The sequence below is a fragment of the Candidatus Mycolicibacterium alkanivorans genome (assembly GCF_022760805.1).
Taxonomy (GTDB): Bacteria; Actinomycetota; Actinomycetes; order Mycobacteriales; family Mycobacteriaceae; genus Mycobacterium; species Mycobacterium alkanivorans.
In genome coordinates this window covers 2,914,874-2,972,544 of the sequence record NZ_JAIVFL010000001.1, presented here as the reverse complement: position 1 = coordinate 2,972,544, position 57,671 = coordinate 2,914,874, and the positions used below count along the sequence as shown (strand labels likewise).

General features: G+C 68.5%; 46 protein-coding genes and 1 riboswitch (2 of these 47 running past the window's edge). Of the genes, 33 read left to right on the top strand and 13 right to left on the bottom strand.

What is annotated here, in order from left to right:
- On the bottom strand, nt 1-176 hold the 5' portion of the coding sequence (locus K9U37_RS14595; RefSeq protein WP_372489522.1) for a hypothetical protein. The gene continues 424 nt to the left of window position 1, outside the view; only the first 176 of its 600 coding nucleotides appear in the window; its start codon is at nt 174-176; its stop codon lies off the left edge, out of view.
- A 68-nt stretch (nt 177-244) separates the two neighbouring features.
- Between K9U37_RS14595 and K9U37_RS14590 the strand changes: the two genes are divergently transcribed.
- The 3 genes from K9U37_RS14590 to K9U37_RS14580 all read left to right on the top strand — a co-directional run bounded on the left by K9U37_RS14590 (nt 245) and on the right by K9U37_RS14580 (nt 5,603).
- Nucleotides 245-844: a hypothetical protein gene (locus K9U37_RS14590; protein WP_243072288.1), complete on the top strand. Its 600-nt coding sequence runs from the start codon at nt 245-247 to the stop codon at nt 842-844.
- A 242-nt stretch (nt 845-1,086) separates the two neighbouring features.
- Nucleotides 1,087-4,206: an isoleucine--tRNA ligase gene (ileS, locus tag K9U37_RS14585; protein WP_243072287.1), complete on the top strand. Its 3,120-nt coding sequence runs from the start codon at nt 1,087-1,089 to the stop codon at nt 4,204-4,206.
- Nucleotides 4,207-4,256: 50 nt separating this feature from the next.
- The gene (locus K9U37_RS14580; protein ID WP_243073386.1) at nt 4,257-5,603 is read left to right on the top strand and encodes a DNA polymerase IV; all 1,347 of its coding nucleotides are present in this window, start codon (nt 4,257-4,259) and stop codon (nt 5,601-5,603) included.
- Here the strand turns inward: K9U37_RS14580 and K9U37_RS14575 are convergent.
- Nucleotides 5,568-6,488 carry an asparaginase domain-containing protein gene (locus K9U37_RS14575; protein ID WP_243072286.1) on the bottom strand — a complete coding sequence of 307 codons (921 nt, stop codon included), beginning with the start codon at nt 6,486-6,488 and terminating at the stop codon, nt 5,568-5,570. The two genes, K9U37_RS14580 and K9U37_RS14575, sit on opposite strands and share 36 nt — an antisense overlap.
- Nucleotides 6,489-6,530: 42 nt before the next feature.
- Between K9U37_RS14575 and lspA the strand changes: the two genes are divergently transcribed.
- The 6 genes from lspA (at nt 6,531) to dnaE (ending at nt 13,808) form a co-directional block, all read left to right on the top strand.
- Nucleotides 6,531-7,112, top strand: a complete 582-nt coding sequence (gene lspA, locus K9U37_RS14570) for a signal peptidase II (protein ID WP_243072285.1) — start codon at nt 6,531-6,533, stop codon at nt 7,110-7,112.
- Nucleotides 7,112-8,038: an RluA family pseudouridine synthase gene (locus K9U37_RS14565; protein WP_243072284.1), complete on the top strand. Its 927-nt coding sequence runs from the start codon at nt 7,112-7,114 to the stop codon at nt 8,036-8,038. Before lspA ends, K9U37_RS14565 begins: the two co-directional genes overlap by 1 nt.
- On the top strand, nt 8,035-9,021 hold the full coding sequence (gene rarD / locus K9U37_RS14560; protein WP_243072283.1) for an EamA family transporter RarD: 987 nt from the start codon (nt 8,035-8,037) through the stop codon (nt 9,019-9,021). Before K9U37_RS14565 ends, rarD begins: the two co-directional genes overlap by 4 nt.
- 87 nt (nt 9,022-9,108) lie before the next feature.
- Nucleotides 9,109-9,537, top strand: coding sequence for an Rv1490 family membrane protein (locus K9U37_RS14555; RefSeq protein WP_504871053.1), 429 nt, complete (start codon nt 9,109-9,111; stop codon nt 9,535-9,537).
- A 66-nt stretch (nt 9,538-9,603) separates the two neighbouring features.
- Nucleotides 9,604-10,188: a SecDF P1 head subdomain-containing protein gene (locus K9U37_RS14550; RefSeq protein ID WP_243072281.1), complete on the top strand. Its 585-nt coding sequence runs from the start codon at nt 9,604-9,606 to the stop codon at nt 10,186-10,188.
- A gap of 83 nt (nt 10,189-10,271) precedes the next feature.
- Nucleotides 10,272-13,808, top strand: a complete 3,537-nt coding sequence (gene dnaE / locus K9U37_RS14545; protein ID WP_243072280.1) for a DNA polymerase III subunit alpha — start codon at nt 10,272-10,274, stop codon at nt 13,806-13,808.
- 26 nt (nt 13,809-13,834) lie between these two features.
- Here dnaE and K9U37_RS14540 read toward each other — a convergent pair whose 3' ends face one another.
- Together K9U37_RS14540 and K9U37_RS14535 are read right to left on the bottom strand one after the other, a co-directional pair.
- The gene (locus K9U37_RS14540; RefSeq protein ID WP_243072279.1) at nt 13,835-15,373 is read right to left on the bottom strand and encodes an MFS transporter; all 1,539 of its coding nucleotides are present in this window, start codon (nt 15,371-15,373) and stop codon (nt 13,835-13,837) included.
- 102 nt (nt 15,374-15,475) lie between these two features.
- Nucleotides 15,476-16,021 carry a TetR-like C-terminal domain-containing protein gene (locus tag K9U37_RS14535; protein WP_243072278.1) on the bottom strand — a complete coding sequence of 182 codons (546 nt, stop codon included), beginning with the start codon at nt 16,019-16,021 and terminating at the stop codon, nt 15,476-15,478.
- Nucleotides 16,022-16,098: 77 nt separating this feature from the next.
- Nucleotides 16,099-16,314: riboswitch (cobalamin riboswitch) on the top strand.
- A gap of 102 nt (nt 16,315-16,416) precedes the next feature.
- On the opposite strand from K9U37_RS14535, the gene K9U37_RS14530 reads away from it, so the two are divergent.
- From K9U37_RS14530 to ilvA (K9U37_RS14520), 3 genes are all read left to right on the top strand, one after another.
- Nucleotides 16,417-17,094, top strand: coding sequence for an energy-coupling factor ABC transporter permease (locus K9U37_RS14530; protein WP_243072277.1), 678 nt, complete (start codon nt 16,417-16,419; stop codon nt 17,092-17,094).
- A gap of 141 nt (nt 17,095-17,235) precedes the next feature.
- On the top strand, nt 17,236-20,019 hold the full coding sequence (locus tag K9U37_RS14525; RefSeq protein WP_243072276.1) for a cation-transporting P-type ATPase: 2,784 nt from the start codon (nt 17,236-17,238) through the stop codon (nt 20,017-20,019).
- A 15-nt stretch (nt 20,020-20,034) separates the two neighbouring features.
- A complete protein-coding gene (ilvA, locus tag K9U37_RS14520) occupies nt 20,035-21,315 on the top strand; it encodes a threonine ammonia-lyase IlvA (protein WP_243072269.1) in 1,281 nt (426 codons plus the stop codon).
- Between the two features lie 81 nt (nt 21,316-21,396).
- Here the strand turns inward: ilvA (K9U37_RS14520) and K9U37_RS14515 are convergent, their stop codons facing one another.
- Nucleotides 21,397-21,711, bottom strand: a complete 315-nt coding sequence (locus tag K9U37_RS14515) for a hypothetical protein (protein ID WP_243073499.1) — start codon at nt 21,709-21,711, stop codon at nt 21,397-21,399.
- Nucleotides 21,701-22,312: a TetR/AcrR family transcriptional regulator gene (locus K9U37_RS14510; protein ID WP_243072275.1), complete on the bottom strand. Its 612-nt coding sequence runs from the start codon at nt 22,310-22,312 to the stop codon at nt 21,701-21,703. The genes K9U37_RS14515 and K9U37_RS14510 overlap by 11 nt, the downstream gene beginning before the upstream one ends.
- Before the next feature lie 130 nt (nt 22,313-22,442).
- On the opposite strand from K9U37_RS14510, the gene K9U37_RS14505 reads away from it, so the two are divergent.
- From K9U37_RS14505 to ilvA (K9U37_RS14475), 7 genes are all read left to right on the top strand, one after another.
- On the top strand, nt 22,443-26,150 hold the full coding sequence (locus K9U37_RS14505; RefSeq protein ID WP_243072274.1) for a bifunctional nitrate reductase/sulfite reductase flavoprotein subunit alpha: 3,708 nt from the start codon (nt 22,443-22,445) through the stop codon (nt 26,148-26,150).
- Nucleotides 26,151-26,248: 98 nt separating this feature from the next.
- Nucleotides 26,249-27,706, top strand: coding sequence for a nitrate/nitrite transporter (locus K9U37_RS14500; RefSeq protein ID WP_243072273.1), 1,458 nt, complete (start codon nt 26,249-26,251; stop codon nt 27,704-27,706).
- The gene (nirB, locus tag K9U37_RS14495) at nt 27,703-30,225 is read left to right on the top strand and encodes a nitrite reductase large subunit NirB (RefSeq protein WP_243072272.1); all 2,523 of its coding nucleotides are present in this window, start codon (nt 27,703-27,705) and stop codon (nt 30,223-30,225) included. The genes K9U37_RS14500 and nirB overlap by 4 nt, the downstream gene beginning before the upstream one ends.
- 55 nt (nt 30,226-30,280) lie before the next feature.
- Complete coding sequence (gene nirD, locus K9U37_RS14490; RefSeq protein ID WP_243073385.1) at nt 30,281-30,640, top strand: nitrite reductase small subunit NirD; 360 nt, start codon at nt 30,281-30,283, stop codon at nt 30,638-30,640.
- Nucleotides 30,612-31,757 (top strand): uroporphyrinogen-III synthase, encoded by a 1,146-nt coding sequence (locus K9U37_RS14485; RefSeq protein ID WP_243072271.1) that lies wholly within the window; start codon nt 30,612-30,614, stop codon nt 31,755-31,757. The genes nirD and K9U37_RS14485 overlap by 29 nt, the downstream gene beginning before the upstream one ends.
- Nucleotides 31,754-32,425, top strand: coding sequence for a sirohydrochlorin chelatase (locus K9U37_RS14480; RefSeq protein ID WP_243072270.1), 672 nt, complete (start codon nt 31,754-31,756; stop codon nt 32,423-32,425). The genes K9U37_RS14485 and K9U37_RS14480 overlap by 4 nt, the downstream gene beginning before the upstream one ends.
- Nucleotides 32,426-32,583: 158 nt before the next feature.
- Nucleotides 32,584-33,864 carry a threonine ammonia-lyase IlvA gene (gene ilvA, locus K9U37_RS14475; RefSeq protein WP_243072269.1) on the top strand — a complete coding sequence of 427 codons (1,281 nt, stop codon included), beginning with the start codon at nt 32,584-32,586 and terminating at the stop codon, nt 33,862-33,864.
- Between the two features lie 81 nt (nt 33,865-33,945).
- On the opposite strand, the gene treZ is transcribed toward ilvA (K9U37_RS14475), so the two are convergent.
- Genes treZ through sucT form a run of 4 tightly spaced genes read right to left on the bottom strand, consistent with a single transcriptional unit; the run spans nt 33,946 to nt 42,362 of the window.
- The gene (treZ, locus tag K9U37_RS14470; RefSeq protein WP_243072268.1) at nt 33,946-35,670 is read right to left on the bottom strand and encodes a malto-oligosyltrehalose trehalohydrolase; all 1,725 of its coding nucleotides are present in this window, start codon (nt 35,668-35,670) and stop codon (nt 33,946-33,948) included.
- Nucleotides 35,663-37,948, bottom strand: a complete 2,286-nt coding sequence (gene treY, locus K9U37_RS14465; RefSeq protein ID WP_243072267.1) for a malto-oligosyltrehalose synthase — start codon at nt 37,946-37,948, stop codon at nt 35,663-35,665. The genes treZ and treY overlap by 8 nt, the downstream gene beginning before the upstream one ends.
- A gap of 17 nt (nt 37,949-37,965) precedes the next feature.
- Entirely contained in the window at nt 37,966-40,146 is a 2,181-nt protein-coding gene (gene glgX / locus K9U37_RS14460; RefSeq protein WP_243072266.1) for a glycogen debranching protein GlgX, read from the bottom strand.
- Nucleotides 40,147-40,187: 41 nt separating this feature from the next.
- A complete protein-coding gene (gene sucT, locus K9U37_RS14455) occupies nt 40,188-42,362 on the bottom strand; it encodes an acetyltransferase SucT (RefSeq protein ID WP_243072265.1) in 2,175 nt (724 codons plus the stop codon).
- Nucleotides 42,363-42,488: 126 nt separating this feature from the next.
- Between sucT and K9U37_RS14450 the strand changes: the two genes are divergently transcribed.
- From K9U37_RS14450 to K9U37_RS14435, 4 genes are read left to right on the top strand one after another with little or no spacing between them, the layout of a single operon-like run.
- Entirely contained in the window at nt 42,489-43,781 is a 1,293-nt protein-coding gene (locus K9U37_RS14450) for an adenosylmethionine--8-amino-7-oxononanoate transaminase (protein ID WP_243072264.1), read from the top strand.
- Between the two features lie 29 nt (nt 43,782-43,810).
- Nucleotides 43,811-44,959, top strand: coding sequence for an 8-amino-7-oxononanoate synthase (locus tag K9U37_RS14445; protein ID WP_243072263.1), 1,149 nt, complete (start codon nt 43,811-43,813; stop codon nt 44,957-44,959).
- The gene (bioD, locus tag K9U37_RS14440; RefSeq protein WP_243072262.1) at nt 44,956-45,630 is read left to right on the top strand and encodes a dethiobiotin synthase; all 675 of its coding nucleotides are present in this window, start codon (nt 44,956-44,958) and stop codon (nt 45,628-45,630) included. The genes K9U37_RS14445 and bioD overlap by 4 nt, the downstream gene beginning before the upstream one ends.
- Before the next feature lie 5 nt (nt 45,631-45,635).
- A complete protein-coding gene (locus K9U37_RS14435) occupies nt 45,636-46,160 on the top strand; it encodes a 2'-5' RNA ligase family protein (protein ID WP_243072261.1) in 525 nt (174 codons plus the stop codon).
- Here the strand turns inward: K9U37_RS14435 and K9U37_RS14430 are convergent.
- A complete protein-coding gene (locus tag K9U37_RS14430) occupies nt 46,153-46,740 on the bottom strand; it encodes a TetR/AcrR family transcriptional regulator (RefSeq protein WP_243072260.1) in 588 nt (195 codons plus the stop codon). The two genes, K9U37_RS14435 and K9U37_RS14430, sit on opposite strands and share 8 nt — an antisense overlap.
- Before the next feature lie 71 nt (nt 46,741-46,811).
- On the opposite strand from K9U37_RS14430, the gene bioB reads away from it, so the two are divergent.
- The 3 genes from bioB to K9U37_RS14415 all read left to right on the top strand — a co-directional run bounded on the left by bioB (nt 46,812) and on the right by K9U37_RS14415 (nt 48,788).
- Nucleotides 46,812-47,804, top strand: coding sequence for a biotin synthase BioB (bioB, locus tag K9U37_RS14425; RefSeq protein ID WP_243073384.1), 993 nt, complete (start codon nt 46,812-46,814; stop codon nt 47,802-47,804).
- A gap of 22 nt (nt 47,805-47,826) precedes the next feature.
- Nucleotides 47,827-48,054: a biotin synthase auxiliary protein BsaP gene (bsaP, locus tag K9U37_RS14420; protein WP_243072259.1), complete on the top strand. Its 228-nt coding sequence runs from the start codon at nt 47,827-47,829 to the stop codon at nt 48,052-48,054.
- Between the two features lie 95 nt (nt 48,055-48,149).
- On the top strand, nt 48,150-48,788 hold the full coding sequence (locus K9U37_RS14415) for a DUF2567 domain-containing protein (protein WP_243073383.1): 639 nt from the start codon (nt 48,150-48,152) through the stop codon (nt 48,786-48,788).
- On the opposite strand, the gene K9U37_RS14410 is transcribed toward K9U37_RS14415, so the two are convergent.
- A complete protein-coding gene (locus tag K9U37_RS14410) occupies nt 48,756-50,087 on the bottom strand; it encodes a lipase family protein (RefSeq protein ID WP_243072258.1) in 1,332 nt (443 codons plus the stop codon). The two genes, K9U37_RS14415 and K9U37_RS14410, sit on opposite strands and share 33 nt — an antisense overlap.
- Nucleotides 50,088-50,131: 44 nt before the next feature.
- Complete coding sequence (locus tag K9U37_RS14405) at nt 50,132-50,824, bottom strand: NUDIX hydrolase (protein ID WP_308197384.1); 693 nt, start codon at nt 50,822-50,824, stop codon at nt 50,132-50,134.
- A 49-nt stretch (nt 50,825-50,873) separates the two neighbouring features.
- Here K9U37_RS14405 and nadA point away from each other — a divergent pair, with 49 nt between their 5' ends.
- The 7 genes from nadA to hisH form a co-directional block, all read left to right on the top strand.
- A complete protein-coding gene (gene nadA / locus K9U37_RS14400) occupies nt 50,874-51,935 on the top strand; it encodes a quinolinate synthase NadA (RefSeq protein WP_243072257.1) in 1,062 nt (353 codons plus the stop codon).
- Complete coding sequence (locus K9U37_RS14395; RefSeq protein ID WP_243072256.1) at nt 51,932-53,494, top strand: L-aspartate oxidase; 1,563 nt, start codon at nt 51,932-51,934, stop codon at nt 53,492-53,494. The genes nadA and K9U37_RS14395 overlap by 4 nt, the downstream gene beginning before the upstream one ends.
- The gene (gene nadC / locus K9U37_RS14390) at nt 53,491-54,348 is read left to right on the top strand and encodes a carboxylating nicotinate-nucleotide diphosphorylase (RefSeq protein ID WP_243072255.1); all 858 of its coding nucleotides are present in this window, start codon (nt 53,491-53,493) and stop codon (nt 54,346-54,348) included. The genes K9U37_RS14395 and nadC overlap by 4 nt, the downstream gene beginning before the upstream one ends.
- Nucleotides 54,349-54,513: 165 nt before the next feature.
- Nucleotides 54,514-55,842 carry a histidinol dehydrogenase gene (hisD, locus tag K9U37_RS14385; RefSeq protein ID WP_243072254.1) on the top strand — a complete coding sequence of 443 codons (1,329 nt, stop codon included), beginning with the start codon at nt 54,514-54,516 and terminating at the stop codon, nt 55,840-55,842.
- Complete coding sequence (locus tag K9U37_RS14380; RefSeq protein WP_243072253.1) at nt 55,839-56,972, top strand: histidinol-phosphate transaminase; 1,134 nt, start codon at nt 55,839-55,841, stop codon at nt 56,970-56,972. Before hisD ends, K9U37_RS14380 begins: the two co-directional genes overlap by 4 nt.
- Nucleotides 56,969-57,595 (top strand): imidazoleglycerol-phosphate dehydratase HisB, encoded by a 627-nt coding sequence (gene hisB / locus K9U37_RS14375; protein ID WP_243072252.1) that lies wholly within the window; start codon nt 56,969-56,971, stop codon nt 57,593-57,595. Before K9U37_RS14380 ends, hisB begins: the two co-directional genes overlap by 4 nt.
- Nucleotides 57,592-57,671, top strand: the 5' portion of a protein-coding gene (gene hisH / locus K9U37_RS14370) for an imidazole glycerol phosphate synthase subunit HisH (protein ID WP_243072251.1). It continues 541 nt past the right edge of the window; the window shows 80 of its 621 coding nt (coding positions 1-80); the start codon lies at nt 57,592-57,594; the stop codon falls past the right edge of the window. Before hisB ends, hisH begins: the two co-directional genes overlap by 4 nt.

Below are 57,671 nucleotides of genomic sequence, written 5' to 3'. Positions count from 1 at the left end.
TATTGCTTGAAGGCTTCCTGCATGGCCCCGTCGTCCTGCAGTCGCCCCAGTGCGTTGTAGACGATGGCCGAGGCGGCCACGATGTAGCAGTCGTGGCCGATGTAGTCCTCGAGGTTCCACATACCGGTGAGGGCGTGCAGCACGTGCCCGACGGTCTGCGAGGCGAACGGCGACATCAGGAACACCGCGGCCGCCCTGAAGCGCGATGTTGAGGGTCGCGGCCACTTCCCGCTACGGTGTTGGCATGGTTGCTCCTCCCGTGACCGGCCCGTCGAGCCATGTGCGGGTAGTCGACGATGACATTGCAGGCCGTCCCCGACCGGACGATATGGTCCGGCTCTCGGCTCCGCTGGACCGCGAACTGACCGCCGAACTCGACGGGGCCGTGGAGACGGCCGGCGTTGGCGTCGAGGAACTGCTGCTGGCAGCCATGGGTCGCGCCATCGCGCGGACCATCGGCGTCGGCGTGGTGACCGTCGGCGGTCTGACCACCGTGGGTCCGATCCGGCTTTGCTGCGCCACCGAGCGTGAGCTGGATGCCGACGGTCTAGTGGCCGACGTGCGGCGCGCGCTGACGGTTTCATCGCACTCCGCGGTGACGTCGGCCGAGGTGGTCTTCTCGTTCCTGGCGATGCCGCCGGATCCCTCGCTGGGGTCGTTGCAGGTCGTCGACGGGCCCGCCCTGGGTGTGCTCGCCTTCTGGTGCGGCGAGGTCATCCAGATGGACTGGTGGTACGACATGCGCCGGCTGGACCTATGCACGGTCGAGGAGCTGGCCGGTCAGTTCCGGCTCGGGCTGATCGGCCTGACGTCCGAAGTCACCCCGGTCGAAGGCGCCGCCTGAACGACTGAGCTGACGGCGACGCTAGAATCGTCGGCAGCGGCGTCGATCCGGCCATCACCGGGGAGCCTTCGGAAGAACAGCCCGACTGCGGTCGGGACTCAGTAGAACCGAACGGTAGGGCCCGTCACAGCCTGCAATGAGCGACGCACATCAGTGCGTAAGCGGGGTGGTACCGCGGCGCTCGCGCACCGGCGCGTCGTCGTCCCCGTGCTGGTTACCGGCACAGGAGACGAACGCGCATCGTGACCGAGAATGGCTACCCGAAGTCGTCCGGCGGCTCACCGAATTTTCCCGCCCTCGAGCTCGAGGTCCTGGATTACTGGGCTGACGACGACACCTTCCGCGCCAGCATCGCTCGTCGCGACGACGCGCCGGAGTACGTCTTCTACGACGGTCCGCCCTTCGCCAACGGGCTGCCGCACTACGGCCATCTGCTCACCGGCTACGTCAAGGACATCGTCCCGCGCTACCGGACCATGCGCGGCTACAAGGTGGAACGCCGATTCGGCTGGGACACCCACGGTCTGCCCGCCGAACTCGAGGTGCAGCGCCAGCTCGGCATCACCGACAAGGCGCAGATCGAGGAGATGGGCATCGAGAAGTTCAACGACGCCTGCCGGGCCTCGGTGCTGAAGTACACCGCTGAGTGGCGCGAGTACGTGACCCGTCAGGCCCGCTGGGTCGATTTCGACAACGACTACAAGACGCTCGACCTGTCCTTCATGGAGTCGGTCATCTGGGCGTTCAAGCAGCTGTGGGACTCCGGCCTTGCCTACCAGGGTGTGCGGGTGCTGCCGTACTGCTGGAACGACGAGACCCCGCTGTCCAGCCACGAGCTGCGCATGGACGACGACGTCTACCAGAGCCGCCAGGACCCGGCCATCACGGTCGGGTTCCGCGTCGACGCCCCGGGCAACAATCTCGACGGTGCGCACCTGCTGATCTGGACCACCACGCCGTGGACGCTGCCGTCCAACCAGGCCGTCGCTGTCAACCCCGAGGTCACGTATGTGGTTGTGCGGGTGGAAGATCGACGGTACGTCCTGGCCCAGGCGCGGCTGGGCGCCTATGCCCGCGAGCTGGGGGAGGAGCCCGAGGTCCTGGCCACGCTGCGCGGTGAAGAGCTGCTCGGCCTGCGCTATCTGCCGCCGTTCCAGTACTTCGCCGACTCGGCCAACGCTTTTCAGGTGCTGCGCGGCGACTTCGTCACCACCGAGGACGGCACCGGCATCGTGCACATGGCGCCCGCGTACGGCGAGGACGACAAGGCCACCACCGACACCGTCGGCATCGTGCCCGTCACCCCGGTGGACTCCAAGGGACGCTTCGACGCGTCGGTCCCGGACTACCAGGGCCAGCACGTGTTCGACGCCAACCCGCAGATCATCCGGGACCTCAAGAACGGCACCGCGGCGGCGGCGGTCAACACCCCGGTGCTGATCCGGCACGAGACCTACGAGCACTCCTATCCGCATTGCTGGCGGTGCCGCAACCCGCTGATCTACCGGGCGGTGTCGTCCTGGTTCGTCAAGGTCACCGAATTCCGTGACCGGATGGTGGAGCTCAACCAGGAAATCACCTGGTATCCCGAACACGTCAAGGACGGTCAGTTCGGCAAGTGGCTCTCCGGCGCCCGGGACTGGTCGATCTCGCGAAACCGCTACTGGGGCACCCCGATTCCGGTGTGGGTGTCCGACGATCCGGCCTATCCGCGGATCGACGTCTACGGCAGCCTCGACGAGTTGGAGCGCGATTTCGGGCTGCGCCCGGACAACCTGCACCGGCCCTACATCGACGAGCTGACCCGGCCCAATCCCGACGACCCGACCGGGCAGTCGACGATGCGCCGCATCGAGGACGTCTTCGACGTCTGGTTCGACTCCGGGTCGATGCCGTATGCGCAGGTGCACTACCCGTTCGAGAACGTCGACTGGTTCCAGACTCACTTCCCCGGTGACTTCATCGTCGAGTACATCGGCCAGACCCGCGGCTGGTTCTACACCCTGCACGTGCTGGCCACCGCGCTGTTCGACCGCCCGGCGTTCAAAACCTGTCTGTCGCACGGCATCGTGCTGGGCAACGACGGTCAGAAGATGAGCAAGTCGCTGCGCAACTACCCCGACGTCAACGAAGTGTTCGACCGCGACGGCTCCGATGCGATGCGCTGGTTCCTGATGGCCTCGCCGATCCTGCGCGGCGGCAACCTGATCGTCACCGAGCAGGGCATCCGCGAAGGTGTTCGGCAGGTGCTGCTCCCACTGTGGAACGCCTACAGCTTCCTGACGCTCTATGCTCCCAAAGTCGGCACCTGGCACACGAATTCGCCTCACGTGCTGGATCGCTACATTCTGGCCAAGCTGGCCGAACTCCGGGACAGCCTGACCGACGCGATGGACGTCTGCGACATCTCCGGGGCGTGCGAGCAGCTGCGCCAGTTCACCGAGGCGCTCACCAACTGGTATGTGCGGCGGTCGCGTTCGCGGTTCTGGGAGGAGGACCCCGACGCCATCGACACCTTGCACACCGTGCTGGAGGTCACCACCCGGCTGGCGGCACCGCTGCTGCCGCTGGCCACCGAGGTGATCTGGCGCGGTCTCACCGGCGGTCGGTCGGTCCACCTGACCGACTGGCCGGAGGCCGACGTGCTGCCGCGCGACCCTGATCTGGTCGCCGCCATGGACCAGGTGCGGGAGGTGTGCTCGACCGGCTCCTCGCTGCGCAAGGCCAAGAAGCTCCGCGTTCGGCTACCGCTACCGAAACTGACTGTGGCCGTGAACAATCCGCAACACCTCGAACCGTTCACCGACTTGATCGCCGACGAGCTGAACGTCAAGGCCGTCGAGCTCACCGACGACATCGCCCGCTACGGGCGCTTCGAGTTGACCGTCAACGCCCGCGCGGCGGGACCCCGGCTGGGCAAGGCCGTGCAGGACGCCATCAAGGCGGTGAAAGCGGGCCAGGGCGTGCTCAACTCCGACGGCACACTCGGCGCGGGTGAGGTGGTGCTCAACGCCGACGAGTACAGCTCCCGGTTGGTGGCCGCGGATCCCGAATGGACGGCGGCGCTGCCCGACGGGGCCGGCCTGGTGGTGCTCGAGGGCACCGTCACACCCGAGCTGGAGGCCGAGGGCTGGGCCAAGGACCGCATCCGCGAACTGCAGGACCTGCGCAAGTCAACCGGCCTGGAGGTCAGCGACCGCATCCGCGTGCACATGTCGGTGCCCGCGGACAAGCAGGACTGGGCCACCACCCACCGCGACCTGATCGCCCACGAGATCCTCGCGACGAGCTTCGAGTTCGGTGAGCCCCAGGACGGCGTGGAGATCGGCGACGGCGTCCGGGTGGCGATCAGCAAGGCCTGACGCACTGACCGCAAGATAGAGCAGTGGAACGCTGGGTCCTGCACTTCGACATGGATGCGTTCTTCGCATCCGTCGAACAGCTGACCCGGCCGACGCTGCGGGGCCGGCCGGTTCTGGTCGGCGGCTTGGGCGGGCGCGGCGTGGTGGCGGGTGCCAGCTACGAGGCCCGGGTGTTCGGCGCCCGCTCGGCGATGCCCATGCATCAAGCCCGCCGGCTGGTCGGAGCCGCGGCGGTGGTGTTGCCGCCGCGCGGGGTCGTCTATGGCGTCGCGAGCCGACGCGTGCTGGACACGGTGCGCGCCATGGTCCCGGTTCTCGAGCAGCTGTCGTTCGACGAGGCATTCGGTGAGCCCGCAGAACTCGTCGGCGCCGGCGTCGCCGACGTCGAACAGTTCTGTACCCGGCTGCGCCGGCGAGTGCGCGAGGAGACCGGGCTGGTGGCCTCCGTCGGTGCGGGATCGGGCAAGCAGATCGCCAAGATCGCCTCCGAGCTGGCCAAACCGGACGGCCTGCGGGTGATCCGGCGCGACGAGGAACCGCCCCTGCTGGAGGCCCTGCCGGTGCGTCGGCTGTGGGGCGTCGGGCCGGTCGCCGAGGACAAGCTGCACCGCCTCGGCATCGACACCGTCGGCCAGCTCGCCGCGCTGACCGACGCCGAGGCGGCCAGCATCCTGGGTGCCACCATCGGGCCCGCGCTGCACCGGCTGGCCCGCGGCATCGACGACCGGCCGGTCGTCGAGCGGGCCGAGGCCAAACAGATCAGCGCCGAGTCGACCTTCGCCGCCGACCTCACCACCATCGAGCAGCTCCGGGAGGCCACCGGGCCGATCGCCGAGCACGCGCACAAGCGCCTGGAGCGCGACGGCCGCGGCGCCCGCACGGTCACCGTGAAACTCAAGAAGTCCGACATGAGTACCCTGACCCGCTCGGCGACCCTGCCGTATGCCACCGCCGACGCGGCGACGCTGACCGCCACCGCACGCCGGCTGTTGCTCGACCCTCGCGATGTCGGCCCGATTCGCCTTCTCGGCGTTGGGTTTTCGGGCCTGTCCGACGTCCGGCAGGAGTCGCTGTTTCCCGATCTCGAGCAGCAGGAAGCCGAGCTGTCCGACACCCACATGCCGGTGCCCGAGCCGGTAGCCGACGCCGGAGGCTGGCGCATCGGCGACGACGTGAGCCATCCCGGCTTCGGCCACGGCTGGGTACAGGGCGCCGGTCACGGGGTGGTCAGCGTGCGATTCGAGACCCGCGGCAGCGGGCCGGGGGCGGTGCGCACCTTCGACGTCGAGGCCGTCGATCTGGTGCGCGCCAACCCGGTCGACAGCCTGGACTGGCCGCAGTACGTCGACGAGCTGGCGAACTCAGCCCCAGCGGGTGACGACGTCGACCACGGGTAATTCGAGAGCCAACGCCGCCATCAGCAATACCCGGGCCTGGCTGGCGCGCAGCCGCGGCACCATCACCGCCCCCGCAGCGACCAGGTCGTGGCCGGGTCCGTACGCGGCGCCGGCACCGCCGGCAGGCACCCGCGTGCTGACCGCGACCGCCACCCCGCGGGCGCATGCGCGCCGCACCGCCTCGACAACCGGCGCACCGGCGTTGCCCGCACCCATCGCCTCCACAACCAGACCGCGCGCACCGACGTCGATGAACGCGTCGATGGCCACGCCGTCGGCACCCGGGTACGCCGAGACGATGTCGACCCGGCACCCGGCCACGGGCCGGCCCAGGTACGGCCGCTGCTTGCCAGCGCCGAGGGTGAATTCACCGTCGCGCACCACACCCAGCGGCGGCGTGCCGGCGAACAGCGAGGGGCCGCCCACCTTCGTGGTGCCCAGCGGAGCCCGCACCGACCCGGCGAAGCAGATCAGCGCACCGAGGCCGCGGGCGCCCGCACTGCCCGCCACGATCAGGGCGTCACGCAGATTGGCCGGCCCGTCGGCGTCCGGGGCGTCGTCCGAGTGGGCCGCTCCGGTCAGCACCACCGGCGCGTCGGCGTCGTAGGTGAGGTCGAGCCACAGCGCGGTCTCCTCCATCGAGTCGGTCCCGTGGGTGACGACGATCCCGTCGGCACCTCCAGCTGCCGCATCGCCGACGGCCGCCGCGATGCGCAACCAGTCCGCCGGGGTGAGCTGGGAGCTGTCGACGTTGCAGACGTCGATCACCTCCACGCCGAGTCCGGCAGCGAGCTCCGCGCCAGCGCGCGCGGGGCGCAGCACACCCTCGGCGTCGGCACTGGTGGCGATCGTCCCACCGGTGGTCACGACGACGAGTCGGGGCATGCGGCCATCATGGCAGCAACCGGACTAGGGAATGATAGGGGAGTGAGCGATGAAACCACGGGAAGCGCCGCGCCGGTGACCGGGGCCGCCGAGCCGGACAGCCGGCCGGCGCCGCGCTGCCTGCGGCTGCTGCTGTCGGTTGCGGGTGTGGTGCTGGCCCTCGACGTCGTCACCAAGGTTCTCGCCGTCAAGCTGCTCACCCCGGGACAACCGGTGTCGATCATCGGCGACACCGTCACCTGGACGCTCGTGCGCAACAGCGGTGCGGCGTTCTCGATGGCCACCGGCTATACCTGGGTGCTGACGCTGGTCGCCGTCGGTGTGGTGGTCGGGATCTTCTGGATGGGCCGGCGGCTGGTCTCGCCGTGGTGGGCGATCGGTCTGGGGATGATCCTGGGCGGTGCCCTGGGCAATCTGGTGGACCGGTTCTTCCGCTCACCGGGCCCGCTGCGCGGACACGTCGTCGACTTCCTGTCCGTCGGCTGGTGGCCGGTGTTCAACGTGGCCGATCCGGCCGTGGTCGGCGGGGCGATCCTGCTGGTGGCGCTGTCGCTGTTCGGGTTCGACTTCGATACCACCGGGAGGCGCAGGAGCCCGTCGGCCGACGAGGCCGAGTCCAGCTGATGACGGAACGGTCGATGCCAGTCCCGGAGGGTCTGGCCGGCATGCGCGTCGACGCCGGCCTGGCCCGGCTGCTCGGATTGTCACGAACCGCCGCGGCGGCGATCGCCGAAAGCGGAGGCGTCGAGATCGACGGTGTGCCCGCGGGCAAGTCCGACCGGCTCGAAGCCGGGGCGTGGTTGCACGTCACGTTGCCGGAAGCGCCTGCGCCGCCGGAGAACACGCCCGTGGAGATCGAGGGCATGACGGTGCTGTACTCCGACGACGACATCGTCGCGGTGGACAAGCCGCCCGGGGTGGCCGCTCACGCGACGGTCGGCTGGCACGGCCCGACCGTGCTCGGCGGCCTGGCCGGCGCGGGCTTTCGGGTCAGCACGTCGGGCATCCACGAACGCCAGGGCATCGTGCAGCGTCTGGACGTCGGCACTTCCGGGGTGATGGTGGTCGCGCTGTCCGAACGGGCCTACACCGTGCTGAAGCGCGCCTTCAAGCAGCGCACCGTCGACAAGCGCTATCACGCGGTGGTGCAGGGACATCCGGACCCGTCCAGCGGCACCATCGACGCTCCGATCGGCAGGCACCGCGGGCACGACTGGAAGTTCGCCGTCACCGAGACCGGCCGGCACAGCATCACCCATTACGACACTGTCGAAATGTTCAGGGCGGCAAGCCTTCTGGATATTCATCTGGAGACCGGCCGCACCCATCAGATCCGGGTTCACTTCGCCGCGCTGCACCATCCCTGCGCCGGTGACCTGACCTACGGCGCAGACCCGGTGCTAGCGAAGCGGCTCGGCCTGGAGCGCCAGTGGTTGCACGCCCGCTCGTTGGCGTTCGCACACCCGGCCGACGGCAGACGCATGGAGATCACGAGCCCTTATCCGGCCGATCTGCAGCATGCGCTGGATGTGCTGCGCAGCGAATCGTGACCCCACCGGCGCGCACTACCGCCGACCGCCGGGGCCTGGGCTTGCTGTACGGCATCGGGGCCTACGGGTCGTGGGGCTTGTTCCCGCTGTTCTTCCCGCTGTTGAAACCGGCCGGGTCGCTGGAGGTGCTCGCGCACCGGATCGTGTGGACGCTCGTGCTGATGGCCGCGGTGCTGGTGGTCACCCGCCGACTGTCGGACATCGGGCGCATCGACCGGCGCACCTGGCTGCTGCTGGTGTGTGCCTCGGCGCTGGTGTCGGGCAACTGGGTCATCTACATCTACGCCGTCAACAACGGCCACGTGGTGGACGCCGCGCTGGGGTATTTCATCAACCCGTTGGTCAGCGTCCTGCTGGGCGTGGTGCTCTTCCGCGAGCGGCTCAACCGCACGCAATCGGCAGCCGTGCTGATCGCCGTGTCGGCCGTGGTGCTGCTGGGCGTCGGGGTGGGTGGATTCCCTTACATCGCAGTGGGTTTGGCGTTCACATTCGGCCTCTACGGCGCGATCAAGAAGGTGGTGCCGACAGATCCGCGGGTCAGCGTCGGGTTGGAGGCGGCCATCGCGGCCCCGTTCGCGATCGTCTACATCGCGGCGATCCAGCTCACCGGGCACGGCCAGTTCACCAGTCACGGAGTGGGCCATGTCGCGCTGATGATGTTGTCGGGCCCGATCACCGCAGTCCCGCTGCTGCTGTTCGCCGCGGCAGCCCAGCGCCTGCCGTTGGTGACGCTGGGCCTGCTGATGTACCTGACCCCGGCGATGCAGATGACTCTGGGTGTGGTCGTCGACCACGAGCCGATGCCCCCGGCGCGCTGGATCGGGTTCGCGCTGATCTGGCTTGCCCTGGTGATCTTCAGTGCTGACGCGCTGCGGCGGGCGCGCGCGGAACGGACCGACCGGCGCGGTGAATCTATAATCACCCGGCGGCCAGACAGCCCGCAGAGCCTGCCACCGGGGGATACATGTCGACCAGCGCCGTGAGCCAGGGCCACCGTCGCTTCTACCTCACTTTCGCGGTGCTGCTGGTGGTGTGGGTGGCAATCCTGATGACCATCGCCGTGCCGGGCGATCCTGCCGCACTTCGACGAGAACTTCACCGACGGCCTTCGCTTCGTCGGCAGCCTGGGTGCCGGTGCGCTCGTCGCCTCGACCGCGTTCGGTATCGGTGTGCTCGCCGTCTCGGTTCTGGCCATCAGCCACGTCGCAGGTGTTCCGTTCCGACGGTTCCGCGAGCTGCTGTGGGCTCGTCGCGGCACCATGCTGATCGGGTTGGTCCTGATGTTGCCGGTCTTCCTCACCGGGGTGGACTGGATCCGGTGGTGGGTGATCATCAGCTTCGACCTGTCCGTGGTCTTCCTGCTCTACGCAGCCACCCAACCGGAGGTTGACCGCGCGCCCACTCGCCGCACCCTGACGGTCTTCGCCGTGGGCGTGATCCTGCTGGCCGTCGTCCCGGTGGGCATCATTCCCGGCTTCGGCGCTCCCGTGCCGATGTGACTCGACTTCTGAGGTCCTCCGGGGTAGCTTCACGGGTCAGCCCACCGCGCCAAGCCCGAGGACCGCATGACCGACACCAGCCGCCGTAACCGGCGGATCCTGATCGCCATCACCGCGGCCCTGGCCGCCGCGGCGATCGTTGTTCCGGTGCTCGGTGTGCTCATGGCGCCTGCCATGATGAAGAACCAGGCCTCCACGCCGATCACCACCACCACCAAACCGGTGCCCACCATCAAGCCGGTGGCGCTGCGGCCGGTCATCAGAGCCATCGTGACCACCCCGGACCAGTGCGAGCCGCCACCGCCGACGCCGCCGGATCAGCCGCTGCGCACCTGCGACATCACCAAGACCGCGGTGTACGACCTCGGTCCGGAGGATCTTCGCCCGCAGCTCACCGACGTCGACTCGTTCCTCAATCCACTGACCAACAAGCAGCTCGTACAGGTGACGATGACAGAAGAATCCACGACGGACTTCGCGCGCTACACCGCTGCGCACGTCGGCCAGCAGGTGGCGTTCGTCCGAGCCGGGATCGTCGTGTGGGCACCCAAGATCACCGAGCCGATCGACGGTCAAGTGCTGCAGCTGTCCGGCGACGTGAGCTCCGAACAGGCCAAGGAAATCGCCCGGATGTTGCGTGACGAGGCCTGATGCGCGGGGTCGTGAACTCGGCCCGGGACACGAGCCGCGACACGCCGAAGTCTGTCGGTCGGCGGCCCTAGACTGACGGGCCTATGGGCAACAGCTTCGTGCACCTGCACAATCACACCGAGTACTCCATGCTCGACGGTGCGGCGAAGATCACCCCCATGCTGGCCGAGGCGCAGCGCCTGGAGATGCCGGCCATCGGCATGACCGACCACGGAAACATGTTCGGCGCCAGCGAGTTCTACAACGCAGCCACCAAGGTCGGCATCAAGCCGATCATCGGCGTGGAGGCCTACATCGCGCCCGCCTCGCGGTTCGACACCCGCCGGGTGCTGTGGGGCGACCCCGGCCAGAAAGCCGACGACGTCTCCGGCAGCGGCTCCTACACGCACATGACGATGGTCGCCGAGAACGCCACCGGCCTGCGCAACCTGTTCAAGCTGTCCTCCCGCGCGTCCTTCGAGGGGCAGCTGGGCAAGTGGTCCCGGATGGACGCCGAGATCATCGCCGAGCATGCCGAGGGCATCATCGCCACCACCGGCTGCCCGTCCGGTGAGGTGCAGACCCGGCTGCGGCTCGGCCACGACCGGGAGGCGCTGGAGTCGGCCGCCAAGTGGCGCGAGATCTTCGGCCCGGACAACTTCTTCCTGGAGCTGATGGACCACGGGCTGTCCATTGAGCGCCGGGTCCGTGACGGCCTGCTCGAGGTCGGCCGCAAGCTCGGAATTCGGCCGCTGGCCACCAACGACTGCCACTACGTCACCCGCGACGCCGCGCACAACCACGAGGCGCTGCTGTGTGTCCAGACCGGCAAGACGCTGTCGGACCCGAACCGCTTCAAGTTCGACGGCGACGGCTACTACCTCAAGTCGGCCGCCGAGATGCGCGCACTCTGGGACGCCGAGATCCCGGAGGCCTGCGACTCCACGCTGCTGATCGCCGAGCGGGTGCAGTCATACGCCGACGTGTGGACCCCGCGCGACCGGATGCCGATCTTCCCGGTGCCAGAGGGACACACCCAGGCCACCTGGCTGCGCCAGGAGGTGGACCGCGGGCTGGCCCGCCGGTTCCCCTGCGGTGTGCCGACCGAGTACATCGAGCGGGCCGGCTACGAGATCGAGGTCATCTGCGACAAGGGCTTCCCGTCGTACTTCCTGATCGTGGCTGACCTGATCAACTACGCCCGCTCGGTGGACATCCGCGTCGGCCCGGGCCGCGGGTCGGCGGCCGGCTCACTGGTGGCCTATGCGCTGGGCATCACCGACATCGACCCGATCCCGCACGGGCTGCTGTTCGAGCGGTTCCTCAACCCCGAGCGCACGTCGATGCCCGATATCGACATCGACTTCGACGACCGCCGCCGCGGCGAGATGGTGCGCTATGCCGCCGAGAAGTGGGGCAGTGACCGGGTCGCCCAGGTCATCACGTTCGGCACGATCAAAACCAAAGCCGCACTGAAGGACTCCGCCCGGGTGCACTACGGTCAGCCCGGCTTCGCGATCGCCGACCGCATCACCAAGGCGTTGCCGCCGCCGATCATGGCCAAGGACATCCCGCTGTCGGGGATCACCGATCCCAACCACGAACGGTACAAGGAGGCTGCCGAGGTTCGCGGGCTGATCGACACCGACCCCGACGTCCGGACCATCTACGAGACCGCGCGCGGCCTGGAGGGCCTGGTCCGCAACGCCGGTGTGCACGCCTGCGCGGTTATCATGAGCTCCGAGCCGCTCACGGACGCGATCCCGCTGTGGAAGCGGCCGCAGGACGGGGCTGTCATCACCGGCTGGGACTACCCGTCGTGTGAGGCCATCGGCCTGCTGAAGATGGACTTCCTGGGCCTGCGCAACCTGACCATCATCGGTGACGCGCTGGAGAACATCGCAGCCAACCGGGGCATCGACCTGGTGCTGGAGTCGCTGCCGCTCGACGACCCGGCGACCTACGAGCTGCTCTCCCGCGGTGAGACGCTCGGGGTGTTCCAGCTCGACGGCGGCCCGATGCGAGACCTGTTGCGCCGCATGCAGCCCACCGGGTTCGAGGACATCGTCGCCGTGCTCGCGCTGTACCGGCCCGGCCCGATGGGCATGAACGCCCACAACGACTACGCCGACCGCAAGAACGGCCGGCAGGCGATCAAGCCGATCCACCCCGAACTCGCCGAGCCGCTGCAGGACATCCTCGCTGAGACCTACGGCCTGATCGTCTTCCAAGAGCAGATCATGCGCATCGCGCAGAAGGTGGCCAGCTACTCGCTGGCCCGAGCAGACATTCTGCGCAAGGCCATGGGCAAGAAGAAGCGCGAGGTGCTGGAGAAGGAGTTCGAGGGCTTCTCCGACGGCATGAAGGCCAACGGGTTCTCCTCAGGCGCCATCAAAGCGTTGTGGGACACCATCCTTCCGTTCGCCGACTATGCGTTCAACAAGTCGCACGCCGCGGGCTACGGGCTGGTGTCGTACTGGACGGCCTACCTCAAGGCGAACTACCCGGCCGAGTACATGGCCGGGCTGCTCACCTCGGTCGGCGACGACAAGGACAAGGCGGCGGTGTACCTGGCCGACTGCCGCAAGCTCGGCATCACGGTGCTTCCGCCCGACGTCAACGAGTCCGAGCTGAACTTCGCCTCGGTGGGTGCCGACATCCGGTTCGGCCTCGGTGCCATCCGCAACGTCGGCGCCAACGTCGTGAGTTCGCTGATCGCCACCAGGACCGCCAAAGGCAAGTTCACCGACTTCTCCGACTACCTCAACAAGATCGACATCGCGGCCTGCAACAAGAAGGTCACCGAATCCCTGGTCAAGGCAGGCGCTTTCGACTCACTGGGCCACCCGCGCAAGGGACTGTTCCTGGTGCACACCGACGCCGTCGACTCGGTGCTCGGCACCAAGAAGGCCGAGGCGATGGGGCAGTTCGACCTGTTCGGCGGTGCCGATGACGGGGCGTCGGCCGACGCCGTCTTCACCATCAAGGTGCCCGACGACGAATGGGAGGACAAGCACAAGCTGGCACTCGAGCGGGAGATGCTGGGCCTGTACGTGTCCGGCCATCCGCTCAAGGGGGTGGCTCACCTGCTGGCCATGCAGGTGGACACTCAGATCCCGGCCGTCCTCGACGGGGATATCGCCAACGACACCCAGGTCCGAGTCGGCGGTATCCTCGCCGGCGTCAACCGGCGGGTGAACAAGAACGGAATGCCTTGGGCCTCAGCGCAATTGGAGGACCTGACCGGTGGCATCGAAGTGATGTTCTTCCCGCAGACCTATTCGATGTTCGGCGCCGAGATCGCCGACGACGCCGTGGTGCTGGTCGGGGCGAAGGTGCGCGTCCAGGACGACCGGATCTCGTTGATCGCCAATGAGCTTGTGGTGCCGGACTTCTCGAACGCCCAGATCGACCGGCCGCTGGCGGTGAGTCTGCCCACCAGGCAGTGCACCATCGACAAGGTCTCCGCGCTCAAGCAGGTGCTGGCCCGCCATCCCGGCACCTCGCAGGTGCATCTGCGGCTGATCAGCGGTGAACGCATCACGACGCTGGAACTCGACCAGTCGCTGCGGGTGACGCCGTCCTCGGCGCTGATGGGTGACCTGAAGGCCCTGCTGGGGCCGGGCTGCCTGGGGGGCTGATCAGGGCCCGTACCGGTCCAACCGCGTCACGACACGACCGCTTCGGCGGGATGCGCCGGCAGCACCGCCAGCACGAAGAACGCCCCGACCAGGCAGACCGCGGCGGCGGTGAGGCAGCCCGCCTGCATCCCGGCGAGGAAGGCGTTGTCGACGGCGGTGCGCACCGCCCCGGCGACCGGCGCGGGCGACTGGGCGGCCACCGCGAGACCCTGCGCCAGGCCTTCCTGCGCGGTCGACTGCGCGGCCTGCGGCGTGTTCGCCAGCCCCGCGCTGTCACCGAGGTGGCGGATGTACAGGGTGGAGAAGATGCTCCCGATGACCGCGACGCCCAGCGTCCCGCCGACCTGACGAGTTGCGTCGTTTACCGCCGAGCCCGCACCGGCCTGCTCGGGGCGCACGACGCCCATGATCGAGTCGGTGGCCGGTGCGGTGGTCAGGCCCAACCCGCCGCCGAGAAGAACCATCTGCATCGCCATCACCGGGTAGGTGACGCTCAAGTCGATGACCGTGATCCAGGCGAACGAGGCGGCGAGCATCAGAAGCCCCACGAACACAACCACTTTGGTGCCGATTCCGGTCACGGCGAGCCGGGTGCCGAGCACCGAGCCGACCGCGATCGACAACGCCACGGGCAGGATGCGCACACCGGTGCCCAGCGGACCGAAGCCCTGCAACAGTTGCATGAACTGGGTGATGAGGAAGATGAACCCGAAGAGCGCGAAGAACGCCACCGTGACCGCGCCACTGGCGGCGCTGAACCGCAGGTTGGTGAACAGCGTGACGTCGATCAGCGGTTCCGGATGCCGGCGCTCCCACCAGGCGAAAGTCACAGCGGCGACCAGTGCGACAGCGAACCCGGCCAGCGTCGGAGCGCTGGACCAGCCGCGGGTGGGCGCCTCGATGAGGGTGTAGACCAGCGCGCCGAGCATGGCGACGGAGAGCACCAGTCCGCCGCGGTCGAGCCGTGACTGCCGGTCCGGCGTCGACGCCGGGATGAGGATCGGTGCTGCGACGGCGGCCAGCAGTGCGATGGGCACCAGCGCGAGAAACAGGCTGCCCCACCAGAACGACTCGAGCAGCGCACCGCCGAGGATCGGGCCGATGGCCACGCCGAGACCCGTCACCGCACCCCACACGCCAATGGCGGCGGCGCGCTGCCGCGGGTCGCGGAAGGTGTCGGTGATGATCGCCAGCGTCGTGGGATAGATCAGCGCCGATGCGACGCCCATCACCAGGCGCATGCCGATCAGCGGGCCGGTCGAGGTGCACAGGGCGGCCCCGACGCAGGTGAGTGCGAACAACACCAGCCCGGTGATCAGCGTTCCGCGGCGACCGAACTTGTCACCGACGGTGCCGCCGGCCAGCACCAGTGCAGCGAACGCCAGGTTGTAAGCGTCCACGATCCACTGCAGACCGCGGGTGGAGGCACCCAGGGTCGAATTCAGTGTCGGCAGAGCAACATTGACGATGGTCGTTTCGACGTTGATGGCCAGGGCGGCCACCAGGACCACCGCGAGGATGGCGATCGGTCGCGTGCGTGGCCGGGAGAGGGTGTCGGTTGTCACGAGCGACGCCTTTCATGTTGACGGCGGTAACATCGGCAAGCATGGCAGGGTAAGTTAACACTGTCAACATTGGTGATCGTGACGTGTCCCCTCACCAGGGGGTCAGCGGACGCCCTCGGCGATCAGATCGAGCAGACGGTCGGAGATCTGTTCCTTGCGTTCGGCATCGGCCGCCATCAGCAGGCCGTCCAGGAACAGTGTGGACAGGCCGTGGACCGCGGCCCATGCCGCCTCGTCGAGCCCGTCCCGGCGGCTCGCGGTGAGCACACCGGTGGCGACGAGATCGTCGGCACACCCGCTGAGGATCTGGAACGGATGCCGATCGGGGTCGACCGTCTCGTCGGCGGGGTGCGGGCCGGCCGGCGCGAACGCGGCGCGGAACAGGCCGGGTTCGGCCAGCGCGAACTCGATGTAGGCCTTTCCGGTCAGCATCGCATCGCCCAGATGGGTCAAGCTGTAGTTCCGTACCGCGGCGAGCAACGCCTGCCGATCGGCATAGTGCCGGTAAGCGGCGGAGTTGCTCACCCCGGCCAGGCGCTGCACGTCATGCAGAACCACCGCATCGGGGCCGCCGGCGCGGGCCAATGCGACCCCGTGCTCGAGCAGTGCCTGCCGCAGGTTGCCGTGGTGGTAGGAGGCGGTCGCCATTTTGACAAGTGTTTCATTGCGGATCGTCCGTCAGAAGGTAGTGTGCTCGTTGCAGCAGGTTTTCCGGGACGGTGCGAGTTCCCGTCTCGGAATCGAGTGATGTGAGACGTTGGCACATCGCGAGAGGGAACCCGGTGAGAATCCGGGACTGTCCCGCAGCGGTATGCAGGAACGACCGCCGTCATCGGCACTGGTACGCGAAATACTTTTGCGGCTGGGAAGCGACGGCCAGTAGGGGCACCGAGAGGTGCATGCCGGTAAGTCCGAAGACCTGCCAGCTGTGCCGGGTGCGCCGCACCCGGGGGCGCATCGCCTCGCGGATCGGGTGTGTGGCGACAACGAGCCATACCCTCTCGGGCGATGCACCACTTGTTGCGTCCTGAAGGGGATCGACCATGCACATCGAACCGGGGATCGTCGAAGGTCCGAAGATCATCCTGAGTTACCTCACCGCCGGTGGGGCCGGCCTCTGCGGCGCATACGCGGCGTGGCAGTTGATCAAGGAGCGCGGGATCTCCGCACTGATGATGCGCACGGCCGCCACCACGGCGCTGGTGTTCACCTTCTTCCAGGTGTTCCCGCACTATCCGGTCGGGGTCTCCGAGGTACACCTAATTCTCGGTTCGACGCTGTTCCTGCTGTTCGGTGTTGCTCCCGCGGCGATCGGCCTGGCTTCGGGTCTGCTGATCCAGGGCCTGTTCTTCGCTCCGTTCGACCTGCCGCAGTACGGCATGAACATCACCACGCTGCTGGTGCCGCTGTTCGCCCTGCAACTCGTCGCCAACCGCGTCATCGCACCGCATACTCCCTACGTCGCGTTGCGTTACCGCCAGGCGCTGGCGCTGTCGACCACCTATCAGGCCGGCATCGTGACATGGGTGGCGTTCTGGGCGCTCTATGGTGAGGGCTTCTCCGGCCAAGCCGTGGCAAGCCTCGCCACCTTCGGCGCCGCTTACATGACGGTGATCATCATCGAACCGCTGGCCGACCTCGGTGTCCTTGCAGCCGCCAAGGGCCTGCATCGGATGAAAGACTCGGCGCTACTGAATTCCCGCCTGCTCAACCCGGCCTGAGCCGGGGCGGGCCGAGTCTGGCGCCGGCGGGTCATGGCCAGCACAACTGACCAACTTCCTTCTGCCAGGGACGTATGGCCCCTGCACCGCGAGCCGGGGTCATCTAGCGTCGGATTCATCACCAGCTCCGACGCATGTGAGATGAGTGCCCCAGCCATGCCCACACTGACCAACGCGGAACATCACAGTCTGTCGGCTCACGAGGTGGTGCTGCTACTCGAGACAGACCTCAGTTCCGGACTGTCCGAGGCCGAGGCAGACGAGCGGCGAGAACGCTTCGGCTCCAACAGTCTTCCAATGGTGGAAGGCGAGGGGGTGGTGCTGCGAATCCTGCGGCAGTTCCACCATCCGCTGATCTATGTCCTGCTTGCCGCCGGTGTGATAACGGCATTACTGCGGGAACCCGTCGACTCGTCGGTGATCTTCGGTGTGGTCTTGATCAACGCGGCCGTCGGTTTCATTCAGGAATCGAAAGCCGAAGCCGCTCTGGAGAGCCTGCGGTCCCTGGTTCGCACCAGTGCGAGGGTTGTGCGTGGGGCGCAGGAACGTGCTGTGGCGTCTGAGGATCTGGTGCCCGGCGATCTGGTGGTGTTGGAGGCTGGCGACAAGGTGCCGGCGGACCTGCGGCTCGTGCGCCAACACGATCTGAAGGTCAACGAATCTGCGCTAACCGGCGAGTCGGCGCCGGTGCGCAAGGACGAAGTGGCCCTGCCCGTCGACACGCCGGTGGCTGACCGGCGGAACATGGTGTACTCGGGCACTTTCGCGACCGCGGGCAGCGGCGCGGGAATCGTCGTGGCAACGGGTGCGGCGACCGAACTCGGGGAGATCCACCGTCTGGTGGGTGCCGCAGACGTTGCGACGACTCCGTTGACCGAGAAGTTGGCGAAGTTCAGCAAGACACTGACCGTCGCGATACTTGCGTTGGCCGCAGCGACGTTCGGGGTGGGGTTGCTCCGCCGGCAGGACGCTGTCGACACCTTCACCGCCGCGATCGCGCTGGCGGTCGGTGCGATCCCGGAGGGTCTGCCCGCCGCGGTGACCATTGCGTTGGCGATCGGTGTGGCTCGAATGGCCAAGCGCGGCGCCGTCATCCGGCGCTTGCCGGCGGTCGAGACTCTTGGCGGGACAACGGTCATCTGCTCCGACAAGACCGGCACGCTGACCGAGAATCAGATGACCGTCCAGACCATCTGGACTCCGGAGAACACGTTCACCGTAACCGGGACCGGCTATGCCCCCGACGGCTTCATCTCCGATCGGCACGGGGCGCAGGTCCCGATCGGCGGGGACGCCGCACTGCGCTGGTGTCTGCTGGCCGGAGCCTGTTGCAACGATGCCGCGCTGAGCAACGACGGCGGGGGTTGGGACGTGGTGGGTGACCCCACCGAGGGCGCCATGCGGGTCGCTGCCGTCAAGGCAGGCCTCGATCCGGATCGCTTCGCCGCGGAATGTCCCCGGGTGGACGCCATTCCGTTCAGTTCCGAGCGCCAGTACATGGCCACGCTGCACCGGTCCGGCCAAAACGACCACCTGATTTTGGCGAAGGGTTCGGTGGAGCGCATGCTCGACCTGTGCACGTCGCAGATGGCCACTGACGGGACCCTGCGGCCGTTGCAGCGCAGTGTGGTGATGCACGCCGCCGAGACACTGACCGCCCGAGGCCTGCGCGTGTTGGCGACAGGCCTGCGTTCCGGCGTCGGTCCCGACGCGCTGCACGCGGACACCATCCCGGAGGGGTTGGTGTTCACCGGCTTACAAGCGATGCTCGACCCGCCTAGGCCGGCCGCAAGCTCGGCTGTGGCGGCCTGTCACAGCGCCGGTATCGCGGTCAAGATGATCACCGGTGACCACGCCAACACCGCGGCGTCGGTTGCCGCCGACATCGGTGTTCTCGGCGACGATGACAACATGCCGGGCGTGGTGCTGACCGGCGCGGATCTGGTTGGCTTCGGCGCTGAGCAGTATTCCGCGGCGGCGGAGCGGGCCAAGGTTTTCGCCAGGGTGTCTCCTGAGCAGAAGTTGCGGCTGGTGGAGGCGCTGCAAAGCAGAGGGCATGTGGTGGCGATGACGGGTGACGGTGTCAACGACGCTCCGGCACTGCGGCAGGCCAGCATCGGTGTGGCGATGGGGCGGAGCGGAACGGAAGTCGCCAAGGACGCTGCCGACATGGTGCTGACCGACGATGATTTCGCCACCATCGAGGCCGCGATCGAAGAGGGCCGGGGGGTCTTCGACAACCTCACCAAGTTCATCACCTGGACCCTGCCCACGAATCTCGGCGAAGGTCTGGTCATCCTGGTCGCGATAGCAACCGGAGCCACCCTGCCCATCCTGCCCACCCAGATCCTGTGGATCAATATGACGACCGCCATCGCCCTCGGATTGATGCTCGCGTTCGAGCCCAAAGAGCCCGGGATCATGGCGCGCCTGCCGCGCGATCCCGACCAGCCGTTGCTGACTGGCGCCCTGGTGGTGCGGATCGTGCTGGTGTCCGCCCTACTGGTGATCAGCGCGGGATGGATATTCAACTGGGAACTGGGCAATGGCGCCAGCTTGGCTGAAGCACGCACCTCGGCGGTCAACCTCTTTGTCGTGGTCGAGGCGTTCTATCTGTTCAGCTGCCGATCGCTGACCCACTCCGTCTGGCGCATCGGTCTGCTCTCCAACCGCTGGGTCCTCGTCGGGGTGACCGGCCAGGCCGCCGCGCAACTGGCTCTGACCTATCTGCCTGCGATGAATACGGTGTTCGGCACCGCGCCGATCAGCACCGACGCGTGGTCGCGGATCTTTGCCGTCGCAGTGGGCGTCAGCATCGTCGTCGCGATCGACAAGCGGCTTCGCCGGAACCGGTCGATGGGACGACGGCGTCGGCGCACGAGCCATTGGTCCTCAAGCCCCGATTCCCTGATTCGGCGCTGGTAGTGGCACCATTGTTCGGTGTCCGCCGAACTGAGCGAGAGCCGACTGTCAGCGCCGCTGACCGCGGCTGACATCGACCAGGCTGCCCGGCGAATTTCGGATCTGGTGTCGGTTAGCCCGCTGGAGCACAGCGACCGGCTCTCCGCGGTCACCGGAGCCGAGGTCTACCTCAAGCGCGAAGACCTGCAGACCGTCCGGTCCTATAAGCTGCGCGGCGCCTACAACCTGCTCAAGCAGCTGTCCGACGGCGAACTTCGGGCCGGTGTGGTGTGCGCGTCGGCCGGCAACCACGCCCAGGGTTTCGCCCTGGCGTGCCGGTCGATGGGTGTGCACGGGCGGGTGTACGTGCCGGCCAAGACGCCCAAGCAGAAGCGTGACCGGATCCGTTACCACGGCGGGGAGTTCATCGAGCTGATCGTCGGCGGTGCGACCTACGACCTGGCCGCCGCTGCGGCACTCGACGACATCGCCCGCACCGGCGCCACCATGGTCCCGCCCTACGACGATCCCCGCACCATGTCCGGTCAGGGCACCATCGCGGTGGAGATCCTCGATCAGCTCGGCAGCGAACCGGACCTGGTCGTCGTCCCGGTCGGCGGTGGCGGGTGCGTCGCGGGCATCACCACCTACCTCGCCGCGCGCACCACCGACACCTCGGTGCTGGGCATCGAACCGGCCGGTGCGGCCTCGATGATGGCCGCACTTGCCGCGGGAGAGCCCGTCGACCTCGACCATGTCGACCAGTTCGTCGACGGCGCCGCGGTGAAACGGGCCGGCACGCTGACCTACCAGGCGCTGGCAGCGGCCGGTGACATGGTGTCGGTCACCACGGTCGACGAAGGCGCGGTCTGCACCGCGATGCTGGATCTCTACCAGAACGAGGGCATCATCGCCGAGCCCGCCGGCGCGCTATCGGTGGCCGGACTGCTGGAGGCCGACGTGGCCCCCGGCTCGGTGGTGGTGTGCCTGATCTCCGGCGGCAACAACGACGTGTCGCGCTACGGCGAGGTGCTCGAGCGTTCGCTGGTGCACCTCGGGCTCAAGCACTACTTCCTGGTGGATTTCCCGCAGGAGCCCGGTGCGCTGCGCCGCTTCCTCGACGAGGTGCTGGGTCCCAATGACGACATCACGCTGTTCGAATACGTCAAGCGCAACAACCGCGAGACCGGCGAGGCGCTGGTCGGTATCGAACTCGGCTCTGCCGCCGACCTCGACGGACTGCGCGGGCGGATGGACGCCTCCGGGCTGCACGTGGAGCCCCTCGAGCCCGGGTCACCGGCCTACCGCTATCTGACTTGACGTCAGGCGCTCGACCGTGGGTGTCCTGCAGGGGAATTGGCGAAAATCCCTGCGGGAGGCCCACAGTCGAGGACAACCCGCTCAGCCGGACTTGACGATCACCACGGAATGGCCGGGGAGCTCGGCGCCGTCGGCGTGGACATCAGCACCGCCCCACTCCAGCAGGACCTCGCCGGTCGCCGGCACCCGGACCGGTTCCTCGCCGAGGGTGCCGCCGGCCAGAACCAGCGCGGCGAAGGCCAGGTTGTAGGCGTCGACGATCCACTGCAGGCCGCGGGTGGAGGCGCCGAGAGCCGAATTCAGCGTTGGCAGAGCAACATTGACGCGGCAGGCATGACAGCCGAAGTTAACGCTGTCACCATTGGGGTGGTGGCGTGTCGCTAGCTCAGCGGACACCTTCGGCGATGAGATCGAGCAGACGGTCGGTGAGGTGGGCCTTGCGCTCGGCGTCGGCCGCCACCAAGGGGCCGTCGAGGAACAAGGTGGCCAGTCCGTGCACGGCTGCCCAGGCTGATTCGTCGACGCCGTCGCGGCGGCTCGCGGTGAGCACCCCGGTGCTGACCAGGTCATCGACACACCTGCTGAGGATTTGGAACGGATGGCGCTCGGAGTCCACGGTCTCGTCGGCGGGATGCGGGCCGCTGGGCGCGAACGTGGTGCGGAACAGGCCGGGTTCGGTCAGCGCGAACTCGATGTAGGCCCGTCCGGTCGCCCGGAACCGGGCCAGAGCCCGGTCGGCGAGCGGTCCGTGGTTGGGCACCTTGGCCAGTGATTCCAGCATTGCGTCACCCAGCCGGCCCATCCCGTAGAGCTGCACCGCGGCCAGCAACGCATGCCGGTCGGCATAGTGGCGGTAGGCGGCCGAGTTGCTGACCCCGGCCATCCTCTGCACGTCGCGCAGGACCACCGCGTCGGGGCCGCCCGCACGGGCCAGCTCGACGCCATGCTCGAGCAGGGCCTGCCGCAGGTTGCCGTGGTGGTAGGACGCGGTTGCCATGTTGACAAGTGTTACATCCGGCCGCGCCGATCCCGCCTCACATCGCCGCGCTCGCCGCTGTGAGCATGGTTTTTCACGTCGATAACGGCTCTCGGTGCTATCGGTAACGTCAGCACGCCAGCGTGGGGTCGTGACGTCTGAGCCCATCCGCACGGTGTGTTCGTACTGCGGGGTCGGCTGCGGGATCGAGGTCTACACCCGCCCCGGCCCGGCCGGCCCGGTGATCGACCGGGTCACCGGTGACCGCAACCACCCGGCCAATCGCGGGCGGCTGTGCATCAAGGGGGCCACCCACGCCGAGATGCTCGGCTCGGCCGACGGCCGGCTGACCCACGCTCTGGTTCGCCCGTCGAGGGGTGCACAGCTCGTCGCCCAACCGGTCGACGATGCTGTGGCGTTGGTGGCCAGCCGGTTACGCGCGATTTACGACGAACACGGGCCAGATTCGATCGCGCTGTACGTGTCCGGGCAGATGTCGATGGAAGCCCAGTATCTGGCCAACAAGCTCGCCAAGGGATTTCTCCGGACGACCAACATCGAATCCAACTCGCGGCTGTGCATGGCCAGTGCCGCATCCGGCTACAAGCAGTCACTGGGCTCGGACGGCCCGCCGGGCTCCTACGACGACTTCGACTGCGCCGACTTGTTTTTCGTGATCGGCTCGAACATGGCCGACTGTCACCCGATTCTGTTCCTGCGCATGGCCGATCGGCTGCGGGCGGGGGCGAACCTCATCGTGGTCGACCCGAGACGCACCGCCACCGCCGAGCGGGCCGATCTCTTCCTCCAGATCAGGCCGGGCACCGACCTTGTACTGCTGAACGGCCTGTTGCACCTTCTGGTGGCCTCCGGCGACATCGATGCCGACTTCATCGCCCGGCACGCCGAGGGGTGGGAGGCCATGCCCGAGTTCCTGGCCGGATATCCGCCGGCCCGGGTAGCCGAGCTGACCGGGTTGTCCGAACTCGACATTCGCACCGCCGCCGCCATGATCGCCGAGGCCCGGGAGTGGATGACCTGCTGGACGATGGGGGCCAACCAGAGCACCCACGGCACGTGGAACACCAACGCGATCTGCAATCTGCACCTGGCCACCGGCGCCATCTGCCGGTCCGGCAGCGGGCCGATGTCGTTGACGGGTCAGCCCAACGCGATGGGCGGGCGCGAGATGGGCTACCTGGGGCCGGGGCTGCCCGGCCAGCGCTCGGCGACCTCGGCGTCCGACCGCGCCTTCGTCGAAGACAGGTGGGGTCTGGAGCCCGGAACGATTCGCGACGAGCCCGGTACGGGCACCATCGCCCTGTTCGATCGGATGGTCGCGGGGGAGATCAAGGCCTGCTGGATCATCTGCACCAACCCGGTGGCGACAGTTCCCAACCGCGCCAACGTCATTGCCGCCCTCGAGGCGGCCGAACTGGTTATCACCCAGGACACCTATCGTGACACCGCGACCAACCGGTACGCCGACATCGTGTTGCCCGCGACGCTGTGGGGCGAATCTGACGGAGTGATGGTGAACTCCGAACGCACGCTCACGCTGGCCCAGCAGTGCGTTCGCCCACCGGGGCAGGCGCGCCCGGACTGGCAACTGATCTGCCAGGTGGCTTCGGCGATGGGCTTCGGCGAGCACTTCGATTACGAGTCGAGCGAGCAGATCTTCGACGAGATCCGCGGATTCACCAACCCGAGAACCGGTTACGACCTCCGCGGAGCGGACTACACCCGGTTGCGGCGGGCGCCGCTGCAGTGGCCCTGCCCGCCCGGCGATGACAGCGAACGTCACCCGATCCGCTACCTCGACGACAGCCGACCGCCGCGACTGGCGTTCGCCACCCCGTCGGGCCGGGCGGTGTTCCACCCGCGTCCCTATCTACCGCCCCACGAAATGCCGGACGCCGAATACCCTTTCGTACTCAACACCGGTCGGCTACCCCATCAGTGGCACACCATGACCAAGACCGGACGGGTCGACAAGCTGACCAGATTGACCGGCGAACCGTTCGTCGAGATCCATCCCGATGACGCGCAGACACTCGAGGTCAGCCAGGGGCAGTCGGTCGAACTGCAGACCCGCCGGGGTCGTGCAGTGCTGACGGCGGTGGTGAGCGACCGCGTGCGTGCCGGCAGCTGCTTTGCGCCCTTTCACTGGAACGACGAACACGGCGAACTGCTGACGATCAACGCGCTGACCAGTGACGCGGTGGACCCCGAATCACTGCAGCCGGAACTCAAGGTGTGCGCGGTACGGATCTCGCCCGTCGGGCCGGCAATCCGGCCCACCAGCTGCGCCCCGGTGCGGATCGACGCCGATGACCATGGGCCACTGGTGATGTGGGCGTCGCAGACCGGCAACTCCGAGGAACTCGCCGGACGACTCGCGGCGCAGCTGGCCGACGCCGGTGTCCACGCCCGGCTGGCCGACATGTCGGCGTGTTCACCCGAGCAGCTCGCCGCCCGTGACGTGCTGCTCGTGACAAGCACGTTCGGCGACGGCGACCCGCCGGACAACGGTATCGACTTCTGGAATCGCCTGCGGGCAGCGGATGCACCGGTGCTCGACGGAGTCCGTTTCGCGGTGCTGGGCATCGGGGACCGCTCCTACGGCCAGTTCTGCGGGCACGCGAAGTCGCTCGACGCACGGATGGCCGAGCTGGGCGCGACCCGCCTGCTGGACCGTGGCGACTGCGAGATCGGCGACCACGATGCGCTGGGACACTGGTCGCACAGTGTGGTCGCTGCCGTCACGGGCAACGATGCGCCGGCGGAAGCTCCTGCGCGGCAGGCGGCACCGTTCAGTCGTGCCAATCCCGTCGAGGCGCGCCTGAGCCGCAACATCAGGCTCACCCCGTCGAGTGCGGCAAAGGACGTGCGCCAGTTGGGTTTCGACATCTCCGAGTACGCCGTGGACTACGGCGTCGGCGATGCCCTCGGGGTCTACGCCGCGAACAGGCCCGACGACGTGGCGGCGTGGCTGGCTGCCGCCGGGTTGTCCGGCGACGTCCCTGTCGAGGTCGACGGAAAACCGACGGAGCTGCGCTACGCGCTGACCCACGCCTTCGACATCCGCCGGGTCACCCCCGATCTGCTCACCTTCCTCACTGGGGCGGCCGAGCTCCCTGCGGGGGTGGACGCGGCAGCCGACCCGATCGAGCTGATCAGACGATTTCCGGTGCGCGCCAGCGCAGAACAGTGGCTCGACGTGCTGGTGCGACTGACCCCGCGGCTGTACTCGATATCGTCGAGCCCACTGGTCAGCCCGCACGAGGTGCAGCTGACGGTGTCGGTGGTCCGCGGCGGGGTCTGCTCGACCTACCTTGCCGACCGCGCCGAGGCCGGTGCCACCCCGGTGTTCCTGCAGCCCTCGCCCAACTTTCGCCCGCCCGTCGACGGCACCACACCGATGGTGATGATCGGTGCCGGAACCGGAATCGCACCGTTTCGCGGCTTCCTGCAGCATCGCTGCGCACTCGGGCACACCGGACGCAACTGGCTGTTCTTCGGCGACCAGCACCGGACCGAGAACTTCTACTACGGCGACGACCTGTCCGACATGGTGGCCGACCGCTTCCTCACCCGCCTGGATCTGGCGTTCTCCCGCGATCAGGACCAGCGAGTGTACGTGCAGCACAAAATGATTGAGCGCGGTGCGCAACTGTGGAGCTGGCTGCAGGACGGTGCAGGGGTCTACGTCTGCGGCGACGCGACTACGATGGCCCGAGGTGTCGACGCGGCGCTGACGACGATCATCGCCACCCACGGCCGCCTCTCCGCCGAGCAGGCTCACGAATACAAACGCCACCTCGTCGCCGAGAAGCGCTACCTGCGGGACGTCTACTGAGCGTCCTCACGGCCGGGCGCAGGCCAGTGTGAGCATGTTGTGACACCGGGATCATCGCGGGAAGCCAAGGCGCAACAATGATTTCCTACCGTGAATTCATGCACACCACAACGACTCGAAAGAGCTCGCACGACATCGACAACTGGGATCCCGAGGACCTCACCGCCTGGAACAACGGCGGCGCCGCAACCGCCCGGCGAAACCTGATCTGGTCGATCGTCGCCGAGCACGTGGGCTTCTCGGTGTGGTCTATCTGGTCGGTGATGGTGCTGTTCATGCCGCAGGCCGTCTACCACATCGACGCTGCGGGCAAGTTCCTTCTCGTCGCCGTCCCCACGCTCGTGGGTGCTGTGTTACGCATCCCCTACACCTTCGCGGTCGCGAAGTTCGGCGGACGCAACTGGACCGTGATGGCCGCTCTCGTGCTCCTGATCCCCACCGCACTCACGCTGTACTTCATGGCCCACCCGGGCACGTCGTTCACGACCTTCCTGATCGTTGCGGCGCTGGCCGGCTTAGGCGGCGGCAACTTCGCGTCCTCGATGGCCAACATCAACGCCTTCTACCCGCAGCGGCACAAGGGCTGGGCGCTGGGCCTCAACGCCGGCGGCGGGAACATCGGCGTCGCGGTCATCCAGATCATCGGGCTGCTGGTCATCGCCACCGCGGGCAATCGGTCACCACACCTGGTGTGCGCGGTGTACCTGGTGCTCATCGCCGTGGCCGCGCTCGGTGCCGCGATGTTCATGAACAACCTCACCAACCAGCACACCGACGCCAGGTCGATGATCGAGGTCTGCGCCTACCGCGACGCCTGGCTAATCGCCCTGCTGTACATCGGAACGTTCGGCTCGTTCATCGGATTCGGGTTCGCCTTCGGCCAGGTGCTCCAGATGAACTTCCTGGCCAGTGCGTCCCACGGCGGTCCGGTCACCGCGGCGATGACGGCGCAGGCATCCCTGCACGCCGCCCAGATCGCCTTCGTCGGCCCGGTTCTGGGCTCGTTGTCCCGGCCGCTGGGCGGCTGGCTGTCCGACCGCGTGGGCGGTGGCCGAGTGACGCTGTACACGTTCGTCGCGATGATCTTGGCGGCCAGCTGGCTGGTTGCCGCCAGCACCATCGACGACGCCCGGCCCGGACCGGCATCGGGCGGGCTGCTGGCGGCCATGATCGGTGGGTTCATCGCGCTGTTCGTGTTGTCCGGCATGGGCAACGGCTCGACCTACAAGATGATCCCGTCGATCTTCGCCGCGAAGTCGCGCACCATGGGGGAGCTGAGCCCGCAGCAGCAGAGCGCCTGGTCGCAGCGGATGTCCGGGGCACTCATCGGCATCGCCGCGGCCATCGGGGCCCTAGGCGGAGTCGGCGTCAACATCGCACTGCGGGCCTCCTACGTGTCGGCGGCGAAGTCGGCGACGGCGGCGTTCTGGGTGTTCCTGGTCTTCTACCTGCTGTGCGCGGTCGTCACCTGGGTGGCCTATGTGCGGACCCCGACGCGGGCGCCGTCCTTGATGTCGGACAACCCCGCGGTCAGCAGCGCCGCAGCAGCGGCATGAGCGCCGCGCCGAAGACCGTCGTGGTGGTCGGTCACGGGATGGTGGGACACCGCTTTGTCGAGGCGCTGCGCGACCGCGACCGCGACGGATGCTGGCGGGTCGTGGTGCTCTGCGAGGAGCCTGCGGCGGCCTACGACAGGGTCGCACTCTCGTCCTATGTCGGCGGCTGGGACCGAACTCAGCTGGCGTTGCCCGGAAACGACTATGCCGAAGACGATCTGGTGGAGGTGTGCATCGGCGAAGGCGCCGTTGCCATCGACCGGGGGGCTCGGCTGGTTCGCACCTCGGGCGGCGCCACCGTGCAGTACGACGCCCTGGTGCTGGCCACCGGGTCGAGCCCGTTCGTGCCGCCGATCCCCGGCGCGGATGGTGAGCGCTGCTTCGTCTACCGCACGATGGACGATCTCGACGCCATCCGGGCGGCGTCGGAATCGGCCGGCGCCCACGCAGCCGGCGTGGTCGTCGGAGGCGGTCTGCTGGGCCTGGAGGCTGCAAACGCTTTGCGGCTACTGGGATTAACGCCCAATATCGTAGAGCGTTCGCCGCGTCTGATGCCGCTTCAGGTCGACGAGGGCGGGGGGGCGCTACTCAACCGGCTCGTCGCCGACCTGGGCATCGCCGTGCACACCGAGGTGTCCACCGAGGCGATCCTCCACCACGGCGACCGGGCGGTCGTGTCGCTGTCCGACGGCCAGCAGGTCGACGCGGCCGTCGTGGTGTTCGCCGCCGGCGTGCGACCGCGTGACGAACTGGCCCGTTCGTGCGGCCTGGAGATCGCCGAGCGCGGCGGGGTGATGACCGATATAAGTTGTGCGACAGCCGATCCCAATGTCTACGCGATCGGCGAAGTGGCCGCGGTGGAGGGCCGGTGCTATGGGCTGGTCGCGCCCGGAAACGTCATGGCCGAGGTGGTGGCCGACCGGCTGCTCGGCGGCACCGCCGAGTTCCCGGGTGCCGACCTGTCGACGAAGCTCAAGCTGCTCGGCGTCGACGTTGCGAGTTTCGGTGATGCCCACGCCACCACGCCCGGCGCGCTGGAGGTGGTCCTCAACGACGCTGCCAAGCAGACCTACGCCAAACTCGTCGTCTCCGACGACGTTTCGACGCTGCTGGGTGGGGTTCTGGTCGGGGATGCAACGGCGTACGGAACGCTGCGGCCGCTCGTGGGACGTCCACTGCCGGCCGACCCGGCCTCCTTGATCGCGCCCGCTGGTGCCGAGATCGGCCTCGGCGCCCTGCCCGACGAGGCGCTGATCTGCTCCTGCAATTCGGTGTCGAAGAGCGCCATCTGTCGCGCGGTCGCATCCGGCGCCCACGACGTCCCGGCCATCAAGAGCGCCACCGCGGCCGGGACGTCGTGCGGCAGCTGCGTCCCGATGCTCAAGCGCCTGCTGGAAGCCCAAGGTGTACAGACCTCCAAGGCGCTCTGCGAACACTTCACCCAGACCCGCGTCGAGCTCTTCGAGATCGTCGAAGCCGTCGGAATCCGAACCTTCTCGGCCCTGATCGACGGCTACGGCACCGGAAGTGGTTGCGACATATGCAAACCCGTGGTCGCCTCCATCCTGGCCTCCACCTCGTCGGACCACATCCTCGACGGTGAGGCGGCCGCACTGCAGGACACCAACGACCACTTCCTGGCCAACATGCAGCGCAACGGCACCTATTCGGTGGTGCCGCGGCTGCCCGGGGGCGAGGTCACCCCGGAGAAGCTGATCGCCATCGCCGAGGTGGCGCAAGAGTTCGGTCTCTACACGAAGATCACCGGCGGCCAGCGCATCGACCTGTTCGGGGCGCGGGTCGAACAACTGCCGCTGATCTGGAAGCGGCTCATCGACGCCGGCATGGAGTCGGGGCACGCCTACGGCAAGGCGCTGCGCACGGTGAAGAGCTGCGTCGGCTCGACCTGGTGTCGCTACGGGGTGCAGGACTCGGTGGCCATGGCCGTCGATCTCGAACTGCGCTATCGCGGTCTGCGCGCACCGCACAAGATCAAGATGGGAGTGTCGGGCTGCCAACGCGAATGCGCCGAGGCCCGCGGCAAGGACGTCGGCGTGATCGCGACGGAGAAGGGCTGGAACCTCTACGTCGGCGGCAACGGCGGGGCCACCCCGAAACACGCGCAACTGCTGGCCGGGGATCTCGATTCGGCCACCCTGGTCCGGTACATCGACCGCTACCTGATGTTCTACATCCGCACCGCCGATCGGCTGCAGCGCACCGCGGTCTGGCAGGAGACCATCGAAGGTGGACTGGACCACATTCGCGATGTGGTGTGCATGGACTCCCTCGGCATCGGCGCCGAGCTCGAGGCCGCGATGGCGCGGCATGTCGAGGGCTACCACGACGAATGGGCGGGCGTGCTGGCCGACGAGGAGAAGCTGTCCCGGTTCGTGTCGTTCGTCAACGCACCGGAACAGCCGGATCCCACCGTAGTGTTCGACGACCGCGGGCCCCGCAAGACGCCCGTCCTGCTGGGCTTCCCAGGTACCGGGAACCCGGCGGCAAAGCGCCCGTAACGGTTGCGAAACACCGTCCCTCTATCAAGTCAACAAGGGGTGTGAACACATGACGATGACGATTCTTTCCGATGTCGCGGTGGAGCTGGCCGGCTGGACGCCGGCCTGCCCGCTGAGCTCGTTGTTGCCGGGCCGCGGTGTTGCGGTGCTGTTGCCCGACGGCGGGCAGGCGGCGCTGTTCCGGCTGCCGGACGGCACGCTGGCCGCGGTGGGCAACATCGATCCGTTCGGCCGGGCCGCGGTGATGTCGCGCGGCATCGTCGGGGATCGGCACGGTGAGCCGACGGTGGCCTCACCCCTGCTCAAACAGGTCTTCTCGCTAGCCGACGGTCGGTGCTTCGACGACGAGGCGTACACCCTGCCGGTCTACGACGTCAGGGTGGTCGATGGATTCGTCGAGATCAGAAGTCGCTGAACCGCTGAGCGGGTTCACCGTCGCCGTGACCGCCGCGCGCCGTGCCGAGGAACTCGTCGCGCTGCTCGAGCGCCGCGGCGCCACGGTGGTGCACGCGCCGGCAATCCGGATCGTCCCCCTGGCCGATGACGTCGAATTGCGCCGGGTCACCGAACAACTCGTTGACGACCCGCCGGATCTGCTCGTGGTGACCACCGGCATCGGCTTTCGCGGCTGGATCGAGGCCGCCCACGGCTGGGATGTGGCCGACGAACTGCTCGGCGCGCTGGCCTCGACACGGATCGTGGCCCGTGGCCCCAAGGCACGCGGAGCGGTGCGACAAGCCGGACTGTGCGAACAGTGGAGCCCGGAGTCGGAGTCCTCGGCCGAGGTGCTGCAGCGGCTGTTGGCCGACGGCGTCGAGGGGTTGCGGATCGCCGTGCAGCTGCACGGGGCGGCCAGCGAGTGGGAACCCGACACCGACATCTGCGACTTGATCACCCGCGCGGGAGCGCAGGTGATCAAAGTCCCGGTGTACCGATGGGAGCCCCCGGCCGACTCGCGGCAGCTGGACAACATCATCGGGATGATCGTCGATGCGGAATTCGACGCGGTCAGCTTCACCAGCGCGCCGGCCGTAGCGTCGGTACTTCAGCGCGCCAAAGCCCTCGGTGTTCTCGACGCGCTGGTCACCGCCCTGCGCAGCGAGGTCGGGGTGTACTGCGTCGGACCGGTGACCTCGATGCCGCTGCGCAGGCTCGACATCGGCGCACACCATCCGGTCCGGTACCGGTTGGGTGCGCTGGCCCGGCTGATTACCGACGAATTGCCAAGGCGGGCAAGGCAATACAACGCAGGCGGTCACGACATCGTGGTGCGTAGCACCAGCGTCGAGGTGGACGGCGCCGTCAAGGCTCTGCCGCCGGCCGCGATGGCGCTGCTGCGCAGGCTGCTCGTGCACCCGGGCCGGGTGGTCTCGCGTGAGGAGCTGCTCGCCGAGCTGCCCGGCGGCGGTGGTGACACGCATGCCGTGGAGATGGCCATGGCCAGGCTGCGCTCGGCGCTGCAGGCGCCGCGTGTGGTCCAGACCGTGGTCAAGCGCGGCTACCGGCTCGCACTCGATCCGGCGGCCTCATGACGCTCGTCCTGGTCGCCCACGGCACCCGGCGCCCCGAAGGCCTTGCCACGATCACCGAGATCGCGGCGGCGGTCGCAGAGCAGGTTGGACCGGTGCACACCGCCTTCGTCGACGTGCTGAGACCCAATCCGCGTGAGGTCCTGGCCGGGCTGTCCGGGCCGGCGACGGTGGTGCCGGCGTTCCTGGCATCGGGCTATCACGTCAACACCGACCTGCCGGCCCGCGTCCGCGAGAGCGGGCACGCCTCGGCCGTCATCACCCGCGCGCTGGGACCTGACCCGGCCATCGCCGAGGTGATGCTGGCCCGGCTGCTCGAGGTGGGCTGGGAGCCCGGCGACGCGGTGGTGATGGCGGCCGCCGGGTCGTCGGATCCCGACGCGCATCGCGACCTGCACAGCGCGGGCAGGCTGCTGGCCGATCTCGTCGGAGAAGTACACCTCGGCTTCGTCGCCACCGGCGCTCTGAAGGTCTGCGATGTCGTCGGAGCCCTGAAGCGCTCGGGACGGCGCGTCGTCGTCGCGTCCCACCTCCTGGCGCCGGGCATCTTCCACAACCGGCTCGGCGACTGCGGAGCCGATGCGGTGACCCGACCGCTGGGCGCTGATCCGCGGCTCGTGGCACTGTTGGCCGACCGGTTCGCGCACGTAGCCTCGGTGTCATGCCAATGACTGGAGAATTCGAGCCGAGCCCGTCGGACTTCGTCCGGGATCACGCGGATCGGTACATGGCCGCGGGCGGCACAGAGGGCGCCGACCGACCGCCAGGTCCCGGTGTTCGTGCTGACCCCGATTCCCTGATTCGGCGCTGGTAGTGGCACCATTGTTCGGTGTCCGCCGAACTGAGCGAGAGCCGACTGTCAGCGCCGCTGACCGCGGCTGACATCGACCAGGCTGCCCGGCGAATTTCGGATCTGGTGTCGGTTAGCCCGCTGGAGCACAGCGACCGGCTCTCCGCGGTCACCGGAGCCGAGGTCTACCTCAAGCGCGAAGACCTGCAGACCGTCCGGTCCTATAAGCTGCGCGGCGCCTACAACCTGCTCAAGCAGCTGTCCGACGGCGAACTTCGGGCCGGTGTGGTGTGCGCGTCGGCCGGCAACCACGCCCAGGGTTTCGCCCTGGCGTGCCGGTCGATGGGTGTGCACGGGCGGGTGTACGTGCCGGCCAAGACGCCCAAGCAGAAGCGTGACCGGATCCGTTACCACGGCGGGGAGTTCATCGAGCTGATCGTCGGCGGTGCGACCTACGACCTGGCCGCCGCTGCGGCACTCGACGACATCGCCCGCACCGGCGCCACCATGGTCCCGCCCTACGACGATCCCCGCACCATGTCCGGTCAGGGCACCATCGCGGTGGAGATCCTCGATCAGCTCGGCAGCGAACCGGACCTGGTCGTCGTCCCGGTCGGCGGTGGCGGGTGCGTCGCGGGCATCACCACCTACCTCGCCGCGCGCACCACCGACACCTCGGTGCTGGGCATCGAACCGGCCGGTGCGGCCTCGATGATGGCCGCACTTGCCGCGGGAGAGCCCGTCGACCTCGACCATGTCGACCAGTTCGTCGACGGCGCCGCGGTGAAACGGGCCGGCACGCTGACCTACCAGGCGCTGGCAGCGGCCGGTGACATGGTGTCGGTCACCACGGTCGACGAAGGCGCGGTCTGCACCGCGATGCTGGATCTCTACCAGAACGAGGGCATCATCGCCGAGCCCGCCGGCGCGCTATCGGTGGCCGGACTGCTGGAGGCCGACGTGGCCCCCGGCTCGGTGGTGGTGTGCCTGATCTCCGGCGGCAACAACGATGTGTCGCGCTACGGCGAGGTGCTCGAGCGTTCGCTGGTGCACCTCGGGCTCAAGCACTACTTCCTGGTGGATTTCCCGCAGGAGCCCGGTGCGCTGCGCCGCTTCCTCGACGAGGTGCTGGGTCCCAATGACGACATCACGCTGTTCGAATACGTCAAGCGCAACAACCGCGAGACCGGCGAGGCGCTGGTCGGTATCGAACTCGGCTCTGCCGCCGACCTCGATGGACTGCGCGGGCGGATGGACGCCTCCGGGCTGCACGTGGAGCCCCTCGAGCCCGGGTCACCGGCCTACCGCTATCTGACTTGACGTCAGGCGCTCGACCGTGGGTGTCCTGCAGGGGAATTGGCGAAAATCCCTGCGGGAGGCCCACAGTCGAGGACAACCCGCTCAGCCGGACTTGACGATCACCACGGAATGGCCGGGGAGCTCGGCGCCGTCGGCGTGGACATCAGCACCGCCCCACTCCAGCAGGACCTCGCCGGTCGCCGGCACCCGGACCGGTTCCTCGCCGAGGTTGCACGCGATCGCCACCCGCCCGCGGCGCATGACGATCCAGCGGCGGTCCTCGTCGTAGTCGACGCTCAGGTGTGACAGCCAGGGGTCGGTGAGGTCGGTTTCGTTGCGGCGCAATGCGATCAGCCTGCGGTAGAACGACAGCAGCCGGGCGTGTTCGGGTTCGCTGAGCTCTTGCCAGTCCAGCTTGGAGCGCAGGAAGGCCTCGGGGTTTTGCGGGTCTGGGACATCGTGGGCGTCCCAGCCGTGGTCGGCGAACTCGGCCTTGCGGCCCTCCGCGGTCGCGGTGGCCAGTTCCGGTTCGGTGTGCGAGCTGAAGAACTGGAACGGGCGAGAGGATCCCCACTCCTCGCCCATGAAAAGCATTGCCGTGTAGGGGGATCCGAGCGCAAGCGCGGCCTTGATGGCAAGCTGGCCGTAGTCGAGGTTCCGCGATGGACGGTCCCCGACGGCGCGGTTGCCCACCTGGTCGTGCGTGCAGGTGTAGGCCATCAGCCGGGTCGCCGGGATCAGCGACTTGTCCAGTGGCCGGCCGTGCCGGCGATGCCGGAACGATGAGTACGTTCCGGCATGGAAGTAACCGTTCTGCAGCGTGGTCGCCAGCGTGGCCACGGTGCCGAAGTCCGCGTAGTAGCCCTGCCGCTCACCGGACACCGCGGTGTGGATCGCGTGGTGAATGTCGTCGTCCCACTGCGCGGTCAGGCCGTACCCGCCGCGGTCACGCGGAGTGATCAGCCGCGGGTCGTTGAGGTCGCTCTCGGCGATCAGTGACAGCGGACGGCCGAGGACCGCTGACAGCGCGTCGGTTTCGGCGGACATCTCCTCGAGAAGGTGGATCGCGGTGTTGTCGACCAGCGCGTGCACCGCGTCGAGGCGCAACCCGTCGGCGTGGAAGTCGTACATCCAGCGCAGGGCGCACTCGATGATGTAGGTGCGCACCTCGTCGGCATCCGGCCCGGCGAGGTTGACGCCTTCGCCCCACGGATTGCTCACCGAGGACAGGTAGGGTCCGAACTTGGGCAGGTAATTTCCCGACGGCCCGAAGTGGTTGAACACCGCATCGATGAGCACCCCCAGCCCCCGGGCGTGGCAGGCGTCGACCAGACGCACCAGACCGTCGGGACCGCCGTACGGTTCGTGCACCGCGTACCACAGCACACCGTCGTAGCCCCAGCCGTGCGTGCCGTTGAACCCGTTGACCGGCATGAGCTCGACGAAGTCGATGCCGAGGTCCACCAGGTAGTCCAGCTTGTCGATCGCGGCGTCGAAGGTGCCTGCTTCGGTGAAGGTGCCGGTGTGCAGTTCGTAGATCACCGCGCCTTCGATGGAGCGGCCCGCCCACTGCTGGTCGGTCCACGCGGTTCGGTTGGGATTCCACAGCTGCGAGCGATCGTGGACCCCGTCGGGCTGTCGGGGTGATCGGGGATCGGGCAGCACGGTGGGATCGTCGTCGAGGACGAAGCCGTAGCGGGCGTCGGGCGCGCAGTCCACCGCGGCGCGCCACCAGTCGTCCTCGCCGCGGGTCATCTCGTGCAGCGTGCCGTCGACGTCGAGTCGTACCGACTTGGGCAACGGGGCCCACACCGCGAAATCAGCCATGCGACCTCTCCAGGAGCGCGACGGGAAGCTCGGCGAACAGATCATCCGCGCGGACCGTGTCGGTCCACACCGATCCCGTGATCCGGTCGGTCCACGTGCCGGCAGGCAGCGGCAGAACGGTGTCACCCCAACCTGATTCCTGCAGGCGCATGGTCCAACGGGACACCGCAACTGCCACGTCGTGGCCCCGGACGAAGGAGATCAGGTATTCGGCACGATTACCGCGGGCCAACACCGGCAGATAGCCGCCGGCGAGGAAGCTGTCCGGCCGGTCGCGGCGGGCCCGCAGTGCCGCGTTGACCACCCGCATCTTCGGGTGGGCCAGCCGCTCGAACGCGGCGCGATGTGCGGCGTAGTCGACGAACCTGCGGTTGTCCGGGTCGACGAGGCTGTCCTCCCACAACTCGGTGCCCTGGTAGACGTCCGGGACGCCCGGCACCGTCAAGGCCAGCAACTTCTGGCCCAGCGCATCGTTGTGGGCATGGGGCGCAAGCTGCGTCAGCAGCCGGGTCAGTTCGCCGGCCACCTGGCCGTCGATGATGGTGTCCAGCCACTGGTGCACGGCGGCTTCGAAGGCGGCGTCCGGATCGGCCCACGAGGTCCGCCAGTCGGCCTCGCGGATCGCCTTCTGGGTGAAGGCGTGCAGCCGCTCGCGTAGCTCGGCGGTCACCTCGCCGTCGGCCGGCCACACTCCGAAGATGTTCTGCCACAGGAACAATCCGGTCAGCGGGTCGGGCGAGGGGGCGGACTTCTCCCAGCGGCTGATGCACCTGGTCCACAGCGATGGAACCTGCGAGAGCACCCCGATGCGGGCACGGACGTCCTCGCCGCGCTTGGTGTCGTGTGTCGACAGCGTGGTCATGGCCCGCGGCCACAGCCGCGCCCTGATCGCATTGCTGCGGTGGAACTCCGCGGCGCTGACACCGAAGCGTTCGGGTTCGCCGCCGACCTCGTTGAGTGACACCAGCCGGGCGTCGCGGTAGAAGTAGCAGTCCTCGACGGATTTGGCCGTCATCGCGCCGCACAGCTGCTGCAGCCGGGCCCCCGCCTCGTCGGAGGCGGCCAGTGCGGTCGAGACGATCTCCAGCGGGGCGGCCAGTCCGGGCCGCTGGGCGACGGTGCGGGCGATCGCGGCGGACAGCAGTTGCGAGAGATTCTGATAGTCGCAGCGGTACACGCCGACGTTGGTCAGCAGCGCCGTCACCGCATCCGGCAGCCGCGGGTCGTCGGCCCCGGCGGCCGCGGCGATGGTGCGGCACACCCTGCGCAGCTCGCTGGCCAGCGTCTCGGTCATCGACCCGATCTTCAACTGACGCAACAACTCCGGTGCTTGATCGTGGTCGAAACCGGTCGAACTCGCCAGCTCGGTGAGAGCCTCGGCCCCGCTCGGGTCGACGAACACGCCGCCGACCTCGCGCAGCACGTCGTAGCCGGTGGTGCCGTCGATGGGCAGCGACGGGTCCAGCGGCTCACCGACGGCCAGGATCTTCTCGATGACGATCCAGGCCCGCGGCCCGACGAGTTCGCGCAGGCGGACCAGGTATCCTCCTGGATCGGTCAGCCCGTCGGGGTGGTCGATGCGCACACCGTCGACCAGATTCTCGGAGAACCAGCGGGCCACCTCGGCATGGGTGGCCGCGAACACGGCCGGATCCTCCTGACGCAGACCCGCCAGCGAGGTGATCGCGAAGAAGCGCCGGTATCCGCACACCCCGGTGCGCCAGCCCGTCAGCTTGTAGTGCTGGCGGTCGTGCACCTGCGCACCCGAGCCCGCACCGGTGCCCGGGGCGATCGGGAACACCAGATTCCCGAGCCGCAACGTCTCACCGTCGACGGCGAGTTGCTCGGCATCATCGTCAGAACCCAGTACCGGCAACACGATTCGGCCACTAGGGTCGGCATCCCAGTCGATGTCGAAATACGACGCGTAGGCCGATTCGCGGCCGTGCCGCAGGACGTCCCACCACCACGGGTTGTGTTGGGGACTGCCAACCCCGACATGGTTCGCGACGATGTCGACGACCAGGCCCAGCCCTCGTGCCCTGGCGGCGGCCGACAACCGGGCCAGGCCGTCGGCACCGCCGAGTTCCTCTGACACCGTGGTCGGATCTACGACGTCGTAGCCGTGCTCGGATCCGGGGGTGGCGGTCAGGATGGGGGACAGGTACAGATGCGTGACGCCGAGGTCGTCGAGATAGTCGACGAGTTTCTCGGCGTCGGCGAAGGTGAACCCGTCACGCAGTTGCAGGCGATAGGTGGCCAGCACCGGGAAGGCCATAGCTGTCCCTGTTCCCGCTAGGCCGTCTTTTGAAGCACCAGAACCGAGCGGGGCGAGACACTGATCGTCTCGCCGGCTTTGATCAGTAGATCGCTGTTGCCGTTCGGGTCCCAGGTGTCCAGCACGGCGGTCCACTCCTTGGCGTGATCGCCGTCGGGGGTGACGAACTCGACCGGCTTGCTGTGGGCGTTGAAGCACAGCAGAAACGAGTCGTCGACCACACGCTCACCGCGGGCATTCGGTGCCGTGATGGCTTCGCCGTTGAGGAACACCGCCACGCATTTGAAGCCCGAGCCCCAGTCGTCGTGCGTCATCTCGGTGCCGGCCGGGGTGAGCCAGGCGATGTCCCGGATCTGGTCACCGCTGCGGATCGGCTCACCCTCGAAGAACCGGCGGCGGCGGAACACCGGGTGCTTCTTGCGCAGTGCGGTCACCTTGCGGGCAAAGTCCAGCAGGCCGGCATTGGTCTCCCGCAGGCCCCAGTCCATCCAGGAGATCTCGGAGTCCTGGCAGTAGACATTATTGTTGCCCAACTGCGTTCGGCCGATCTCGTCGCCGTGGGCGATCATGGGCGTGCCCTGCGACAGCATCAGGGTGGCCATGATGTTGCGCATCTGCCGGTGCCGTAGCGCCACGATCTCGGGGTCGTCGGTCGGCCCCTCGGCGCCGCAGTTCCAGGACCGGTTGTGGCTTTCGCCGTCGCGGTTGTCCTCGCCGTTGGCCTCGTTGTGCTTCTCGTTGTAGGACACCAGGTCGGCCAGCGTGAAGCCGTCGTGGCAGGTGACGAAATTGATGCTGGCCGAGGGTCGGCGGCCGGTGGCCTCGTAGAGGTCCGAGGAGCCGGTCAGCCGGGAGGCGAACTCACCGAGGGTGGCGGGCTCTCCGCGCCAGTAATCGCGCACCGTGTCGCGGTACTTGCCGTTCCACTCGGTCCACAGGCCGGGGAAGTTGCCGACTTGGTAGCCGCCCTCGCCGATGTCCCACGGCTCGGCGATCAGCTTGACCTGGCTGACCACCGGGTCCTGCTGCACCAGGTCGAAGAACGCCGACAGCCGGTCGACGTCGTAGAACTCACGAGCCAGCGTCGAGGCCAGATCGAACCGGAACCCGTCGACATGCATCTCGAGCGCCCAGTAGCGCAGCGAGTCCATGATGAGCTGCAGGGTGTGCGGATAGCGGGCGTTGAGGCTGTTGCCGGTGCCGGTGAAGTCCTTGTAGAACCGCTTGTCGTCGTCGAGCAACCGATAGTACGCCGTGTTGTCGATACCGCGGAAGTTGATCGTGGGGCCCAGATGGTTGCCCTCGGCGGTGTGGTTGTAGACGACGTCGAGGATCACCTCGATGCCGGCCTCGTGGAAGGAGCGCACCATCGTCTTGAACTCGGCCACCGCCGCGCCGGCGTGCTGGGTGGCCGCGTACTGGTAGTGGGGAGCGAAGAAGCCGAAAGTGTTGTAGCCCCAGTAGTTTCGCAGGCCCAGGTCCAGCAGGCGGTGATCATGCAGGAACTGGTGGACCGGCATCAGCTCGATCGCGGTGACGTTGAGCGCCTTGAGGTAGTCGATGATCGCGGGGTGACCAAGACCCGCGTAGGTTCCCCGCAGCTCCTCGGGGATGTCGGGATGGGTCTGGGTCATGCCCTTGACGTGCGCCTCGTAGATGATCGTCTCGTGGTATGGGGTGCGTGGCGGGTGGTCGGATCCCCAGTGGAAGAACGGGTTGATCACGACGCTGGTCATGGTGTGGCCGAGGGAGTCCACCATCGGCGGGGTGCCGCCGGAGGCGAGATCCTCGGCTTCGAGGTCGTAGGAGAATAGCGCCTGGGTGAACTCGAAGTCGCCGTGGAAGGACTTGCCGTACGGGTCGAGCAGCAGCTTGCTCGGATCGCAGCGGTGCCCGGCGGCGGGATCCCACGGCCCGTACACCCGGAAGCCGTAGCGCTGGCCGGGGGTGACGGTCGGCAGATAGGCGTGCCAGGCGAACCCGTCGACCTCGTCGAGTTCGATCCGGGTCTCGGCGCCGTCCTTGGCGATCAGGCACAGCTCGACCTTCTCGGCCACCTCGGAGAACACCGAGAAGTTCGTGCCGGCGCCGTCGTAGGTGGCACCGAGCGGATAGGCGGCGCCGGGCCAGACGGTGGTCACCGTGGGCTTGGGAGTGGCTGCACCTCCCTGGCCGCTAGTGGGTTTGCTCGACGACATGTTTCGACCTTATCGGCGCGCCCGCCGGGATGCGCGGGCAGTCACCACCAACCCGTGGCCGGACCCAGCTGTCGGCTCAGTTCCGGGATGAGGGTGCGCATGTATGTCGCCGAGATGTGGTGTGAATCGCGGTAAACCAGCACATTTCCCTCCACCGCGCGGCACCAGTCCGGCCGGCACACCGTGTCGCTGAGGTCCAGGACCCGCATGAGCGGGAACTGGCCGAGGAAGTCCAGCGTCTGGTTGCGGCCGGAGAGCATATCAGAACGTTTGATTCCGCACGAGACCGCGTCACCGCCCTTGGCCAGGCAGTCCGACGGGAAGAACGGCTGGCCGTTGCGCACCAGCCACGGGGTGTCCCGCATCGCCAGAATGGGAATCTTGTTGTCCGACAACGTCTGCCAGACACCGATGTAGGTCGCGGGCATGACGTCGCCCGGCTTGATGTTCCACGGCCGGGTGGAGGTGGTGAACACGAAATCGGGGTGGTCGCCGATCAGCTTGGCCATCACCCGGTCGTTCCAGGTGTGGCACTGCGGGTAGGGCCGGTTGTCGCCCATCACCAGCGGCACCCGCTGGGTGGTCAGCGGACAGCCCATCTTCAGGTACGTCACGACCTTGAAGTGGTGCCGCTTGCCCAGTTGGTCCAGCGCGGTGATCCAGTGCTCGGCGTGTGATCCACCGGCCAGCGCGATGGTGCGGGTGGCCGCAGCGTCGCCGTAGGTACAGTTGATGATTCCGGTGTGGTCGAAATCACTGATGCATCCGTCGTTGGTCGACTCGGGCAGGTCGTTCGGGGCTTCCAGGACAGTGGGGCGCATGGGCAGGCGCCGAACCCGGACGTGCTCGGTGAGTGCCCGGGCGCCGGGATAGTCGGTGGGGGACAGTGCGGCGAGTTCCTTGCCGCTGGCGCGCTGCAGGATGACGTGCTCCCGCCAGGTGAAGGAGGTCACCGTCAGCGCCACCCCGAGCAGGCCCACGGTGGTGCCCAGCGCGATCGTCGGGCGCCGCCAACGGGTGCGCCACGGCACCGCAACCGGCTGCGGGCGCGCCGAGGGCGCCCCGCGGCGGTAGCGCAGTGGCTCCTCGACGAAGCGCATGGTCAGGTAGGCGAGTACACCGGAGACCGCCAGGATGGCGGCACCGTCGAACAGGCCGGCATGACCCTCGCCGGTGTAGGCCAGCCAGAAGATCAGCAGTGGCCAATGCCACAGATACAACGAGTAGGCCATCGATCCGAGCGTCACCAGCGGTGCCGCGGCCAGCAGCCGGCTGGGCCACGGCAACCGGTCCCGGGTGTCCGGCTGCGCCTGGCGGTTGGCGGCGGCCAGGATCATCAGAACCGTCGCGCCGACGGGTACCAGCGCCCACGGACCGGGGAACTGCCTGACGCCGTCGATGAGCGCACCGCAGGACGCGACAGCGGCCAGCCCAACCGAGGCCAGCACCGTGCGAAGCCGCATCGGCCAGGCGATGGAGGGCACCAGCGCGCCGACCAGAACTCCGAGCAGCAATTCCCATGCCCGGGCGAAGCTGTTGTAGTAGGCGGTGGTCTGGTCGGCCTGATGAGCGAACACGGCAAAGACGAACGAGGCCACCGTCAGCGCGGTCAGCAAAATCACGAAAGTAGGACGCAGCCGTTTGCCCAGCGGGCGGCGCAGCACGTGGGCAAACAGGAAGACGAGCACGAGGAACGCGATGTAGAACTGCCCCTGAACGGACATCGACCAGATGTGCTGCAGCGGACTGACTGCTTCACCGGCCCGGAGGTAGTTTGACGCCGTCGCTGACAACTCCCAGTTCTGGAAGTAGCCGAGGCTGGCGAGGCTCTGGTCAGCAAACGTCTCCCAGCGAGTTTCCGGCTGTATCATGACGGTAAGCACCGCGGCCGCGGCAAGCACCACGACGAGAGCCGGCAGCAGCCGGCGCACCAACCGGACGATCTCCGGCCACGGTGACAGCGACGATTCCGGGTTCAGCACGGTGCGCAGCAGCGAACCACCGAAGAAGAAGCCGGACAGCACCAGAAACACGTCGACCCCACCCGACACCCGGCCGAACCAGACGTGGAAGACTGCCACCAGGGCGATCGCAACACCCCGCAGGCCGTCGAGGTCGTGCCGGTAGAACCCGGATTTCCGCGTCCCTATCGCCGCGGGCGAGGCAGGACCCACCTGGGTCGCTGCCGCGGGACGGGTCGGGGTGAGGGTCAACATGATCGAGGCACAATCTACCGAACCATCTCGCAGCGAACCCGTCCTCACCGGCCGCAACCGCGGTGAGCAAAGGCCTGCGTCACAGCGGGAAGGGGCGGCGGCGACGCTGCACTAGGCTGTCACAGCGTGTCGGCGTTGACCCCGCAGCAGATCAGCGCGATCGACGCGGCCCACATCTGGCACCCGTACAGCACCGTCGGCGCCGAGTCGATGCCGCCCGTGGTCGCGGTCGGCGCCCACGGAGCATGGCTGACCTTGGTGCGCGATGGCGTCGAGATCCGCGCCCTCGACGCGATGGCCTCCTGGTGGACCGCGGTGCACGGCCACGGGCACCCGGTGCTCGACGCCGCGCTGACCCGCCAGCTCGCGGTGCTGAACCACGTCATGTTCGGCGGTCTGACCCACGAGCCCGCCGCCCGTCTGGCGCAGCTGCTCGTCGACATCACCCCGCCGGGCTTGGACACGGCGTTCTTCTCCGACTCCGGCTCGGTGTCGGTGGAGGTCGCCGCCAAGATGGCGCTTCAGTACTGGCGCAGCCTCGGCCGGTTCGGCAAGAACCGCCTGATGACGTGGCGCGGCGGCTACCACGGCGACACCTTCACCCCGATGAGCGTGTGCGATCCCGAAGGCGGCATGCACTCACTGTGGACCGACGTCCTGTTCCCGCAGATCTTCGCGCCCGCGGTGCCGGCCCGCTACGACCCCGCCTACATGGATTCCTTCGAGGCTCAGCTGCGCGCGCACGCCGACGAGGTGGCCGCCGTCATCGTCGAGCCTGTGGTGCAGGGGGCGGGCGGAATGCGGTTCCACGATCCGCGCTACCTGACCGATCTACGCGCGGTGTGCGACCGCAACAACGTGCTCCTGGTCTTCGACGAGATCGCCACGGGATTCGGCCGCACCGGCGAGATGTTCGCCGCCGACCACGCCGGGGTCAGCCCGGACATCATGTGCGTCGGCAAGGCGCTCACCGGCGGGTACGTCACCCTGGCGGCAACGCTGTGCACACTCGAGATCGCTCGCGCCATCAGCGGCAGCGAGGCGGGCGCGTTGATGCACGGGCCCACGTTCATGGCCAACGCCCTGGCGTGCGCGGTGTCGGTGGCCTCGGTGGAGCTGCTGCTGGCCCAGGACTGGCGCGCCCGGGTGGCCGAGATCGCCGCCGGGCTCGCCGAGGGTCTGGAGCCCGCTCGGGCACTTCCCGGAGTCACCGACGTCCGGGTGTTCGGGGCGATCGGCGTCATCGAGACCCGCGAGCCCGTCGACCTCCGGATTGCCACCCCGGTCGCCCTGGACAACGGTGTCTGGCTGCGGCCGTTCCGCAACCTCATCTATGCGATGCCGCCGTTCATCTGCACGCCGGACGAGATCGCCCAGATCACCTCGGCGATGGTCGCGGTCGCCGGTGCACTAACCTGAACGGTGTTCAAGTCCACCTGAGGAGCCCCGTGACCCGCGCAGGTCTTTCACCGCTGGCCTGGCTCGACGCCGTCGAGCGGCAGCGCCGGCAGGCCGGCCTGCGCCGCTCGCTGCGCGCGCGACCCGCGGTGGGCACCGACCTCGATCTGGCCTCCAACGACTATCTGGGCCTGTCGCGGCACCCGGCCGTGATCGAGGGGGCAGTGACTGCGCTTCGCACCTGGGGTGCGGGCTCCACCGGTTCGCGACTGGTCACCGGCAACACCGAACTGCACGAGCAGTTCGAGTCTGTGCTGGCCGACTTCGTCGGCGCGGAGACCGGCCTGGTGTTCTCCTCGGGCTACACCGCCAATCTCGGTGCGGTGGCGGCGCTGTCGGGTCCGGGGTCGCTGCTGGTCTCCGACGCACTGTCGCACGCCTCGCTGGTGGACGGCTGCCGGCTGTCCCGGGCCCGCGTGGTCGTCACCCCGCACAACGACGTCGACGCCGTCGAGGCGGCGCTGGCGGGCCGCACCGAGGAGCGGGCGCTGGTCGTCACCGACTCGGTGTTCAGCACCGACGGCGCGCTGGCTCCGCTGCGGCAGCTGCACGAGGTCTGCCGCCGGCATCGCGCGCTGCTGCTGGTCGACGAGGCTCACGGCCTGGGTGTACGCGGCGTCGGCGGACGCGGCCTGCTGCACGAGGCGGGACTGGCGGGTGCGCCGGACATCGTCGTGACCACCACCCTGTCGAAGTCCCTGGGCAGCCAGGGCGGTGTGGTGCTCGGCCCGGCCGCGGTGCGCGATCACCTGATCGATTCGGCGCGGACGTTCATCTTCGACACCGGCCTGACCCCAGCCGCCGCCGGTGCCGCGATCGCCGCGCTGGACGTGCTGACCGCTGAGCCGTGGCGCGCCGAGGCCGTGATCAGCCGCGCCCGGGAGCTGGCCGCGATGTGCGGTGTGCCGGACGTTCCCGAGTCGGCCGTGGTGTCGGTGGTCCTCGGCGATCCCGAGGTCGCGGTCGCCGCCGCCGCGGCCTGCCTGGACGCCGGTGTGCGGGTCGGCTGCTTCCGGCCGCCGACGGTCCCGACGGGGACCTCCCGGCTGCGGCTGACCGCGCGCGCATCCCTGACCGACGACGAGATGGACCTCGCCCGCCGGGTGTTCACCTCGGTGCTGGGAGCTGACCGGCCATGAGCGTCGTCGTCGTCACCGGCACCAACACCGGCGTCGGCAAGACCGTCGCCACGGCCGCCCTGGCGTGCCACGCCCGCCTCGCCGGCCGGGCGGTCGCGGTCTGTAAACCGGTACAGACCGGAACAGCCGACGGTGATGACGACCTCGCCGAGATCGGCCGGCTGTCCGGGGTCACCGCACTGGTCGGGGTCGCCCGCTACCCCCAGCCGCTGGCGCCGGTCGCCGCGTCCGAAGAGGCCGGTCTGCCGCTGCCGACCGGGCCCGATCTGCTGGCCGCGATCCGCGCCGCCGACACGGCGGGTGGGCTCACCCTGGTCGAGGGTGCCGGCGGGCTGCTGGTGGAACTCGCCGCCGACGGTGTCACGCTGCGCGACCTCGCCGTCGAACTCGGCGCGCCGATGCTCATCGTCGCCGAAGCGGGACTCGGTACGCTCAACCACACCGCGCTTACCTTGGAAGCCCTTGCCGCCAAAGGGCTTTCATGCGCGGGGTTGGTCATCGGTTCCTGGCCGGCGCAGCCGGGTGCGGCGGAGATGTCTAACCGCGACGGATTGGCCCGTCACGCGCCGGTGCGCGCTGCGCTGCCGGCCGGGGTGGCAGGTGTCTCGCCGGTCGACTTCGCGGCACTGAGCGCCCGGGCATTCGACCCGGACTGGGTCGCCGGCCTGTAGTCCGGATGGCCCACTCGATCGAGCTGCTCCTCGACGGCCACGGCGATGCGGCGATCCGCACGGTTTGGCACCGGCTCGTCGATGCGGGCCTGCCCAGCCAGTTGCGGGTGAGGTCGGCCACCAACCGCCCGCACATCACCCTGCTGGCCGCCGATCGCATCGAGCCGGCCGTCGACGACGAACTGGCGCCGCTTCGACAACGGTTCCCGCTGCCGGTGGTGGTCGGCGCACCGCTGATCTTCGGCGGTGGAAGGCTGACGCTGGCGCGGCTCATCGTGGCCTCCGTCGACCTGCTGGACCTACACCGCGAGGTCTACCGGCGCTGCCTGCCCCACACGACGCAGGAACCGTTTGCGCACAGCGCGCCCGGACACTGGACGCCGCACGCCACACTCGGGCGGCAGTTCACCCCGGAGCAGGTGGGCGAGGCGCTGGCGGTGATCGACGAGCTGTCGGGCGACATCGGCGCGAACGTGGTCGGCCTGCGCCGGTGGGACGGCGACAGCGGGCGGGAATTCCCGATTATCTGAGTCGCGCGCCGGCGTCGATCTCGGCGCCGATTCCGTAGGTCAGCAGTTGCAGTCCGAACGCGAACCGGGTGGAGGGGTTCTCGGTCGGCGACGGCTCCGGCACGTCCACGCCGGCGGCGTCCCATTGCAGCCGGGACTGTTCGTCGGCGGTGAAGCCCAGCACGTAGTAGACGATCGACCGCGCGGCGAGCGCGGCCTGGCCGGGGTCCATGCCAGCTTCCACGGCCGCCGCACCCAGCTGCGACAGGATCAGGGCCATCGCCTCGGACCGTCCCGCCGCCACGCTGGCCGACACCAGTTCCGCGCCGTCAGTGTGGGACAGCAGCGCGTCGCGCAGGGCTCGGCAAACGATCTCGATGCGGTGGCGCCAGCCGGCGGCCGGCTGATCCGCACACGCTGGCGCTAGCACGTGGTCGGCTACCGCACCGAGCAGTTCCTGCTTGCTGGCGAAGTGCCAGTACAGCGCGCCGGGTGTCACGTCGAGTTCGCGGGCGAGCCGGCGCATGGTCAGGTCGGCGATCCCGTAGTTGTCCAGGATCGACGCCGCCTTGGCCACCACGTCGTGTTTGTGCAGCTGCACACCGTTAGCCTAGCCTGAACGGTGTTCAAGTTGGTCGACATGCAGGAGGAGCGCCGGTGACGCAGGCAGCTGTGGACGTGTTGGCATCGGCTCGTGAGCAGGTGCTCGAGCGCGGCGAAGGCCTGAGTCACCAGCAGGTGCTCGACGTGCTTCAACTGCCCGACGACCGGCTCGAGGAGCTGCTGGCGCTGGCCCACGAGGTGCGCATGCGCTGGTGCGGTCCCGAGGTCGAGGTCGAGGGCATCATCAGCCTGAAAACCGGTGGTTGCCCGGAGGACTGCCACTTCTGCTCGCAGTCCGGCCTGTTTTCCTCGCCGGTGCGCAGCGCCTGGCTCGACATTCCCAGCCTGGTCGAGGCCGCCAAGCAGACCGCCAAGACCGGTGCCACCGAGTTCTGCATCGTGGCGGCCGTCCGCGGTCCCGACGAGCGGCTGATGGCCCAGGTCGCCGCGGGCATCGAGGCGATCCGCAATGAGGTCGACATTCACGTCGCCTGCTCGCTGGGCATGCTGAACTCCGAGCAGGTCGACCGGCTCGCCGAGATGGGCGTGCACCGCTACAACCACAACCTGGAGACGGCGAAGTCGTTCTTTCCCAACGTGGTGACCACCCACACCTGGGAGGAGCGCTGGGCGACCCTGCAGATGGTGCGTGAGGCAGGCATGGAGGTGTGCTGCGGCGGAATCCTCGGCATGGGCGAGACGCTCGAGCAGCGCGCCGAGTTCGCCGCCAACCTCGCCGCCCTCGATCCGCACGAGGTGCCGCTGAACTTCCTCAACCCGCGTCCCGGAACGCCGTTCGGTGACCTCGAGGTCATGCCGGCCGCCGAGGCGCTGAAAGCCGTCGCGGCATTCCGGCTGGCGCTGCCGCGCACGATGCTGCGGTTCGCCGGCGGCCGCGAGATCACCCTCGGTGACCTCGGCGCCAAGCAGGGCATCCTGGGCGGGATCAATGCCGTGATTGTCGGCAACTACCTGACCACGCTGGGCCGGCCCGCCGAATCGGACCTGGAATTGCTCGACGATCTGCAGATGCCGATCAAGGCGCTCAACGCAAGCCTGTAGGCAGCCGGTAGAAAAGCAGGTGATGGTTCACGAACTGCCCGCGCCCGTCGGTGCCGGCGTCTACAACGTGTACACCGGCGCCACCGTCGGCAGTGCAGTGCCCAACGCGGCGCAACTCGGCCTCGAGCCGCCCCGGTTCTGTGCCGAATGCGGTCGTCGCATGGTGGTGCAGGTCCGCCCAGACGGCTGGTGGGCGGAATGCTCGCGGCACGGTCGGGTGGACTCCAAGGATCTGGAGATGCAGCGATGAGCCTCTCGGGCGAAGAGCATCGGGCTGCGATGAGCCTCTCGGGCGAAGAGCATCGGGCTGCGATGAGCCTCTCGGGCGAAGAGCATCGGGCTGCGATGAGCCTCTCGGGCGAAGAGCATCAGCCACGACTGCGCCCGCGGTTCTCCCGGCGATCCGCGGCCGTCATCGTCGTCGTCGGCCTCGCCCTGTCGGGGGCGCTGGTGGGTGCGCTGTGGGCGTGGCTGGCACCGCCCGCGCACGGCGTGGTCGCGCTCACCCGCTCCGGTGAGCGGGTGCAGACCTATCTGGGCAGCGAGTCCGATCATCTCTTCGTCGCCGCGGCGATGCTCATCGGCATGCTGGTCCCGGTGGCGGTGGTCGCCGCGGTCCTGGTGTGGCAGTGGCGCGCTCTCCGGGGGCCGGTCATGGCCACCGCGCTGTGGCTCGGTTCGGTAGCGGCCGCGGCAGTCGCCGCGGGTGTCGGCGCGGTCCTGGTGCATCGGCGTTACGGCACGGTCCCGTTCGAGACCGCGCCCGTCACTCCGCAGAACCGGGTCTTCTACTTCGCCGAGGCCCCGCCGGTGTTCTTCGCGCACGGTCCGCTGCAGGTCGTCACGACGCTGCTGTTTCCCGCTGCCGTCGCGGCGCTGGTGTATGCGTTGATGGCCGTCGCGACACCGCGCGACGACCTCGGCGCGGGGCCCGAGGAACGTCCGCCGCTGCTACAGCGGCCGGAACCCCACCCGGCCGCCTGAGACCACGCGGGCGACGATTGCGCCCAGGCGCCACATGCCGGCATAGGTCATCGGGTTGAGCAGCGTCGGCCAGTGCGTGCGAACGATGTGCGCGTCGAGCGGCCGCGCGGCGAAGCGGTCGGTGAGCCAGCGCAACGTCATAGGCGCCGACATCGGGTGCAGCAGCATGTGCTCGCTGAACAAGTCGCGGTGGTAGGTCACCTGCGCGCCGCCCGCGTGGTAGCTGTGCGCCAGCTCGTCGATGTCGTCGACGGCGATCACCGAGTCGTGTACCGCCTGCACGATCAGCACCGGCAGCGACGGCGCCGTTGCGCCCAGCTTGATGCGGTCGAACACGTCCTGCACCTCGGGCATGGACAGCACCTGCTCGAGCGGCGGGTGGACAAGGTTGTCCATGTCGGTCTTGAACAGCCGGATGACGGCCTCGAGGGTGGTCATGTGCTCCAGGCGCGCCAGCAGTGCGCGCCCCTCATCGGTGGCGTGCTCCTCGATCACCCGGTTGAGGTCGGGGAAGGTCTTGGCCAGCGCGGCGACCACCAGTGCGGGCAGTGCGGCCAGGCGTGAGCCGTTGAGCCGGCAGAAGGTGTTGCCCAGATCGCCCACCGGTGAGCCGAGCACCGCGCCGACGATGTTGAGTTCAGGGGCGTAGTCGGCGCGCACCTCGGCGGCCCAGGCACTGGCCAGCCCGCCGCCCGAATAACCCCACAGGCCGACCCGGCTGTCTTTGGCCAGGCCGAACCGTTCGAAGTCGAGCGTCGCGCGCAGTCCGTCCAGGACGTGGTAACCCGGTTCGTGGGGCGCGCCCCAGATGCCGTCGGGTCCTTCGTGGTCGGGGACGGAGACCACCCATCCCTCGGCCAGTGCGGCGGCCATCAGCAGGTACTCCAGCTGGGCCAGCGATCCGACGGCTTTGGCCCGCCTGCGCATCGCGTAGGACGGGAAGCAGCGGGAGGACACCGCGTCGATGGCGCACTGGTAGGACACCACGTGCCGGACGTGCTCGGGTGCGTGGCCGGCCGGCACCAACACGGTCGTGACGGTGGCCTGCGGGTCGCCGTTCATGTCCGTGCTGCGGTAGAGCAGCTGGGTGGCGTTGACGCGCTGCGGGATCAGCCCGAGGAAGCCCAGTTCGACGTCGCGTGAGCGCAGCACCGTGCCCGGTTTGGCATGTTCGAAGCCGGCCGGCGGCTGGTAGAATGGGTCGTCGCTGGGCAGCACGGGACGGCATCCCCGTTCGATCTCTTCGTGCGGGGCGCGGCCGATCCATTCGGGACCGACAGTCCCGGCAGCAAGAGTCATCGCTACCCTTCTTACCTTAAGAAGGGGCTAAGAATCCAGTCGACTCACCCGGGCGGGCGCAATGCAGCAAATTCGTCGGTGACCCGAAGCCGGGTGTCGGTGAAGCGGTAGAGGGCGGCCGGTCGGCCGCCGCTGCGGCCGGAGTGGGCGGTGGTCCCGGTCGGGGTGATGACTCCGCGCCGCCCCAGCACCCGCTGCAAGTTGGTCGCGTCGACCTGGTAGCCCAGCGCGCCGCCGTAGATGTCACGCAGCGTCGAAAGTGCGAATTCCTGTGGCGCCAAGGCGAATCCGATGTTGGTGTAGGACAATTTGGCGACCAGCCTGGCCTGGGCGTAGGCCACCATGGGGCCGTGGTCGAACGCCATCGGCGGCAGCGCATTGACTGGGTGCCACCGGGTGTCCGGCGGCAGCTCGGGGCGTGCGGGGCAGGGCACCAGCCCCAGGAACGTCGAGGCGATCGTGCGCACCCCGGGAACACGCTGTGGATCGGAGAAGACGGCGAGTTGTTCCAGGTGGGCGATCTCGCGCAGGTCGACCTTCTCGGCGAGCTGTCGGCGCACCGAACTGGTCAGGTCCTCGTCGGCCCGCAACCGGCCGCCGGGCAACGACCACTTGCCGCGTTCGGGGTCCAGCGCCCGCTGCCATAACAGCACGTTGAGGGTGGGTTTCCGGGAGGTGACGTCACCAACCTGGAATACGACGGCGAGCACCTCGTGTTCAGTGCTAGTATGAGCCACGTTTTCGATTATAAGTCGAAAACCTCGAAGACCAGAACAGGAGGCGGCGATGACCGTCTTGGACCGTGCGAGTGCTGTAGGGGTTGGCGTTGTCACCGGTCTGGCCGACCGGATCACCGACACTCCCGGTGGCTTCACCGGAGTGATCGGCGACGAGGAGTGGGCCGCTGAGGTCCGCCGGCTGGCCACCTTGCGTGGCGCGACCATCCTGGCGCACAACTACCAGCTGCCGGCCATCCAGGACGTCGCCGATCACGTCGGCGACTCGCTGGCCTTGTCGCGGATCGCCGCCGATGCAGCCGAGGACACCATCGTGTTCTGCGGTGTGCACTTCATGGCCGAGACCGCCAAGATCCTCAGCCCGGATAAGACGGTGCTGATCCCCGACCAGCGCGCCGGTTGCTCGCTGGCCGACTCCATCACCGCCGAGGAGTTGCAGGCCTGGAAGGACGAGTATCCCGACGCCGTGGTGGTGTCCTACGTCAACACCACCGCCGCGGTGAAGGCGCTGACCGACATCTGCTGTACCTCGTCCAACGCCGTCGACGTGGTGGCCTCCATTCCCGCCGACCGCGAGGTGCTGTTCTGCCCGGACCAGTTCCTGGGCGCCCACGTCCGGCGCATGACCGGCCGGGAGACCATGCACATCTGGGCCGGCGAATGCCACGTGCACGCCGGAATCAACGGTGACGAGCTGGCCGAGCAGGCCCGCGCCCATCCGGATGCCGAACTGTTCGTCCACCCCGAATGCGGTTGCGCCACTTCGGCGTTGTACCTAGCCGGTGAGGGCGCCTTCCCGGCCGACCGGGTGAAGATCCTGTCCACCGGCGGCATGCTTGATGCGGCGAAGGCCTCGCACGCCAAGCAGGTGCTGGTGGCCACCGAGGTCGGCATGTTGCACCAGTTGCGCCGCGCCGCACCGGGAATCGACTTCCGGGCGGTCAATGACCGGGCGTCGTGCAAGTACATGAAGATGATCACGCCGGCCGCGCTGCTGCGGTGCCTCGTCGAGGGTGCCGACGAAGTCGACGTCGACCCGGACACCGGCAGGCGTGCCCGTGCGAGCGTGCAACGGATGATCGAGATCGGCCAGCCGGGCGGCGGGGAATGACCCGCCGCGCCGGGTGCGGCGGTGACGGTGTCGTGGCCTGGCAGCAGCGCGCCGACGTCGTGGTCATCGGTACCGGTGTGGCCGGGCTCGCAGCTGCCCTGGCGGCACATCGAAAGGGCAGCCGCACAGTCATTCTGAGCAAGGCCGCCGAAACGGCGACATTTCACGCCCAGGGCGGAATCGCGGTGGTGCTGCCGCACACCGAGGACTCCGTGGACGCTCACGTGCGCGACACCTTGGCGGCCGGCGCGGGACTCTGCGATCCCGAGGCGGTGCGGTCCATCGTCGCCGACGGATACCGCGCGGTGGCCGATCTGGTCGCCGACGGTGCCCGGTTCGACGAGAGCGCGCCCGGGCAGTGGGCGCTGACCCGCGAGGGTGGCCACTCGATCCGCCGCATCATCCACGCCGGGGGTGACGCCACCGGGGCGGAGGTTCAGCGTGCCCTCGACCACGCCGCCGCCATGCTCGGGATCCGCCGCAACCACGTCGCGCTGGAGATCCTGCACGATGGCTCGGCGGTCAACGGTGTGCTGGTCCGCAACGCCGACGGCCTCGGCGTGGTGCATGCGCCGTCGGTGATCCTGGCCACCGGCGGTCTGGGGCACCTCTACAGCGCCACCACCAACCCCGAGGGGTCGACCGGCGACGGAATAGCGCTGGCGCTGTGGGCCGGTGTCGGCGTCAGCGACATCGAGTTCGTCCAGTTCCACCCGACGATGCTGTTCGACCGCGGCGCCGCCGGCCGCCGGCCGCTGATCACCGAGGCTTTACGCGGCGAAGGCGCGGTGCTGCGCGATGCCCGCGGGGATTCGGTGACCGACGGTGTGCACCCGATGGCGGATCTCGCCCCCCGCGATGTCGTCGCGGCGGCCATCGAGGCCCGGTTGCGCGAGACCGGCGACGAGTGCGTGTATCTGGACGCACGCTCCGTCGAGCGCTTCGAGCAGCGCTTCCCGACGGTCACCGCGGCCTGCCACGTCGCCGGGATCGACCCGACTACCCAGCCCATCCCAGTGGTGCCCGGCGCCCACTACAGCTGCGGCGGGGTCCGCACCGATGTGTACGGGCGTACTGAACTGCCTGGTTTGTTCGCGGCCGGCGAGGTGGCCCGCACCGGGATGCACGGCGCCAACCGGCTGGCCTCCAACAGTCTGCTGGAGGGCCTCGTCGTCGGCGGCCGCGCCGGACGCGACGCTGCCGAGCACGCCCGGTCGGCCGGGGTTCCGATGGCGAAAGCACTTCCGGTACAACGGGATACGCTTGACCGCCGGGTTCTGCAGAGCGCGATGACGCAGTGGGCGTCGGTCATGCGAGACGCCTCAGGATTGGACAGTCTCGCCGCGGTCCTCGAGACGGCGGCGCAGCGCCCGATGAGCAGCCGTGCCGACTTCGAGGATGCTGCGCTGACCGCTACCGCGCGGGTGGTCGACGAGGCGGCCCGGGCCCGCACCGAGACCCGAGGCTGCCATCACCGCAGCGACTATCCGCAGACCGACCCCACTCAGGCCTTCAGTCGCACGGTGCACGCCGAGCCCGCCGCCGCCTGCCTGCCATGAAGCTGACCGACGAGGAGCGCGCCGAGGCGCTCGTCACGATCCGCCGCGGCCTGGACGAGGACCTGCGCTACGGCCCCGACGTCACGACGCTGGCCACCGTGCCCGAGGACGCCACCACGGTGGCCGCCCTGGTCACCCGCGAACCCGGCGTGGTTGCCGGAGTCGACGTCGCCCTGATGGTCCTCGACGAGGTGCTCGGTGACCTCGGCTACCGGGTTGTCGAGCGCGTCGAGGACGGCACGCGACTGGACGCCGGCGGGGTGCTGCTGCGAGTCGAGGCACCCACCCGCGGACTGTTGACCGCCGAGCGCACGCTGCTGAACCTGGTGTGCCACCTGTCCGGTATCGCTACCGCGACGGCGGCCTGGGTGGATGCCGTCGCCGGGACCAACGCCAAGATCCGCGACACCCGCAAGACGCTGCCGGGACTGCGCGCGCTGCAGAAGTACGCCGTGCGGGTCGGCGGCGGGGTCAACCACCGGATGGGCCTCGGAGATGCGGCGCTGATCAAGGACAATCACGTGGCGGCGGCCGGATCGGTGCTGGCGGCGCTGCGGTCCGTGCGGGTCGCCGCGCCCGACCTGTCGTGCGAGGTGGAGGTCGACACCCTCGAGCAACTCGACGAGGTGCTGGGCGAGGACGTGCAACTGATCCTGCTGGACAACTTCCCGGCCTGGCAGACCCAGATCGCCGTGCAGCGCCGCGACTCCCGCGCCCCTGCCGTGCTGCTGGAGTCCTCCGGAGGACTGAGCCTGGAGAGCGCCGCGGAGTACGCGGGCACCGGGGTTGACTACCTGGCGGTGGGTGCGCTCACGCACTCGGTGAGGGTGCTCGACGTGGGCCTGGATCTGTAAGCGGCTCAGGCAACTGGGTGCGGGTGACGCGCGGCGGGGTGGGGTCGTCGGTGCCCGCCGGTACCACCGGAGAACGTCCGGTTGAGCAGAGTCTGCTGCCGTCCGGCCGGCGCCGCTACCCAATCGATTTTCATTCGGATGCACCGATACGGGACAATTGTGTTGATGACCAGCTTCGCGATGTCCCGGATCGATCTGCGCGGCCGCACCATGACGGCTGCCCAGTTGCGCTCGGCGTTGCCGCGCGGCGGGGTGGACGTCGATGCGGTGGTGCCCACGGTGCGCCCGATCGTGCAGGACGTCGTCGAGCGGGGCGCGGTCGCGGCGCTGGAGTACGGGCAGAAGTTCGACGGGGTGCGTCCCGGCGCGGTCCGGGTCCCGGCCGCCGACCTAGACGCCGCGCTTGCCGCCCTTGATCCCGCGGTGCGCACCGCCCTCGAGGTGGCCATCGACCGCACCCGCGCGGTACACGCCGATCAGCGGCGCACCGACACCACGACGCTGTTCGACTCCGGCGCCGCGGTGACCGAACGCTGGGTTCCGGTCGAGCGCGTCGGCCTCTACGTTCCGGGCGGCAATGCCGTCTACCCGTCCAGCGTGGTCATGAACGTCGTTCCCGCCCAGGCCGCGGGTGTCGAATCGCTGGTAGTGGCCAGCCCGCCGCAAGCCCAGTTTCGCGGCTTGCCGCATCCGACGATCCTGGCCGCCGCCCGCCTGCTCGGCGTCGACGAGGTGTGGGCGGTCGGTGGCGCGCAGGCGGTGGCGCTGCTGGCCTACGGCGGCACCGATTCCGACGGGGCGGAGCTTGCACCGGTGGACATGATCACGGGCCCGGGCAACATCTATGTCACCGCGGCCAAGCGGATCTGCCGCTCGCAGGTCGGCATCGACGCCGAGGCGGGGCCCACCGAGATCGCGATCCTTGCCGACCACACCGCCAACCCGGCGCACGTGGCCGCCGACATGATCAGCCAGGCCGAGCACGACGTGATGGCCGCCAGCGTCCTGGTCACAAACAGCGTCGCGCTGGCCGACGCCACCGACGCCGAGCTGGCCGCCCAGCTCGAGACCACCGTGCACCGCGAGCGGGTCATCGAGGCGCTCTCCGGTGAGCAGTCGGCGATCGTGCTGGTCGATGACCTCGACACCGGCGTGCGGGTGGTCAACGCGTATGCCGCCGAGCACCTGGAGATCCAGACCGTGGAGGCCAACGAGGTGGCCGGGCGGATCAAGGCCGCCGGCGCGATCTTCGTCGGGCCATGGTCGCCGGTCAGCCTGGGCGACTACTGCGCCGGGTCCAACCACGTGCTGCCCACCGCCGGGTGCGCGCGGCACTCCAGCGGCCTGTCGGTGCAGACGTTCCTGCGTGGCATCCACGTGGTCGACTACACCGAGGCGGCCCTGAAAGACGTTTCGGGACATGTGATCACGCTGGCCAAGGCCGAGGACCTGCCCTCCCACGGGGAAGCGGTGCGCCGGAGGTTCGAGCGATGATTCCGGGCAGCAAGGTGACCTTGGCAGACCTGCCGCTGCGCGACGACCTGCGCGGCAAATCCCCTTATGGGGCACCGCAACTCGACGTTCCGGTGCGGCTGAACACCAATGAGAACCCGCATCCGCCGAGCCGGGCCCTGATCGATGACGTGGCACGCTCGGTGGAGGAAGCCGCCGCCGACCTGCACCGATATCCCGACCGTGACGCGGTCGACCTGCGCCGCGACCTGGCCGCCTATCTGCGCACGCAGACCGGGGTCGAGGTGGGCACCGAAAACGTCTGGGCGGCAAACGGATCCAACGAGATCCTGCAGCAGCTGCTGCAGGCGTTCGGCGGCCCTGGTCGCAGCGCGATCGGGTTCGTGCCGTCGTACTCGATGCACCCGATCATCTCGAACGGCACCCAGACCGAGTGGATCGAGTCGGCGCGCGCTGCCGATTTCAGCCTCGACGTCGCCACCGCAGTGGCCGCGATCGTCGATCGCGAGCCCGACGTGGTGTTCGTCGCGAGCCCGAACAACCCGTCGGGACAGAGCATCCCACTTCTGGACCTGCGCATGCTGCTCGACGCCATGACGCACGGGATCCTGATCGTCGACGAGGCTTACGGCGAGTTCTCCAGCCAGCCCAGCGCCATCGCGCTGATCGACGAGTACCCCACCCGGCTGATCGTCACCCGCACGATGAGCAAGGCGTTCGCATTCGCCGGCGGCCGGCTCGGTTACCTGGTCGCCGCGCCGGCTATCGTCGACGCCGTCCTGCTGGTCCGGCTGCCCTATCACCTGTCGGTGGTCACCCAGGCCGCCGCCCGGGCGGCCCTGCGGCACGCCGACGACACTCTGGGCAGTGTCGCCGCACTGATCGCCGAGCGAGAACGTGTCAGCGCCGCCCTGACCGAACTCGGTTACCGGGTGATCCCGAGCGATGCGAACTTCGTCCTGTTCGGTGAGTTCGCCGACACCGCGACGGCCTGGCAGCACTATCTCGACAACGGCATCCTCATCCGCGACGTCGGCATACCCGGATACCTGCGCACCACGATGGGTTTGGCCGAGGAGAACGACGCATTCCTGTCCGCGAGCGCACGGCTGGCCGCCACCGAACTGGCTGAGCCGCTAGGAGCACCATGACCGCCGTGGCGACCTCGACCCGCAGAGCGCGGGTCGAGCGCAAGACCCAAGAGTCCGACATCGTCGTCGAGCTCGACCTCGACGGCGCCGGCGACGTCCGCGTGGACACCGGCGTTCCGTTCTTCGACCACATGCTGACCGCGTTGGGCACCCACGCCAGCTTCGACATGACCGTCACCGCCCGCGGTGACGTCGACATCGAGGGCCACCACACCATCGAGGACACCGCGATCGTGCTGGGCACCGCACTGGGCCAGGCGCTCGGTGACAAGAAGGGCATCCGCCGCTTCGGTGACGCGTTCATCCCGATGGACGAGGCCTTGGCGCACGCCGCCGTCGACCTGTCCGGCCGGCCGTACTTCGTGCACACCGGGGAGCCCGAGTTCATGGTCGAATTCACCATCGCCGGGTCGGCCGTGCCTTACCACACCGTGGTCAACCGCCACGTCTTCGAGTCGATCGCCTTCAACGCCCGCATCGCGCTGCATGTGCGCACCCTCTACGGCCGCGACCCGCACCACATCACCGAGGCGCAGTACAAGGCGGTGGCCCGTGCGCTGCGGCAGGCTGTCGAACCCGATCCCCGGGTGGCCGGTGTGCCATCCACCAAAGGCGCCCTGTGACAAACAAATCCGTTGTTGTCCTGGACTACGGTTCGGGCAACCTGCGCTCGGCGCAGCGGGCGCTGGAACGCGTCGG

What these genes read in the sequence shown, in the direction of transcription:
- nadA (WP_243072257.1), top strand. Translation starts at nt 50,874, where the DNA reads ATGACCGTCTTGGACCGTGCGAGTGCTGTAGGGGTTGGCGTTGTCACC.
- bsaP (WP_243072259.1), top strand. Translation starts at nt 47,827, where the DNA reads ATGGTTCACGAACTGCCCGCGCCCGTCGGTGCCGGCGTCTACAACGTG.
- K9U37_RS14395 (WP_243072256.1), top strand. Translation starts at nt 51,932, where the DNA reads ATGACCCGCCGCGCCGGGTGCGGCGGTGACGGTGTCGTGGCCTGGCAG.
- K9U37_RS14590 (WP_243072288.1), top strand. Translation starts at nt 245, where the DNA reads ATGGTTGCTCCTCCCGTGACCGGCCCGTCGAGCCATGTGCGGGTAGTC.
- K9U37_RS14415 (WP_243073383.1), top strand. Translation starts at nt 48,150, where the DNA reads ATGAGCCTCTCGGGCGAAGAGCATCAGCCACGACTGCGCCCGCGGTTC.
- K9U37_RS14530 (WP_243072277.1), top strand. Translation starts at nt 16,417, where the DNA reads ATGCACATCGAACCGGGGATCGTCGAAGGTCCGAAGATCATCCTGAGT.
- nadC (WP_243072255.1), top strand. Translation starts at nt 53,491, where the DNA reads ATGAAGCTGACCGACGAGGAGCGCGCCGAGGCGCTCGTCACGATCCGC.
- K9U37_RS14510 (WP_243072275.1), bottom strand. Translation starts at nt 22,312, where the DNA reads ATGGCAACCGCGTCCTACCACCACGGCAACCTGCGGCAGGCCCTGCTC.
- bioD (WP_243072262.1), top strand. Translation starts at nt 44,956, where the DNA reads ATGAGCGTCGTCGTCGTCACCGGCACCAACACCGGCGTCGGCAAGACC.
- dnaE (WP_243072280.1), top strand. Translation starts at nt 10,272, where the DNA reads ATGGGCAACAGCTTCGTGCACCTGCACAATCACACCGAGTACTCCATG.
- hisB (WP_243072252.1), top strand. Translation starts at nt 56,969, where the DNA reads ATGACCGCCGTGGCGACCTCGACCCGCAGAGCGCGGGTCGAGCGCAAG.
- K9U37_RS14410 (WP_243072258.1), bottom strand. Translation starts at nt 50,087, where the DNA reads ATGACTCTTGCTGCCGGGACTGTCGGTCCCGAATGGATCGGCCGCGCC.
- K9U37_RS14480 (WP_243072270.1), top strand. Translation starts at nt 31,754, where the DNA reads ATGACGCTCGTCCTGGTCGCCCACGGCACCCGGCGCCCCGAAGGCCTT.
- K9U37_RS14435 (WP_243072261.1), top strand. Translation starts at nt 45,636, where the DNA reads ATGGCCCACTCGATCGAGCTGCTCCTCGACGGCCACGGCGATGCGGCG.
- K9U37_RS14580 (WP_243073386.1), top strand. Translation starts at nt 4,257, where the DNA reads ATGGATGCGTTCTTCGCATCCGTCGAACAGCTGACCCGGCCGACGCTG.
- K9U37_RS14565 (WP_243072284.1), top strand. Translation starts at nt 7,112, where the DNA reads ATGACGGAACGGTCGATGCCAGTCCCGGAGGGTCTGGCCGGCATGCGC.
- K9U37_RS14575 (WP_243072286.1), bottom strand. Translation starts at nt 6,488, where the DNA reads ATGCCCCGACTCGTCGTCGTGACCACCGGTGGGACGATCGCCACCAGT.
- nirB (WP_243072272.1), top strand. Translation starts at nt 27,703, where the DNA reads ATGAGCGCCGCGCCGAAGACCGTCGTGGTGGTCGGTCACGGGATGGTG.
- hisD (WP_243072254.1), top strand. Translation starts at nt 54,514, where the DNA reads ATGACCAGCTTCGCGATGTCCCGGATCGATCTGCGCGGCCGCACCATG.
- K9U37_RS14535 (WP_243072278.1), bottom strand. Translation starts at nt 16,021, where the DNA reads ATGGCGACCGCCTCCTACCACCACGGCAACCTGCGGCAGGCACTGCTC.
- K9U37_RS14500 (WP_243072273.1), top strand. Translation starts at nt 26,249, where the DNA reads ATGCACACCACAACGACTCGAAAGAGCTCGCACGACATCGACAACTGG.
- glgX (WP_243072266.1), bottom strand. Translation starts at nt 40,146, where the DNA reads ATGTCGTCGAGCAAACCCACTAGCGGCCAGGGAGGTGCAGCCACTCCC.
- sucT (WP_243072265.1), bottom strand. Translation starts at nt 42,362, where the DNA reads ATGTTGACCCTCACCCCGACCCGTCCCGCGGCAGCGACCCAGGTGGGT.
- K9U37_RS14525 (WP_243072276.1), top strand. Translation starts at nt 17,236, where the DNA reads ATGAGTGCCCCAGCCATGCCCACACTGACCAACGCGGAACATCACAGT.
- K9U37_RS14550 (WP_243072281.1), top strand. Translation starts at nt 9,604, where the DNA reads ATGACCGACACCAGCCGCCGTAACCGGCGGATCCTGATCGCCATCACC.
- treZ (WP_243072268.1), bottom strand. Translation starts at nt 35,670, where the DNA reads ATGGCTGATTTCGCGGTGTGGGCCCCGTTGCCCAAGTCGGTACGACTC.
- K9U37_RS14485 (WP_243072271.1), top strand. Translation starts at nt 30,612, where the DNA reads ATGGATTCGTCGAGATCAGAAGTCGCTGAACCGCTGAGCGGGTTCACC.
- nirD (WP_243073385.1), top strand. Translation starts at nt 30,281, where the DNA reads ATGACGATTCTTTCCGATGTCGCGGTGGAGCTGGCCGGCTGGACGCCG.
- K9U37_RS14380 (WP_243072253.1), top strand. Translation starts at nt 55,839, where the DNA reads ATGATTCCGGGCAGCAAGGTGACCTTGGCAGACCTGCCGCTGCGCGAC.
- treY (WP_243072267.1), bottom strand. Translation starts at nt 37,948, where the DNA reads ATGGCCTTCCCGGTGCTGGCCACCTATCGCCTGCAACTGCGTGACGGG.